The 54,026-nt window shown below is 64.7% G+C and carries 60 protein-coding genes and 1 pseudogene (1 of these 61 running past the window's edge); 23 read left to right on the forward strand and 38 right to left on the reverse strand.

Going from position 1 to position 54,026, the window contains the following annotated elements; genetic code table 11:
* Positions 1-281, forward strand: a pseudogene (locus tag B5Y19_RS26175) (hypothetical protein); the annotation flags it as partial.
* A gap of 81 nt (positions 282-362) precedes the next feature.
* Positions 363-1,001 carry a hypothetical protein gene (locus B5Y19_RS25795; protein WP_139384463.1) on the forward strand — a complete coding sequence of 213 codons (639 nt, stop codon included), beginning with the start codon at positions 363-365 and terminating at the stop codon, positions 999-1,001.
* A 321-nt stretch (positions 1,002-1,322) separates the two neighbouring features.
* Here B5Y19_RS25795 and B5Y19_RS19130 read toward each other — a convergent pair whose 3' ends face one another.
* On the reverse strand, positions 1,323-1,862 hold the full coding sequence (locus B5Y19_RS19130) for a recombinase family protein (RefSeq protein WP_079591936.1): 540 nt from the start codon (positions 1,860-1,862) through the stop codon (positions 1,323-1,325).
* A gap of 239 nt (positions 1,863-2,101) precedes the next feature.
* On the opposite strand from B5Y19_RS19130, the gene B5Y19_RS19135 reads away from it, so the two are divergent.
* Positions 2,102-2,263 (forward strand): substrate-binding domain-containing protein, encoded by a 162-nt coding sequence (locus B5Y19_RS19135; protein WP_244555652.1) that lies wholly within the window; start codon positions 2,102-2,104, stop codon positions 2,261-2,263.
* Between the two features lie 369 nt (positions 2,264-2,632).
* The gene (locus B5Y19_RS25800; RefSeq protein WP_139384464.1) at positions 2,633-2,959 is read left to right on the forward strand and encodes a hypothetical protein; all 327 of its coding nucleotides are present in this window, start codon (positions 2,633-2,635) and stop codon (positions 2,957-2,959) included.
* A gap of 32 nt (positions 2,960-2,991) precedes the next feature.
* Here B5Y19_RS25800 and B5Y19_RS19140 read toward each other — a convergent pair whose 3' ends face one another.
* Positions 2,992-3,396: an Hsp20/alpha crystallin family protein gene (locus tag B5Y19_RS19140; protein WP_079591938.1), complete on the reverse strand. Its 405-nt coding sequence runs from the start codon at positions 3,394-3,396 to the stop codon at positions 2,992-2,994.
* 12 nt (positions 3,397-3,408) lie between these two features.
* Entirely contained in the window at positions 3,409-3,909 is a 501-nt protein-coding gene (locus B5Y19_RS19145; RefSeq protein ID WP_244555653.1) for an Hsp20/alpha crystallin family protein, read from the reverse strand.
* 682 nt (positions 3,910-4,591) lie between these two features.
* On the opposite strand from B5Y19_RS19145, the gene B5Y19_RS25805 reads away from it, so the two are divergent.
* Together B5Y19_RS25805 and B5Y19_RS19150 are read left to right on the forward strand one after the other, a co-directional pair.
* A complete protein-coding gene (locus B5Y19_RS25805) occupies positions 4,592-4,927 on the forward strand; it encodes a hypothetical protein (protein WP_139384465.1) in 336 nt (111 codons plus the stop codon).
* 54 nt (positions 4,928-4,981) lie between these two features.
* Entirely contained in the window at positions 4,982-5,275 is a 294-nt protein-coding gene (locus B5Y19_RS19150) for a DUF982 domain-containing protein (RefSeq protein ID WP_079591939.1), read from the forward strand.
* 37 nt (positions 5,276-5,312) lie between these two features.
* Here the strand turns inward: B5Y19_RS19150 and B5Y19_RS19155 are convergent, their stop codons facing one another.
* The gene (locus tag B5Y19_RS19155) at positions 5,313-5,582 is read right to left on the reverse strand and encodes an usg protein (RefSeq protein ID WP_079591940.1); all 270 of its coding nucleotides are present in this window, start codon (positions 5,580-5,582) and stop codon (positions 5,313-5,315) included.
* A 260-nt stretch (positions 5,583-5,842) separates the two neighbouring features.
* Between B5Y19_RS19155 and groES the strand changes: the two genes are divergently transcribed.
* The 5 genes from groES (at position 5,843) to htpG (ending at position 10,440) form a co-directional block, all read left to right on the forward strand.
* Positions 5,843-6,157: a co-chaperone GroES gene (groES, locus tag B5Y19_RS19160; RefSeq protein WP_079591941.1), complete on the forward strand. Its 315-nt coding sequence runs from the start codon at positions 5,843-5,845 to the stop codon at positions 6,155-6,157.
* 56 nt (positions 6,158-6,213) lie between these two features.
* Entirely contained in the window at positions 6,214-7,839 is a 1,626-nt protein-coding gene (gene groL / locus B5Y19_RS19165; RefSeq protein ID WP_079591942.1) for a chaperonin GroEL, read from the forward strand.
* Positions 7,840-7,910: 71 nt separating this feature from the next.
* Positions 7,911-8,126, forward strand: coding sequence for a hypothetical protein (locus B5Y19_RS19170; protein ID WP_079591943.1), 216 nt, complete (start codon positions 7,911-7,913; stop codon positions 8,124-8,126).
* A gap of 53 nt (positions 8,127-8,179) precedes the next feature.
* Positions 8,180-8,446, forward strand: coding sequence for a hypothetical protein (locus B5Y19_RS19175; protein ID WP_079591944.1), 267 nt, complete (start codon positions 8,180-8,182; stop codon positions 8,444-8,446).
* A gap of 110 nt (positions 8,447-8,556) precedes the next feature.
* Positions 8,557-10,440 (forward strand): molecular chaperone HtpG, encoded by a 1,884-nt coding sequence (gene htpG / locus B5Y19_RS19180; protein WP_079591945.1) that lies wholly within the window; start codon positions 8,557-8,559, stop codon positions 10,438-10,440.
* Positions 10,441-10,547: 107 nt separating this feature from the next.
* Here the strand turns inward: htpG and B5Y19_RS25810 are convergent, their stop codons facing one another.
* The 4 genes from B5Y19_RS25810 to B5Y19_RS25825 all read right to left on the reverse strand — a co-directional run bounded on the left by B5Y19_RS25810 (position 10,548) and on the right by B5Y19_RS25825 (position 12,977).
* Entirely contained in the window at positions 10,548-11,087 is a 540-nt protein-coding gene (locus B5Y19_RS25810; protein WP_139384466.1) for a hypothetical protein, read from the reverse strand.
* 105 nt (positions 11,088-11,192) lie between these two features.
* A complete protein-coding gene (locus B5Y19_RS25815) occupies positions 11,193-11,801 on the reverse strand; it encodes a hypothetical protein (protein WP_139384467.1) in 609 nt (202 codons plus the stop codon).
* Positions 11,802-11,842: 41 nt separating this feature from the next.
* On the reverse strand, positions 11,843-12,499 hold the full coding sequence (locus B5Y19_RS25820) for a hypothetical protein (protein WP_139384468.1): 657 nt from the start codon (positions 12,497-12,499) through the stop codon (positions 11,843-11,845).
* A gap of 271 nt (positions 12,500-12,770) precedes the next feature.
* Positions 12,771-12,977 carry a helix-turn-helix transcriptional regulator gene (locus tag B5Y19_RS25825; protein ID WP_139384469.1) on the reverse strand — a complete coding sequence of 69 codons (207 nt, stop codon included), beginning with the start codon at positions 12,975-12,977 and terminating at the stop codon, positions 12,771-12,773.
* A gap of 415 nt (positions 12,978-13,392) precedes the next feature.
* Here B5Y19_RS25825 and B5Y19_RS19195 point away from each other — a divergent pair, with 415 nt between their 5' ends.
* Entirely contained in the window at positions 13,393-13,572 is a 180-nt protein-coding gene (locus tag B5Y19_RS19195; protein ID WP_079591948.1) for a type II toxin-antitoxin system RelB/DinJ family antitoxin, read from the forward strand.
* Between the two features lie 6 nt (positions 13,573-13,578).
* Here B5Y19_RS19195 and B5Y19_RS19200 read toward each other — a convergent pair whose 3' ends face one another.
* On the reverse strand, positions 13,579-14,241 hold the full coding sequence (locus B5Y19_RS19200; RefSeq protein ID WP_079591949.1) for a hypothetical protein: 663 nt from the start codon (positions 14,239-14,241) through the stop codon (positions 13,579-13,581).
* Between the two features lie 742 nt (positions 14,242-14,983).
* Between B5Y19_RS19200 and B5Y19_RS19210 the strand changes: the two genes are divergently transcribed.
* Positions 14,984-16,735: a hypothetical protein gene (locus B5Y19_RS19210; protein WP_079591951.1), complete on the forward strand. Its 1,752-nt coding sequence runs from the start codon at positions 14,984-14,986 to the stop codon at positions 16,733-16,735.
* A 145-nt stretch (positions 16,736-16,880) separates the two neighbouring features.
* Positions 16,881-17,246 carry an SDR family oxidoreductase gene (locus B5Y19_RS26755; RefSeq protein ID WP_079591952.1) on the forward strand — a complete coding sequence of 122 codons (366 nt, stop codon included), beginning with the start codon at positions 16,881-16,883 and terminating at the stop codon, positions 17,244-17,246.
* Positions 17,247-17,295: 49 nt separating this feature from the next.
* Here B5Y19_RS26755 and B5Y19_RS19220 read toward each other — a convergent pair whose 3' ends face one another.
* From B5Y19_RS19220 to B5Y19_RS25830, 3 genes are all read right to left on the reverse strand, one after another.
* Positions 17,296-18,549, reverse strand: a complete 1,254-nt coding sequence (locus B5Y19_RS19220) for a site-specific integrase (protein ID WP_079591953.1) — start codon at positions 18,547-18,549, stop codon at positions 17,296-17,298.
* 581 nt (positions 18,550-19,130) lie between these two features.
* Positions 19,131-19,799 (reverse strand): SGNH/GDSL hydrolase family protein, encoded by a 669-nt coding sequence (locus B5Y19_RS19225; RefSeq protein WP_079591954.1) that lies wholly within the window; start codon positions 19,797-19,799, stop codon positions 19,131-19,133.
* Between the two features lie 181 nt (positions 19,800-19,980).
* Positions 19,981-20,478, reverse strand: a complete 498-nt coding sequence (locus B5Y19_RS25830) for a hypothetical protein (protein WP_139384471.1) — start codon at positions 20,476-20,478, stop codon at positions 19,981-19,983.
* Between the two features lie 145 nt (positions 20,479-20,623).
* Between B5Y19_RS25830 and B5Y19_RS19230 the strand changes: the two genes are divergently transcribed.
* On the forward strand, positions 20,624-21,202 hold the full coding sequence (locus tag B5Y19_RS19230) for a helix-turn-helix transcriptional regulator (protein WP_079591955.1): 579 nt from the start codon (positions 20,624-20,626) through the stop codon (positions 21,200-21,202).
* Between the two features lie 149 nt (positions 21,203-21,351).
* On the opposite strand, the gene B5Y19_RS19235 is transcribed toward B5Y19_RS19230, so the two are convergent.
* Positions 21,352-22,560, reverse strand: coding sequence for a BaiN/RdsA family NAD(P)/FAD-dependent oxidoreductase (locus B5Y19_RS19235; protein WP_055729203.1), 1,209 nt, complete (start codon positions 22,558-22,560; stop codon positions 21,352-21,354).
* 291 nt (positions 22,561-22,851) lie between these two features.
* Between B5Y19_RS19235 and acnA the strand changes: the two genes are divergently transcribed.
* The 3 genes from acnA to B5Y19_RS19250 all read left to right on the forward strand — a co-directional run bounded on the left by acnA (position 22,852) and on the right by B5Y19_RS19250 (position 27,503).
* Positions 22,852-25,515 carry an aconitate hydratase AcnA gene (gene acnA, locus B5Y19_RS19240; protein WP_055729173.1) on the forward strand — a complete coding sequence of 888 codons (2,664 nt, stop codon included), beginning with the start codon at positions 22,852-22,854 and terminating at the stop codon, positions 25,513-25,515.
* A gap of 43 nt (positions 25,516-25,558) precedes the next feature.
* Positions 25,559-26,518: a Bug family tripartite tricarboxylate transporter substrate binding protein gene (locus tag B5Y19_RS19245; protein ID WP_055729174.1), complete on the forward strand. Its 960-nt coding sequence runs from the start codon at positions 25,559-25,561 to the stop codon at positions 26,516-26,518.
* 73 nt (positions 26,519-26,591) lie between these two features.
* On the forward strand, positions 26,592-27,503 hold the full coding sequence (locus B5Y19_RS19250; RefSeq protein ID WP_055729175.1) for a GntR family transcriptional regulator: 912 nt from the start codon (positions 26,592-26,594) through the stop codon (positions 27,501-27,503).
* A gap of 232 nt (positions 27,504-27,735) precedes the next feature.
* On the opposite strand, the gene B5Y19_RS19255 is transcribed toward B5Y19_RS19250, so the two are convergent.
* A complete protein-coding gene (locus tag B5Y19_RS19255; protein WP_139384472.1) occupies positions 27,736-28,764 on the reverse strand; it encodes a hypothetical protein in 1,029 nt (342 codons plus the stop codon).
* Positions 28,765-28,984: 220 nt separating this feature from the next.
* Between B5Y19_RS19255 and B5Y19_RS19260 the strand changes: the two genes are divergently transcribed.
* From B5Y19_RS19260 to B5Y19_RS19270, 3 genes are all read left to right on the forward strand, one after another.
* Complete coding sequence (locus tag B5Y19_RS19260) at positions 28,985-29,437, forward strand: hypothetical protein (protein ID WP_055729177.1); 453 nt, start codon at positions 28,985-28,987, stop codon at positions 29,435-29,437.
* Between the two features lie 116 nt (positions 29,438-29,553).
* Entirely contained in the window at positions 29,554-30,576 is a 1,023-nt protein-coding gene (locus B5Y19_RS19265; RefSeq protein ID WP_244555644.1) for an MraY family glycosyltransferase, read from the forward strand.
* Positions 30,569-31,498: an NAD-dependent epimerase/dehydratase family protein gene (locus tag B5Y19_RS19270; RefSeq protein WP_055729178.1), complete on the forward strand. Its 930-nt coding sequence runs from the start codon at positions 30,569-30,571 to the stop codon at positions 31,496-31,498. The genes B5Y19_RS19265 and B5Y19_RS19270 overlap by 8 nt, the downstream gene beginning before the upstream one ends.
* Here B5Y19_RS19270 and B5Y19_RS19275 read toward each other — a convergent pair.
* The 3 genes from B5Y19_RS19275 to B5Y19_RS19285 form a co-directional block, all read right to left on the reverse strand.
* Positions 31,422-33,377 (reverse strand): SDR family NAD(P)-dependent oxidoreductase, encoded by a 1,956-nt coding sequence (locus tag B5Y19_RS19275; RefSeq protein ID WP_055729205.1) that lies wholly within the window; start codon positions 33,375-33,377, stop codon positions 31,422-31,424. The two genes, B5Y19_RS19270 and B5Y19_RS19275, sit on opposite strands and share 77 nt — an antisense overlap.
* A gap of 67 nt (positions 33,378-33,444) precedes the next feature.
* Positions 33,445-34,041, reverse strand: coding sequence for a TetR/AcrR family transcriptional regulator (locus B5Y19_RS19280; RefSeq protein ID WP_244555646.1), 597 nt, complete (start codon positions 34,039-34,041; stop codon positions 33,445-33,447).
* A 191-nt stretch (positions 34,042-34,232) separates the two neighbouring features.
* On the reverse strand, positions 34,233-35,714 hold the full coding sequence (locus B5Y19_RS19285; protein ID WP_079591957.1) for a cobyric acid synthase: 1,482 nt from the start codon (positions 35,712-35,714) through the stop codon (positions 34,233-34,235).
* Positions 35,715-36,047: 333 nt separating this feature from the next.
* Here B5Y19_RS19285 and B5Y19_RS19290 point away from each other — a divergent pair, with 333 nt between their 5' ends.
* Positions 36,048-37,196, forward strand: coding sequence for an aminotransferase (locus B5Y19_RS19290; RefSeq protein WP_055729180.1), 1,149 nt, complete (start codon positions 36,048-36,050; stop codon positions 37,194-37,196).
* Between the two features lie 15 nt (positions 37,197-37,211).
* Here the strand turns inward: B5Y19_RS19290 and B5Y19_RS19295 are convergent, their stop codons facing one another.
* The 6 genes from B5Y19_RS19295 to hisF all read right to left on the reverse strand — a co-directional run bounded on the left by B5Y19_RS19295 (position 37,212) and on the right by hisF (position 41,751).
* Positions 37,212-38,516 carry a hypothetical protein gene (locus B5Y19_RS19295; protein WP_139384473.1) on the reverse strand — a complete coding sequence of 435 codons (1,305 nt, stop codon included), beginning with the start codon at positions 38,514-38,516 and terminating at the stop codon, positions 37,212-37,214.
* Positions 38,517-38,629: 113 nt separating this feature from the next.
* On the reverse strand, positions 38,630-38,980 hold the full coding sequence (locus B5Y19_RS19300) for a RidA family protein (RefSeq protein ID WP_055729182.1): 351 nt from the start codon (positions 38,978-38,980) through the stop codon (positions 38,630-38,632).
* A gap of 124 nt (positions 38,981-39,104) precedes the next feature.
* Complete coding sequence (locus B5Y19_RS19305) at positions 39,105-39,551, reverse strand: YqaA family protein (RefSeq protein ID WP_055729183.1); 447 nt, start codon at positions 39,549-39,551, stop codon at positions 39,105-39,107.
* Positions 39,552-39,634: 83 nt separating this feature from the next.
* A complete protein-coding gene (coaA, locus tag B5Y19_RS19310; protein ID WP_055729207.1) occupies positions 39,635-40,609 on the reverse strand; it encodes a type I pantothenate kinase in 975 nt (324 codons plus the stop codon).
* A gap of 55 nt (positions 40,610-40,664) precedes the next feature.
* A complete protein-coding gene (locus B5Y19_RS19315) occupies positions 40,665-40,985 on the reverse strand; it encodes a phosphoribosyl-ATP diphosphatase (protein ID WP_055729184.1) in 321 nt (106 codons plus the stop codon).
* Position 40,986: 1 nt separating this feature from the next.
* Positions 40,987-41,751 carry an imidazole glycerol phosphate synthase subunit HisF gene (gene hisF, locus B5Y19_RS19320; RefSeq protein WP_055729185.1) on the reverse strand — a complete coding sequence of 255 codons (765 nt, stop codon included), beginning with the start codon at positions 41,749-41,751 and terminating at the stop codon, positions 40,987-40,989.
* Between the two features lie 294 nt (positions 41,752-42,045).
* Here hisF and B5Y19_RS19325 point away from each other — a divergent pair, with 294 nt between their 5' ends.
* Complete coding sequence (locus tag B5Y19_RS19325; protein ID WP_055729186.1) at positions 42,046-42,768, forward strand: carbonic anhydrase; 723 nt, start codon at positions 42,046-42,048, stop codon at positions 42,766-42,768.
* 3 nt (positions 42,769-42,771) lie between these two features.
* On the opposite strand, the gene hisA is transcribed toward B5Y19_RS19325, so the two are convergent.
* The 15 genes from hisA to B5Y19_RS19400 form a co-directional block, all read right to left on the reverse strand.
* Entirely contained in the window at positions 42,772-43,512 is a 741-nt protein-coding gene (gene hisA / locus B5Y19_RS19330; protein ID WP_176168669.1) for a 1-(5-phosphoribosyl)-5-[(5-phosphoribosylamino)methylideneamino]imidazole-4-carboxamide isomerase, read from the reverse strand.
* Positions 43,500-44,156, reverse strand: a complete 657-nt coding sequence (hisH, locus tag B5Y19_RS19335) for an imidazole glycerol phosphate synthase subunit HisH (RefSeq protein WP_055729188.1) — start codon at positions 44,154-44,156, stop codon at positions 43,500-43,502. Before hisH ends, hisA begins: the two co-directional genes overlap by 13 nt.
* Complete coding sequence (locus B5Y19_RS19340; protein ID WP_055729189.1) at positions 44,153-44,641, reverse strand: DUF2628 domain-containing protein; 489 nt, start codon at positions 44,639-44,641, stop codon at positions 44,153-44,155. Before B5Y19_RS19340 ends, hisH begins: the two co-directional genes overlap by 4 nt.
* A gap of 9 nt (positions 44,642-44,650) precedes the next feature.
* Positions 44,651-45,238 (reverse strand): imidazoleglycerol-phosphate dehydratase HisB, encoded by a 588-nt coding sequence (hisB, locus tag B5Y19_RS19345; protein WP_055729190.1) that lies wholly within the window; start codon positions 45,236-45,238, stop codon positions 44,651-44,653.
* Between the two features lie 195 nt (positions 45,239-45,433).
* On the reverse strand, positions 45,434-46,630 hold the full coding sequence (metZ, locus tag B5Y19_RS19350; RefSeq protein ID WP_079591959.1) for an O-succinylhomoserine sulfhydrylase: 1,197 nt from the start codon (positions 46,628-46,630) through the stop codon (positions 45,434-45,436).
* Positions 46,631-46,745: 115 nt separating this feature from the next.
* Positions 46,746-47,486, reverse strand: coding sequence for a pyrimidine 5'-nucleotidase (locus B5Y19_RS19355; protein ID WP_055729192.1), 741 nt, complete (start codon positions 47,484-47,486; stop codon positions 46,746-46,748).
* Positions 47,487-47,675: 189 nt separating this feature from the next.
* Positions 47,676-48,572, reverse strand: a complete 897-nt coding sequence (argB, locus tag B5Y19_RS19360; RefSeq protein ID WP_055729193.1) for an acetylglutamate kinase — start codon at positions 48,570-48,572, stop codon at positions 47,676-47,678.
* Positions 48,573-48,659: 87 nt separating this feature from the next.
* Positions 48,660-49,031 (reverse strand): DUF423 domain-containing protein, encoded by a 372-nt coding sequence (locus B5Y19_RS19365; RefSeq protein ID WP_055729194.1) that lies wholly within the window; start codon positions 49,029-49,031, stop codon positions 48,660-48,662.
* A 144-nt stretch (positions 49,032-49,175) separates the two neighbouring features.
* Positions 49,176-49,841: a ribosome biogenesis GTP-binding protein YihA/YsxC gene (yihA, locus tag B5Y19_RS19370; RefSeq protein ID WP_055729195.1), complete on the reverse strand. Its 666-nt coding sequence runs from the start codon at positions 49,839-49,841 to the stop codon at positions 49,176-49,178.
* Positions 49,842-49,990: 149 nt separating this feature from the next.
* Complete coding sequence (locus B5Y19_RS19375) at positions 49,991-50,623, reverse strand: CatB-related O-acetyltransferase (protein WP_055729208.1); 633 nt, start codon at positions 50,621-50,623, stop codon at positions 49,991-49,993.
* Between the two features lie 52 nt (positions 50,624-50,675).
* Complete coding sequence (yidC, locus tag B5Y19_RS19380) at positions 50,676-52,535, reverse strand: membrane protein insertase YidC (protein ID WP_079591980.1); 1,860 nt, start codon at positions 52,533-52,535, stop codon at positions 50,676-50,678.
* Between the two features lie 51 nt (positions 52,536-52,586).
* Positions 52,587-52,988 carry a ribonuclease P protein component gene (rnpA, locus tag B5Y19_RS19385; protein WP_055728309.1) on the reverse strand — a complete coding sequence of 134 codons (402 nt, stop codon included), beginning with the start codon at positions 52,986-52,988 and terminating at the stop codon, positions 52,587-52,589.
* 55 nt (positions 52,989-53,043) lie between these two features.
* Positions 53,044-53,178 (reverse strand): 50S ribosomal protein L34, encoded by a 135-nt coding sequence (gene rpmH, locus B5Y19_RS19390; RefSeq protein WP_038364779.1) that lies wholly within the window; start codon positions 53,176-53,178, stop codon positions 53,044-53,046.
* A 198-nt stretch (positions 53,179-53,376) separates the two neighbouring features.
* Positions 53,377-53,592: a hypothetical protein gene (locus tag B5Y19_RS19395; protein WP_079591960.1), complete on the reverse strand. Its 216-nt coding sequence runs from the start codon at positions 53,590-53,592 to the stop codon at positions 53,377-53,379.
* Positions 53,589-54,026: the 3' portion of a COG4280 domain-containing protein gene (locus B5Y19_RS19400; RefSeq protein WP_055728311.1), read on the reverse strand. It continues 309 nt past the right edge of the window; the window shows 438 of its 747 coding nt (coding positions 310-747); its start codon lies beyond the right edge, outside the window — the gene reads right to left on this strand; it ends in the stop codon at positions 53,589-53,591. The genes B5Y19_RS19395 and B5Y19_RS19400 overlap by 4 nt, the downstream gene beginning before the upstream one ends.

The following is a 54,026-nucleotide window of genomic DNA, read 5'->3' on the forward strand; positions in this document are numbered from 1 at the left end:
CGATCCGTTCGGACATCTACGGTTCGTACTCGGCTCTCCAGACGAACGACGCCATCCTGATCAACGGCGTTGCTCGCGACTTCGACCCGAAGGAGCTTCTGGTCGCTGCCAACCTCGTCTGGTCGCCGGTCTCCGGTCTCGACCTCGGCGTCGAGGTGCTCTACTCGCGCACCGAGTACGGTGTTCGCGTTCCGGACGCCAAGGCCTTCGCCGTCAACGGTCGTACGATCAAGTCGGACGACGCCTGGACCGGCCGCCTGCGCATCCAGCGCGACTTCTGATCGGTTTCCGATCTTTGGTCAGGAAGCCCCGGGGAAACCCGGGGCTTTTTTTTGGGATGCCACCAGGGCTAGGGATATATTATGACCCCAAGGCAAGCTCGTGCAGCGCGCGCCATGCTTGGTCTCGATATGAAGACAGTATGTGCGCTGGCCAATATCGGTAAGCGCACCCTCACGGAGTTTGAGGCAGGAAGCCGCGCCATTAACAGTGCGACGGAGAGTAAAATAAAAGCTTTCTACATTTCTAGGGGGCTGGCGTTTACAGCTCCGGAAGATGGAGAAAGCGTGAGGTTTGGGCGGCCACCCGAGTGTGCGGATGAATCGACATATGTCGTAAGAAGTAAGTCTGAGTATGTCGATTTATTTGGCGCGCTTGATGTTGCTGAAAAACTGACTTCGCTTAATGAGGCTCTCAAATCATTGAGTCAGAGGGAAACGATTTCGCAGTTAATCATATTGAATATACTAAAGCGATCTGGTCTTAATCAGAAAGAACTTGCCTCGCAAATTGACTGTACGGCCTCTTTCATTAACGCGATCGCCGTTGGGAAGAAATCAGTCCCCATTTCTTATTCCGAAAAAATTCAGATTTTCTTTAACCAGGATCAGGTAAGCATCCGCAAGGCGTTGCGGCAAGAAAAAATAATAGAAAAATTCTTAGCCCAATCGATTCGAATTCACGAAGATCTTCTGAATGCGTGGCGATCATTATACGACTGAAAGCTGCAGTTCTGAAAGCGAGCGTGGCGACACCGATGGCTCGGCGTCACCCACGAGGATGATCGCGTGTTCACACTGCCCAGCAGAAGTCCGATCTGCCGATGGGAGGATTTGGCGCCAGCCTAGCAGGGCACTCCTCTGTGAACTCTACGACTTGACGCGAGCTGAAGCGGCGGTAGCCAAGCGTCTGCTTGAAGGCCTCTCCATCATTAAGATCGTGGCGGGGCGCGGGGTAACGGCCTGCAGTGGAAGGACGCGCCGAAGGATTCAACGATCAGATCGCAAAGGCGTTCCGTGAGCGGTGAAGCGAGCGCCGGGGCTTCAAAGCCGTGAAATCGTACTCGGGCTGACATTGTAGCTCCGAGCGATTTTTCGCACTGGCTCTCCTCCGGCTTTCCTGGCGAGCGCTTCCTGACGTTGGTGATGCGTCATCCCAAATGGTCGCCCGAGCTTGACACCCCGCTCCTTTGCCCGGCTGATGCCTTCGCTTGTTCGCGCCAGAATCAAGGATCGCTCGAACTCGGCGAACCCGGCCATGATCGTTGTCACCAGGCGACCCTGAGGGGTCGTGGTATCGGCCCATGATTCCGTCAGAGAGCGGAAGCCAGCGCCGGCCTTTGAGGTTCGATCCAGAATTTCGAGAAGGTCACGGGTTGAGCGTGCTAGGCGATCTAGCCTCGTCACCATCAGCACATCGCCGTCACCGAGCACGGCGAGCGCCCGCTTGAGTTCGTGACGATCAGCTTTGGCGCCGCTGACTTTCTCCTGAAAGATCCGGTCGGCCCCTGCTGCCTTCAAGGCCTCGATCTGGGAATCGAGAGTCTGGTTGTCGGTTGAGACGCGTGCATAGCCGAAAATCATGCAGGCATTATGCAACGGGTTTATGCAACAAAAAAGCGCTCAGTTTTCAAAGGCGCGGTGAGCGTTGCGAAATTGTTAAATTGTGCAACCGTCGCGATTCCGTCGATGGCCCATTCCTGACGTCCAGGATGTCCGTTATCAGGTAGTAGGGCTAGCGCCCGCGACCAACGATAATAGGTGGTCCATCTCATCCGGCGACCGGCAGCGATTCTGACCTCGCGGAACTCGGCTCGCCGCCGATCTCGGCTCTATCCTGGGACCGGGCTGAAATGGGCCGGCACGCCGCTGAGATGCTGCTGGATCGGATCCGCGATCCACAGCCTCGCGGGCCACGCTGCGTCCGCCTGCCAGTCTCGCTCGTTGTCCGAAGCCAACAGCGGAACGGCATCGCGCTGATTTAGAGCCTGTAGTTGCCGCCTCCGACTGCAATTAAGGTTCGGATGGCCAGCTTACGCTTTATGGCGGCAGCCCAATTTCTGCTCCTGGCGGATCTCGCTGGAGGAGCGGAAGAGGCATCTGGCGGTTTGCCGCCCTGGCCAACGAAGAGCCCAGGACCGCCGACATTCTGAGAGCGATGGCTGACGACTACGAGCCAAGGCGATTGAGCTCGAACAGGCGAAGCAGCACTACGGTCGCCCTCACGGGACACGGACCGGGGCGGCAAGTCCGGCCGACGCGCCTCATCGTGGGCGAACGATCGCGTTGTCAGATCCGATTGCTAAATTGGTGTCAATGCTGCGCCCTTGCCCGGCAAATAGGCGGAACGTCCGATGACTGACAACGAAGACGAGATTGCGCTTTACGACTCCATCGAACGAGCGATTGCCAATGTTCGTGCAGCTCTCGACGCAATCGATCAAGCCTGGATTCGTGTTACCGCCGAACGACCCAATCCGACGCCAGCCGCATTGGCTGCGCTCGACATCGCCGACGAGATGCTGACCGTGGCCCAAGAAGATCTGGCGCGCGCAAGAATAGCGCTAGCAGTCTATATGCCCCGTACGCAGTCGCAAAAGCAGATGCGGCGGAACTTGTGTCCTCCTCCCGCTTCGCGATCTTGTTCCCCTTGTTGCTACCCCAGGGGATCAGGTCTCTGATTGGCATCGTCAACCTCCTTGTGGTGCATGACTTAAGCGGTCTTGAGCTCGATCTTGCGAGCCTTGGCCGGCGCCGCCTTGGGCAAGACCAGGCGCAGGACGCCGTCCTTCTGCGAAGCCTCGATGCCATCCCGGTCGATGTCCTCGGACAGCGTGAAAACGCGCTCATAGTCTCCCGCGCCATACTCGGCGTAGATCTGGCGATAGTTTTCGCGCTGCTGATCGGCGGCGTAACCGCGGATCGCCAACGTTCGCTTCTCGAGCGTGATATCAACTCCGTCTGAATCAACGCCGGGCATATCGACGAGAAGAACCACCTGGTCCGGTGTCTCGTAGATGTCGGCGCGCGGCACGAATACCTGGCGCGAGCGGGTCCGTTCACTGCCGTCAAGCTTGCTCGGGACCTGCCGGTCGGCTGTCTGCAGTTCTTGAGCCATGTTTGCCTCCTCTCATCCCTTGATCTGGATTTTCCTGGGCCGGTCCGCCTCCGGTCGATGCATCTCGACTTCGAGCAGCCCATTGGCGAAACGCGCCTCCACCTGTTCCGGGTCGACGCGGAACGGCAGCTGGATTGTCCGGGAGAATCGTCCGCTGGGGCGCTCGCGGCGATGCCAGACGGACCTCTCGTCCTGCGACTTGCGTTCGCCCTTCAATGTCAGCGTATTCTCACGCACGGTCAGATCGACATCGTCGGGAGCGATCCCAGGCAGTTCGGCAGTCACCGCGACGCTGTTTTCGCCAAGCCAAAGATTGACTGGCGGAAACTCCTGAGCGGCGTCGGTCCTGAGCCCAGCCAGACGCTGATTCATTTCCTGTTGCATGCGCCGCATTTCCAGAAACGGGTCGAACCCGAAGCGGCCAAAGTCCGATAACAGCATTTGATCCTCCATCGCTTCATGACCTGGCATGACGCCGCGCGCGCACGCGCGCTCCGGAGGCGTATCGATCACAGGCAAGCGAGATGAAGCGATCCGGTCCAAGTCCGAGTCGGTCGATCGCATGAGCTCGCGAACGCGAGCGGGAAGGGTTCGAACAAACACCGGACCACATCCTCCTTACGAAGCGACATGAGCCGAACTTGGTCCACTTTTGAGTCAGACCGTCGTTCCCGCGCCAGGATCCGATAGCGGCATCCGGCGACAACGAATTAGGAAAGGCAAAAATGCGTTTCAAGGGGTGACCGATCGCTCGAAGCCGGCTGCGCCAGCGTTACGCGCTTGCAGCCTCAGGCGGGCAATCTCACATCTCTCGCCGTTGAGAATGCGGAGCTAAAAATGCGCTTCTCATCACTGGATCCGATTGATCTTGCTCGGGCGCAGGCTGCCTTGGAGACCGCGTGGCGAGCCGTCAGGCCAAGCGTTCCAGTCGCTTCCCATACGGAAAGAGAAAAACAGGTCGTGGCCGACTTGGCGGGCATTGCCGAGGATGAAGATGACTTGGCGCTTCGCGCCCTCCACCGTTACCGGCATCCATCGCACAGGCGCTCGGACGGGCCGGCGCGAACGAGAGTAAGCTAGCATCGCGATCGGCCTTTAAACCGGCTCACGAGACCTCTTGAACAAGGTCGACAGATTCCCAGATTTTTCGTCGCGAAGCTCTTCGCGTTGAAAGGAGTCATTGGGAGAGCGTGCGATGCCAAAACCGAATGTTCCAGTTCCTTTTGCCTCAACCGCTTGCGGCGAGGCAACGATCGATCGGCTGCTGCGGCCGAGCTGTTTTTATCGAAGGCCGCGCAATGTCCTCGAGGATCGCTCTTTAACCCCGGGAGAGAAACGAGCGATCCTGTCCTCCTGGGCCTCCGATGCCTGCGCGGTCACCTCATGCCCGCAGCTGAGGCATCCTGATTTTGCCGCAGAGCCGGTCTCATTCGACGAGGTCATGGACGCGCTTATCGCACTCGATCGTGGTGACAGCCCAGACCGTGAGGTCGTGAGCCTGTCGCGCGGCTCCGAGTCTCTGCCGGCCTGATCGGGAGGACATGGCGATGACAATGTTCCACTGCTTGGCCGGGGAGCATCACGGATGAAGCTCGATGAGTTTAGGCGGCCCATCATCGTGCTGACCGCCTTCGGGCGACCCACGGTGATCTCGTCTGCGATGGAAGCTTACGTTTTCTTGGCAGATTGGCCCGCGGGACGGCGTGGCCCAGCCCACAGCTTTGCCATGAAGGCCTGTCGTGCGGCCGTGCGCGGCGACATCGAGGCGGAGACGGCACGCGGCATTTTCGCCGCCTTTGCCGAGAAGCACGATATCCTGGCTCCGGATATTGCACTCATGTCCCGCGGGCGCCGAGCAGGCCCGCGGGATTTCGCCTGAGTTCGAACAGGAAGCAGCCCGCCAGGCTGCTTCCAATTCATTGCAGGTGGAACTCGCCGTTGATCGGGCTGAGATCGGCTGGTCCGATCAGATCCTTGTGCGTCACGGTGATGCAAAAGAGCTTTCCGTCGAGCTTGGCTTCCCAGAACTTGAGGAACTTGTTGAGCTCGGGGAAGCGCGGGGCGAGATCGTAATCCTGCCAGATGTATTCCTGGAGGATCGAAGGGTGGTCGGGCAGGCGGTAGAGAATGCCGGCGGTGGTCAATCCATAGCCGGCGATCTGGCGGGCAAAGTCCGTCGAAGCCATTCCTTTCAGCTCCCTGGTTTCACTGCGCCGATGGCAGCGCTTTTTCAACACCTTGGCAAGCCGAAAGGTTGCGTTTGTGCTGCCTTTTCAGACTGTTAGCACTCTATCAAAAAAAGTGCTGCTGCCCTCTTGAAGGCAAAAATGGGGCAACCCAAATCATCGCGCGGGCACGGCGCCTCAGGGCGCGCGGAACCTCGCCGCGAGACCCGTACAGGGCCGGCCCGCTTGACATGTGACCGACATGGAAACCGGAGGAACTCATGAAGTTTCGGCCACTGCATGACCGCGTCGTCGTGAAGCGCATCGACGCCGAGGAGAAGACCAAGGGCGGGATCATCATTCCCGACACCGCCAAGGAAAAGCCGCAGGAGGGCGAGGTCGTCGCCGTGGGCGCCGGCGCGCGCGACGAGACCGGCAAGCTCGTGCCGCCCGACGTCAAGGTCGGCGACCGCGTGCTCTTCGGCAAATGGAGCGGCACCGAGGTCAAGATCGATGGCCAGGATCTCCTGATCATGAAGGAATCCGACATCATGGGCGTCGTCGAGACGACCGTGACCCTCAAGCAGGCCGCCTGACGGGGCCTCATCCACATCATCAACCTGAAACCTCAAGTCTGAAGGAGTGAGGAATCATGGCTGCGAAGGACGTGAAGTTTTCGCAGGACGCGCGCGAGCGGATGCTGCGCGGTGTCGACACGCTTGCCAACGCCGTGAAGGTTACGCTGGGCCCGAAGGGGCGCAACGTCGTGATCGAGAAGTCGTTCGGTGCGCCCCGCATTACCAAGGACGGCGTCACCGTCGCCAAGGAGATCGAGCTTTCCGACAAGTTCGAGAACATGGGTGCCCAGATGGTCCGCGAGGTAGCTTCGAAGCAGAACGATGCGGCCGGCGACGGCACGACGACCGCGACCGTGCTCGCCCAGGCGATCGTCCGCGAGGGTGCCAAGGCGGTCGCTGCCGGTATCAATCCGATGGACCTCAAGCGCGGCATCGACCTCGCCGTAGAGGCGGTGACGAAGTCGCTCGGCGAGCACTCGAAGACCATCACCGGTTCGGAGGAGGTCGCGCAGGTCGGCACCATCTCCGCCAATGGCGACCGCACGATCGGCGAGATGATCGCCGAGGCGATGAAGAAGGTCGGCAACGAGGGCGTCATCACCGTCGAGGAAGCCAAGACCGCCGAGACCGAGCTCGACGTCGTCGAAGGCATGCAGTTCGATCGCGGCTATCTCTCGCCCTATTTCGTGACCAACACCGAGAAGATGGTCGCCGAGCTGGAAGACCCCTACATCCTGATCCACGAGAAGAAGCTCTCGGGCCTCCAGACGATGCTGCCGCTGCTGGAAGCGGTCGTTCAGACCGGAAAGCCCCTGCTGATCGTGGCGGAAGATGTCGAGGGCGAGGCTCTCGCCACGCTCGTCGTCAACAAGCTCCGTGGCGGCCTCAAGATCGCCGCCGTCAAGGCTCCGGGCTTCGGCGACCGCCGCAAGGCCATGCTCGAGGATATCGCCATCCTGACCGGCGGCACCGCCGTGAGCGAGGATCTCGGCATCAAGCTGGAGAACGTAACGCTCGACATGCTCGGCCGCGCCAGGAAGGTCCGGATCGAGAAGGAGAACACGACAATCGTCGATGGCGCCGGCAAGAAGGCCGAGATCGACGCCCGCGTCGCCCAGATCAAGGCGCAGATCGAGGATACGACTTCGGACTACGACCGTGAGAAGCTCCAGGAGCGTCTGGCCAAGCTCGCCGGTGGCGTCGCGGTCATCCGTGTCGGCGGCGCGACCGAGGTCGAGGTCAAGGAGAAGAAGGATCGCGTCGACGATGCCCTGAACGCCACCCGCGCTGCGGTCGAGGAAGGCATCCTGCCGGGCGGCGGCGTCGCCCTGCTGCGCGCGGTCAAGGCGCTCGAAGGGCTGGTGCCCGGCAATGACGACCAGAAGACCGGCGTCGAGATCGTCCGCAAGGCGATCACCGCGCCCGCCCGCCAGATCGTCGAGAATGCCGGCGGCGACGGCGCGGTCGTGGTCGGCAAGCTGCTGGAATCCCAGGATTACTCCTGGGGCTACGACGCCCAAACTGGCGAGTATGGCGATCTGGTCAAGGCCGGCATCATCGACCCGACCAAGGTCGTCCGCACGGCGATCCAGGACGCGGCATCGGTCGCGGGTCTGCTGATCACCACCGAGGCGATGATCGCCGAGGCGCCGAAGAAGGACCCGGCGCATTCCATGCCCGCCGGCGGCGCGGACTATTGAGCATCGAGGGCGCCGCGGCTACCGCGGCGCCCTCTCCCAATGCCAATCTCCCAAGACGCCGAGGGATAGCCATGCCCTTTTCATCATTGACCGATCCGATCGACCTGGCCCGTGCCGAAGCTGCTCTTGAGAAGGCTTGGGCGGAGCTCAGGCCGTCGCTTCCGGCGGGCTCTGACGAACGGGAGCTAAACAACCTCGCCTATATCGTGGCTTCGTTGGTTCCTCTGGCGCTTGACGAGGATGATCTCGCACAGCGTGCGATCGATCGGTTTCGCGAGAAAGTCTAAGCGAGAGCCTCGGGAAGGTCCCTGCATTCTCCCAATCACATCAGATACCCGACATGACCGACGGCTCACAGGAACTTAAGGACATCTCCCCTTCCGACCGCTTCAAGGCCCTTATCACCAACGCCGAGAGCGCAACATATGGCCTCAAGGATAATCTTCTGGCCGTCATGACGCGGGATGGATCGGCAACGTGGCAGACCGTTGCAGCTCACATTGAGGCGCAATTAGCCGGCGCAGGCGAGTTCGCGACCGCGCGGTTGAATGCCATACTTGCTCTCATCAGGACACAATCCAACCGACAAACGCGTGGGAGCGGGTGAACAGCAAGTCGCCCTCAATTTTCAGTGCAGACACTCTGTCTTGCCACGGTCTGCGCGATATCACTCTCTTCCAGGGTCTCCCCGCTGCCTCGTCTTTTTGAGAAATTCGAATGACAACGACCGCCACAGCCGAGCATCGCAGCTTCGAAGCCGACGTCTCCCGCCTTCTGCACATGATGGTGCATTCGGTCTATTCCGACCGAGACGTTTTCCTGCGCGAACTGATCTCGAACGCAGCCGACGCGTGCGAGAAGCTGCGCTACGAGGCGATCGGCAAACCCGAGCTTCTGGGAGACGACCCGAAGCTTGCAATCACTATCTCGGCCGACCCGGAGGCTGGCAAGCTGACCATTGCCGACACCGGCATCGGCATGAGCCATGACGAGATGATCGAGGCCCTCGGTACGATCGCCCGCTCCGGCACGCGCAGCTTCATGGAGCGGGTAGCAACCGCCGATGGCAAGAACAGCGCGCAGCTCATCGGCCAGTTCGGCGTCGGCTTCTATTCCGCCTTCATGGTCGCCGAGAAGGTCGAGGTGGTCAGCCGTCGCGCCGGTAGCCCGGAAGCCTGGACCTGGTCGTCGGACGGGAAGGGCGAGTTCACGGTGGCGCCTGTGGCGCTGGACGAAGCGCCGGCACGCGGCACGCGCGTGACGCTGCACCTGATGGAGGAGGCCAAGTCCTATGCCGAGCGCTGGACGCTGGAGCGCGTCGTCAAGGAACAGTCCGGCCATGTGCCTGTCCCGATTTCGCTGATCACGGAACCTGGCGCCGATGCGGTCGCCCTCTCCGACGGGGCCGCGCTGTGGACCAGGCCGAAGAGCGAGATCACCAAGGACGAATACGCCGATTTCTATCGTGGCGTTGCAGGACAATATGATGAGCCCGCCGCCACGATCCATTTTCGCGCGGAAGGCCTGCACGAATATACCGCGCTGGCCTTCGTCCCGGGCGCTCGCCCGTTCGATCTCTTCGACGCCGATCGCAAGGGGCGGATCAAGCTCTACGTGAAGCGCGTCTTCATCACGGACGAGGCCGAACTCCTTCCGCGCTACCTGCGCTTCGTCCGCGGCATCGTCGACACCGCCGACCTGCCGCTCAACGTCTCCCGCGAGATGATCCAGGACAGCCCACTGCTCGCTGCGATCAAGAAGGGCGTCACCAACCGCGTCCTCGCGGATCTTGCGAAGCTGGCCGAACAGGATCCGGACACGTTCCGAATGATCTGGGACAATTTCGGCGTCGTCATCAAGGAAGGGCTTTACGAGGATTTCACGCGCCGGGAACAACTGCTCGGCCTCGCTCGCTTTCGGACGACAGCCTCAGGCGAAGGGTGGCGCAGCCTCAAGGACTATGTTGGCGCGCTCAAGGACAATCAGACCGCGATCTACTACATCGCCGGCGACGATCCCTCCCGGATCGCCAACTCCCCGCAGCTCGAAGGCTTCCGAGCGCGAGGCATCGAGGTCCTGCTCCTCTCCGATCCGATTGACAGCTTCTGGGCCTCGGCCGCGCCGGATTTCGAAGGCAAGCCGTTCAAGTCGGTCACGCAAGGTTCGGCTGATCTCGGTCTTATCCCGCTGCTTGAAGGCGCAGTGCCTCCGTCGGCTGAAACGAGTGAGAAGATCACCGCTCTGCTTGCCTCGATGAAGGAGATTCTGGCCGACGAGGTTGCCGATGTCCGATCCTCCGATCGGCTAACCGAAAGCGCGGTCTGCCTTGTTGCATCAGACAAAGGGCCGGATCGCCAGTTCGAACGCTTGCTCAGCGCAGCAGGTCGAGTCGACAGCGCAGCCAAGCTGATCCTGGAGATTAACCCCCGACACGCGATGATCTCGGCCCTCGCGTCTGCCGAAGATCATGCACTGCGTAGCGACGTCGTCCACCTGCTCCTGGATACCGCCCGCGTTTTGGACGGCGAGCGCCCGGCCAATGCAATCCCATTTGCCGAAAGGCTCAACCGGCTGGTGATGCGAAGCTTCGGCGATGACTGAGCGACTGAGCAGGGAATTCTCTGCCGTCGCGCTGACTATGAAGCCTGGAACGTCCACTTCGAAGCCGCTTCTGAGTATCCGATTGTGGCGCTGACCGGCTTTGGGTTTCAACCAGCATGGCAACGGGCGGCAATCAGCGCTGGTCGGCGTATTCTACCAGTCAGGATAGTGAACTTCGGCTCATCGCCATCGAACAGAGCTGTTGATGCCCGAATTCCTTCTGCGAGCCATCGCCAATGAGCATCTGGATCGCCGGGATCGATCTCGCATTTCGTCACGGCGAGATCGGGCCTCGAACAGGATAGCTCTTCGGCTGCAATCCTAAAGCCTTCGACCTGATCCGGCTCGACCATTACCACGGCCCGGATTAGGCCACTGTCTCGATCTGGGCGTTTGGCGAGATATCCGATCCCGAATTGATGCTGCCCAGAGCCATAGGCCTTCCGTTCCAGAGCCTCGTTGGCTTTGACGAATGCCTCGAACAGTTCCTCCGTGTCGCAGCCGGAAGCCTGGAACTCCATCACATGGAGATGGTCCAGAAGCTGCCGATCATCTGACTGGCCCCATTCGAGCCATCGCTTGCGGTAGAAGGCGATAAGAGCCGCGGAAATCGTTCGAATCTGCTCGGTTACCGGCTGATAGCCCATGATGCGCACCTTGTTAGGAATGCATCTTATCAGGAATATAATCCTAGTAACAGCGCCGAATGCTCCCTTTCGGAATAGCATTCGGCGTGTTTAGAGCCCTACTGCCTAGCCGCTAAAGGCGTGATGAGTGTCAGGGCTTCTCAGCTCCGCATATAGTCGGCTGAGATCTCTGAAATGCAGAGCGCTTCCCTCTACCATCGGCCCAGAAGCCGTGAAACATGGCCGATGCCCGCCGCCAAACATCGCCGATAACGCAACCCCATAGGTCAACCGCTTCCATATCGACCAACGATCCGACTGAGGTTGGTGCCGCCTCACCGAAAGTCCTTGCGCCGCGTAATGACCATCTGAGAAGGCAAAATCCCAACTGCCGATAGCCTCAGGAACGACGATAGCCAGCCCATGCATGCAGCGAGTGCCTTCATCATCTCTCGAAAGGTAGCCGAGGCAGAAATGGATATGCTCTCCGGAACTCCTGCTATGGCGTTTCGCCCAAGAACCGATGCCGTTGGTGTGCTGTTGAAAGCCGCTGAGGATGGCCGGGACAGAACCTTCAGCACGCACGTACTCGATCTCATAGACAAATTGATTCAACGACAGGGGATCGTACTCGTCGAACTCCTGCCCGAGACCGCGACTCCAGGCTAAAGCGTAGATGTTGAGGAACTGAAGAGCAGTGTTGCCAAGTATTGCCGAATTCATAATCTTTTGCATAGAATTGACCTTTCAAATTATAGAATAGAAATGCAGTTTCATTACGCCGTTTTGAGCTTGAAAATTGGCTTCCTGGTCCCCGGTTCGCGGCCGACTTGAACCACTTGGGATTCGAATTTCTTGGCGTAAGGACCAAGATAAATCGAGAGATCGTCTCGACCCTCGTAATACCCACCCTCGTGCATGATGCCTTTGAGCGAATAGTGGATCGAATTACGGATCGAACGGCCGGTTTCGCTCAGCTTCTTATAATAGAAGCTGTCCCCGAAACGGGATTGAAACATGGCCAACCACACCATAGTCGACGGCCGAAGCTCCGGATGGATCGCGACGACGCTATGGATATGAATCCCTTCTGCTGGAACCCATCCACCACGTGAGGAGCCGGTATAATCAACAGCAGCCATGCCAGCGGGCTGACGTTGATAGACGTATTCCAATGACTTCGTTTTTCCCATCAGCCTCTTAAGCAGGTGATGATAGAAATCCTCGAAGCCTTTCAGCATCGGTTGCTGCGGCCTCGCTGGATTACGAATTCGATAGGTGATAAAAATTGAATTCTCTTCAATGGGGTGATCATTCTCGCTGATCATCCACTGGTTATAATAGATATCCTTCATTCGTCGATGATATGAATCAGTCATATAGGCTTGGTTCACTTTCTGAATCCCGCCGCTATTGAAATTATAGTTCGTCATTGTAAAATTACTCCATAAAATTGACATGGGTATCCATCCGCTTCGCCGCGAAGTCGGCGATGCGTTATTTTCCCGATAAACGAGCAATACAAATTACTCAGATTTTAGGGGGTGGCTGGCGACCGTTTTAAATATTTATAAAAACGTGTCTTTTAGCCGGGTGGCGCTCAAGCGCCGATTACTTGACTATTATAGCCAAGGCGGGGCCGAAAGTCCAGAAAAATCAGCGCGTTGCGTTAATTTTACCGCTCTCGGAAGCCCAATTGAGCCGTCAGGCGGCTTGCCCGTACTGGGAAGTCGACTGAAATGCGCGTCCTTTGATGAACGCTTCCAGATCGGAACGGCGATATGCAATCCGCCGACTAGATACCTTAATATAGGTAGGTCCTGTACCTCGCAGGCGCATCGCCTCTAAGGTTTTCAGGCTAATACAAAGTGCCTTTGCCGCGTCATTTGGCGAAAGCAGAAATACATCCATAAAGCTATTCCTTTCAATCTTGGGAAAAGTGCCTTCGCGGCTCGCGTCGACGGCTTTCTTATCTCACATAACGCTCAAAAAGGCAAGAATCGGTCATTTTTCGAGAGTGCGCCTAGTTTGTTCTCTATATGTCCCTTTTAATCAAACTAAAGTAGCCAATTCCGCAGTTTCATCAGCGACCTAATTTTTGACCTCGAATCGCGTCAAAAGTGACTTTCTTTGCTGCGCGCAATTATCGCGCGCAAATTTGCGCATAATAGGCGGATCGTTGCATCTGAAGCGGCTCGTGCGGACGCCTCGTGAAGCGCGTGAGCAGGCCATTTTGGTTGGCTGGGCCAATGGCCGTTGAGTTCGCTTGAGCGCAGTGCGGCCGGGCGCCACGATGAAGTTCGCAATGTGAAGCTGGAAGGTAGCGGTGGATACGGTCATTCGAGCGCGGATCGATTCCGCGACCAAGGATCAGGCGACAGAGGCTCTGGCTGCGATGGGGCTATCGGCTTCTGACGCGATCCGGCTGCTCATGATCAGAATTGCCGCTGATCGAGAGTTGCCCTTTCCGGTGAAAGCGCCGGATGCCTCAAAGCTGCAGACCTAGGACCGCCTACCGCCCAAAGCTCCCGGTGATCTGAATGCCCACCTTGACCGCTGTTCGGTCGGTGCCGTCCCTCGATGGCAGATCGACAGCAAACCAGGGTCCGACGGTCGCTTGCACGACGGGTCTTTGGTTCCGGTCGAGCACGACGCCGGTGTGAAGCAACCAAGGTGCCTTGTCGCCAGCCAGATCGATGGTCAGATGACGAAGCAGGCCGTTTAGATCCCAGTGCGTATGGCCGTCGTGGTCGACCACAAAGCCGTTCCTGTCGACATGGACGTCGCAGAGCGCCTTGTTGAAGGCGATATGGAGGCTCGTTCCGGTTCCCTCTTCGCGGAAACTCGACCCGATAGCGGCGCCGGCTGCTGCCTGACGCCACCAAGCATCGCGGTGATCTATTCCTGGGTTGTCTGGGATGACCGGCTTGGCGCCGGGAACGACCGCTCGGATGGCTTCATTCAAGCTTTTCGGTGGGAAGGCGCGCTTGTCGAGGAGTTTCGCAAACTCCTCACGCATGCCGTTGCGGAACTGAAACAGGATTCCTGGCGAGGCCGGAGGCTCGAACACCTGCACGACATGGCCGATGTATGGATAGAGGCTTTGATTGAAGACGCGCTGGAAATGGGCCGCGGCGAATTGCGCTTCCCAGCGCAAGCGGAGCTCGGGCTGCATGGGCCCGGTCGGGCACCTTGGAATCTTCGTTGGAGCCATATCCCTTCTCCTGAAGAGACTTGGATCGCCAATTTACGCCTCTGTCGTCTCGGCGTCACCGCGAATCTAGGTGGGAAATGGCGGAGCGGAGCCCTTCATTTAAACGATGATCCGGCGCTCTGGCCGACAAGAGCCCCGGAGCGACGATGGCCTGGCCGGGAAATCTCATTAACAAGACCTGACTCGCGGCTCTGAAATCGGGCTGGTCGCCTTCGGAGCCTCTTAGGCCGCCTATGTCACTCTCCCACCTTGGCGTCGCTCATTCCGATAGCTCCCGCGATACCTCGGCTTCGAGGGCGCCGATGAGCAGTCGGAACTCTGCGGTCATCGCTGCTGCTTCGGAGCCGGGAACCTCAGCCCAGTACTTTGCTGCCACGCATGCCAATTCGTAGGGCTCACAGAGCTCGGCCATTGTTGGCGTCAATGCCACGCGCAGAATTGCAAATCGGCGCTCCGGGTAGCGGAGTAGCAGAAGCGCCAAGCCCGCTTTCCGTTCGTTTGTCATGTGGACCCGAAGAACACGGTCGCGTTCGCAGCATGGTTGCTACGGGAGTCGGCAGCAATTGCCCTTAAGGCCAGTCGCCGAAAAGTCGCGGTACTAGCGGATCAATTTGCATCCAATTGCATCGCCAGGAGGTTATCCGCTGCATTGCGAACATGATCCCGGCTGTATAGGCTTCATGATCAGCTTCGGGGTGGCGCGATGCAGGGTTCGGGCTTCCAGAGTGAAGATCCCAAAGATTGCGGGCCCGCCGCTGTTCGCGCGCAATTGCACACCATCTTGTCGAGCCCAGATTTCATCGTACCGGCGCGTCTGCGAGCGTTTTTGACCTTCGTCGTCGAAGAATGTCTCGCGGGAAGAGGCGATCGGATCAAAGCCTATTCAATCGCAACGCATGTCTTCGGCCGGGATGACGACTTTGACGTCCTGAACGACCCCGTGGTCAGGATCGAGGCGGGTCGCCTTCGGCGCGCCCTGGAGCGCTACTATCTGCTGTCTGGGCGGCACGATCCCATCATCATCGACATACCCAAGGGCTCCTATGCGCCTAGAATCGAGAGGCGAGAGGATGGTCCGATTGCTGCTTCGGCACCTGAATTGAAGGGGCCCCCCGATCTGCAGCCGCCTCCGGAGATGCAGAAAGCGCAAATCTGGAAGCGCGGCCTCGGCGCGGCGGTTCTTGCGATCGGGATCATGCTTATATCCGCGGTCGTGATTGCCCGCATGATGGATGACGGCACACAAGAGGTGTCCGACCCTGAGGTGACGCTCGCCGTCGCGCCGCTTTCAAACCTCTCTGGGCCCGAAGGCGTGTCCCTTGCCGCCGGCATTTCCGACGAGCTTCTCAGTCAACTCGCCCGATTCAAGGAAATCAGGGTTATTGCTCGCACTCCGATTGCTGCCGGCCGAGAGCCGGACAAGAAGACATTTGAGGCCAGTTATCTTCTCGAGGGATCCATACGAGTCGCTGGCGTGCGCTTGCGCGTCGCCGCCAGGCTTCTCGAAAGCCGGACAGCAAAGGTCGCGTGGAGTCAGGTTTACGAACGAGACTTGCGTGAAACTCGGGCGTTCGAGGTCGAAAGCGATATCGCCGAGAAAGTCGCGGCCGCGGTGGCGCAGCCTTACGGGGCGATCTTCACCCCTCTTTCCAGCGCAGCGGCAATACGGCTGCCAGAGAACGCCGACACATATCTCTGTGTTCTGCGGTTCTACCAATACAGGAAGGTGCTGAACCGGGAGGAGCACGCCACGACCCGCGAATGCCTGGTAAAGACCATCACCTCCAGCCCGGGATATTCGACTGGCTGGGCGATGCTCGCTTATCTCTACCTCGACGAGGACCGTTTCGATCTCAACCGGCGGCCGAACGGCGCGTCTGGGGCGGTTCGAGCCCGTGAGGCGGCCGAACGAGCGGTCACGCTCGATCCGGCCAATGTGCGCGCTTTGCAAGCTTTGATGACGGTCTTGTTCTTCAGCCGTCAGCCTGAGGAGGCGCTTAAGATCGGCGAGCAAGCCCTTGCCCTGAACCCGAACGACACCGAATTGCTGGCTGAGTTTGGAAGCCGCATCGCTCAGACCGGTGATTGGCAGCGAGGCGCGCGGATGATGGAAGACGCCTTGGCGCGGAATCCGGCGCAGGCCGGCTACTACACTGGCCTCGTCGCGCAAGCCTACTACATGATGGGGGACGACAAGCGCGCGGTAGAGTGGATCAGAAGGGCCGACCTACAAAGGTTTTCGATCTATCATTTCGTCGCTGCTCTGATCTTTGCACGAGCAGGGTTATCGGAAGAGGCGCGGGTCAGTGTTTCGCAGTTCCTGAAGATGCGTCCGCGCTTTTTCGACGACTTCCGGGGAGAACTGGCCATGCGCAATTTCAATGCGAGAGACCGGGCAGTCCTGATCGAGGGAGCCAGAAGCGCTGGCTTTCCAGTAAATCTTGTCAGCAATTAAGGACTGGACAAGCTTGTCCCTGGCTCCCGCCGGCGGAATATCTCATTGGGAGATCGAGAAGGGCCGAAAGCGGCAGTTGGATGCGGCTAGTTCCGCTTCTCCAAAGCGCCCCTACAAAAAGGCTGATTGGACATCAGCACGTTCTATGGCCTGGTGGCGACGGCTGATAGCCAATAAATGGACGCCCGCTCGGCTCACAAAAATTCCAGGACACGGGAAATGGACGGTATCGGTTCACCAACCGCGGTCATTGCAGGGGGCGGAAGCGGTATCGGTGCCGCGCCCCGGAGCCGTTAGGACCGAATCGTTCGAGGAAAGTTCACGACGCGAAACTGCAAAGATCGGGGTCGATGCCGATACCTTCGTGCAGGAGCGTTTCGTGGACAAGGCCGCACTGAGGCGCATGGTGACGCCAGACGAAATAGCTGAAGCTGTGGCTTTCTTCACTTCACCGCGTGCTAGCGGCATCACAGGCACGCATTTGAAGATCGATTGTGGACGCGTCGCTTAATGAAAAGCGGTCCGTCGGCTATGGGTCGAAAGCGATCATCGCTAAAGGATCATTGCGGTTCGGCGGAAACGCATTTCTTCCCCGCCATGGCTGCCGCTAGAAGCGCGCCAACCTTGTCATTTTCCTGAGCGATGTAGCTATCCTCGAGATGGGCATATCGGCGAGTGGTCTCACTGCTGCGGTGCCCAAGCAGCTTGCCTATGACATTGATAGAGATGCCGTTGCGGATCGCCATAGAGGCAAAGCTATGCCGCAGGTCATGAATCCGCACATCTGACAGCCCGGCGGCATTACGGATCCTCTGCCAGGGCCGCTGAAGGTCGACGAGATGCTGTCCGCGGCGCCGTCCGGCGATTACAAACGGGTTGCCGTCGATCCTGGGCAAGTTTTGCAGCAGTTCAATAGCAGGCTCGGTCAGCTCGATGTTTTTGGGTCCGGTCTTTGAATCGATGAGCCGCAACCGGCGCCGGTCAAACTGCACATGGTCCCACCGCAGTGTGAGAATCTCGCTGAGGCGTGCGCCCGTGTGGATCAGCAGTCTGATGGCGGCAACGGCGTAGATGGATTCAGCTTCGTCACGCTCAAACTGGTTGAGAACCGCTCCGAGTTTCTGAAATTCCTCCTCGCTGAGAAAACGCTCCTTGGGCGTTTCGCCATAGCGGGCAATTCCCTTCACGGGGTTGCTGGCTTTCGGACGCAGGCCCCATAGCTCGGCCAGATTGAAGATTTTTGAGAGTAAGGTAAGGCAACGATTTGAAACACCGGGGCCCCCTTTGACGACAAGCCCGCCGCCCTGCTCCTTTTGTTTCTCCTTCGCGTCTTTTGGTGCCGTCTTCCCATTCCGGACGGCATTCTTAAACGTCTCGATATCCGCCGGCTTTAGCTCGTCGACGAACTTTTGGCCGAGTAGCGGCAGAACGTGATTGTCGATGTTCATGCGATCCAGGCGAACGCTCGACGCCTTCTTTTTGGGGATCGCGTACTGTTCAAGGTAGCGAGCGCATAGCTCCTTCATGCGAACGCGCTCGCGGAACTTGGCTTCGGTCGGGTCCTTGCCCTGCACGGTCTCGCCAAGGAGCCTCTTTGCCTCTGCGCGCGCCGAGTCCGGTGTCCATGGTGAGCCATGAAGCCCAATCGTCAACCAGCGCGTACGACCCTGGACGGCGGTCTTGAGAGTGTAGGATTTGCCCTTGGCCTGACAGCGGATGCCGAACCCTTTGACCTCCGCATCCCAGACGACCTGGCCCGGGCCGAGGCTATCGACAACGGTTTTGGTGATGCGGATCGAGCTTCGTTTTGCCAAGGGGACTCTCCAGAAGCTACGTAGCAGCTACGTTTCTAGCGAGAAAACGCAAGGGCTCATAGGTGCCGATGAAAAGTTTTCATTCAAACTCAGGTGTTTCGTGGGGCTTCTAGGGCTTCTGCCAGTTCAACATCATGTTTCCCAAGCTGAATGTCGTCGGTTCGATCCCGATCGCCCGCTCCAAAAATCTCCTGGAACGTCAGCCCGTTACGATGGTCTACCGCTGATCTGGCGTTCCCCATGTTCCCCGTCGCGTTCCCAGGATTTGTTCAGGCCTCGTTCTCGGCCGCGCGGTGCGCGACTCTGGCCTCGCGTCGGCTCTTTCCGACTGCGCTGCGTGAATATCGGACAGTCGTCGAGGCCTGCGTGTGCCCATGCGCTGTCGAAGGGGCTGGCAGTCAGCGAATTCAGGCTCGCTACACGTTGGTTTGGCGGCGCCCATAGATCGATGAATGGCGAAATCCATCAGCGATGTGCGCCATAGGTGAAAAAGCGCGCAGAGTGATGGTTGCAGCCGCCTGAAACTTTCCAGGGGCTTGTTCTGGACTGTCCGGGCAGGCGCTTGGCCGTTCTCGACGGGCCTAGCGGCCGATTGCGGGACATACCACATCCCAAATGCGGGCATATGACGACGCATAGTTGATGAGATGGACGCCATCGAACAACGCCGCCCCTTCCGGGAAAGGATGGACAAACTGGCATCCCTGTTTGCTGCATATGGTCTCTAAAGAGGCTGAGAAGCGAAGCGCAATCTCATGCGAGAACCCGACTGCACGCTCGGGGTCGAGCGGGGGGATGGCGGTCACGGTCACGGATTTGGTCTTCTCCGCTGCCCGTTTCAGCAGCGCCTCAACCCGGTGCTGATAGCTTGCAACTGCCTTGTCAGGATCGCCGATGCGTCGGCCTAACGCATCATTGGTCCCGATCATCAAAATGATCGCGCGCGGCGGGCGCGGCAGAGACAGGTTCGCAAAGAAACGAGAGTAGGATTCAGCCGTTGCCCCAGCGAGCCCCGCATTCACGACAGGCAGATCGCAGCCGGTTGAAGCGAGCCAACTTTCCGCATGGGAATCTCCCATCACAAGAATGTAGTCGCCGGGCGGTTGCCGCAGATGAGCATCGATGATCTGCGAACGCGTCTCAAGATATGAGCCGCCGCCCGAACTCACAGGGCTGCGTCCCTTGCCGAAGCTCGCTCCAATAAAGGCTGCGAGCAGTAGCGCCGACACCATCGATAAAGAGCGCTTCATCGATCTTTACCAAATGGAATCGTTCAGGATTTCTCGACCGAGTCTAGCGCGGTCCTCCGCGGACAAGCGTCGCCGAGCTCGACGGGAGACAAAAAAGTTCACGATGATGAACAGCGCGAATAACGCGGCTGCCGATAAGCCAAGAAACGTCATGGTAGGGAGAAACTCGGGAAATTTTATCTCAGCCGAACACCGAAAGATCGTTCCTCCAATTTGAAGCGGATGATCTCGAACGTGCATCACCCTTCAGGGGGACGATTGACGAACTCGCCACGGCGTCGCACCAGTGATGGGCGGCTTGGGGCGATCTGGAATGCTGGATGCGAATGAGTTCGGTGATGCTGTGGCTAGGCTCTACGAAGCTGCAGCAGTTCCCGAGATGTGGCCTGCCGCAATCGCGCGCCTTTCGGAAATTGCTGGTTGCTATGGCGGCCTGCTGTTCACTCATTCCCAGCAGGGAACGAATTGGGTGAGTTGCGATGCCGTCCGTCCCCTCGTTCAGCGCTTTGTCGACGAAGGATGGATGCAGCGAAACGCCAGGATGGAAGGCTTGCTGGCCCATTGCGGCACGGGCTTCGTGGGCGACCATGATGTCTTTCGCGATGAAGAGATGGCCGAGATGCCGGTCTATTGCGACTTTCTCATTCCGAACGGTTTCGGTTGGGCTACCGCGACCCATGTCCGTTCGGCGTCGGGCGACAACATCATTCTCTCTCTGGAGCGTCGATATGATCGCGGGCCGGTGACGAGGCGCGAGATCGAGGTTCTGGACAGTATCCGTCCCCATCTGGCCCCGGGCAGCGGTGCTGACATCGAAGCTCCAGATGCAGCGTGCGCAGGCCAGTCTCGATTCATTCGAGCGAGCCGGATCACCGGCTGCGCTGATCGGCGGGCGTGGCCAGGTGACGGCGACCAATCCAAGCTTCGAACCACTGCTCGGGCAGGTCATCATCCGTGCTGGCGACAAGATCGCGCTCGAAGATGATCGGGCGAACTCGCTGCTTCAGAAATCCCTCTCCGAGCTCGCCCAGGACCGCATTCACGACACCCGTTCGATTCCGGTTCCCGGTCGAGACGACAATCCCGCCTTCATCATCCACGTGCTTCCCATCCGGCGGCAGGCACGAGATATTTTTTCGCGGGCGCAAGCGATGCTTGTGGTCACGACATCGGATCGCAGCTTGCGGATCGAGGCTTCGCTCCTCTGTGAACTCTACGACCTGACACGAACTGAAGCGGCAGTAGCCAACCGCCTGCTCGAAGGCCTCTCCATCAATGAGATCGTGGCGGAGCGCGGGGTCAAGCGCGAAACCGTGCGTACCCAGGTGAAGCAGGTTTTGGCGAAGACGGGGTGCCAATCGCAGGCTGATTTCATTCGGAGACTGGCTTCGTTGGCGATGTGATCGACGGGGCCGTTTCGGTCAATCGGCTCGAAGCCCGTTGCGGGCCAGGCTCAGAATCCATCAACTTGGATTGGCCCGGGATTCACAGCCCCTCGCGTGCCCGCGTGCACTGTCGACACTCTGCGTTTGGCTCTTGCGACGGACAGGTCTCAGCCATTGCGTTCGGCGATGGCGGTCCCCGCCGCCCAGCCCGACGACCATGCCCATTGGAAGTTGTAGCCGCCGAGCCAGCCGGTCACGTCGACCACCTCACCGATGAAATACAGGCCGTCGACGGCGCGGGCTTCCATCGTCCGCGAGTTCAGGCCGGAGGTATCCACGCCGCCGAGCGTCACCTCCGCGGTCCGGTATCCCTCCGATCCGATCGGCAGGACCTCCCAGCCGTGAAGGGTGGCGGCGATCGCGGCGAGCTTCTTGTCGCTGGCGTCGCCGATCGGCCCGGACCAGCCATGGGCGTCGGCCAGATAGGTCGCCAGCCTCTTCGGCAGGATCTCGCCGAGCGTATTGGCGATGTTTCGGCGGCCATTCTCCCGTCGGGCGGTGTGCAGATCGGCGAAGAAATCATGGCCGGGCAGAAACGCGATCCGGATCGGCTCCTTCTCGCGCCAATAGGATGAGATCTGCAGGATCGCGGGGCCGGAAAGCCCGCGATGCGTGAACAGCAGCGCCTCGTCGAAGGCCGTCTTGCCACAGGAAACGCGCACATCAGCGGCGACGCCGGCAATCTCGCGAAATCCGGCAAGGACATCCTCGCCGAATGTCAGCGGCACCAGCGCCGGGCGTGTTTCCGTCACCGTCAGGCCGAACCGCTCGGCGATCTGGTAGCCGAGGCTGGACGCCCCCATCTTCGGGATGGATTTTCCGCCGGTCGCAACGACGAGCTGCCGGCATCGGATGCTTCCCGCGCCATCGCCCCCAAGCGTGACCGCAAAGCCGTGATCGATCCGCTCGAGGTTTTCCAGCGTGGTTCCGACTCGCAATTCGCATGCCGCGCGCGCCATTTCGTTCAGCAGCATGGCGATGATGGCCTTGGCGGAATCGTCGCAGAAGAGCTGGCCGAGCGTTTTCTCGTGATAGGCGATGCCGTGCCTTTCGACCAAGGCGACGAAATCATGCTGCGTGTAGCGGCTGAGCGCGGATTTGGCGAAATGCGGATTGTTCGACAGGAAATTGCGGGCGCTCGCCCCGATATTGGTGAAATTGCAGCGCCCTCCGCCGGAGATGCGGATTTTTTCGCCGGGCGCCTTGGCGTGATCGATGATCAGAACGCGCCCGCCGCGCGCTCCGGCCTGGATCGCGCACATCATTCCAGCGGCACCGGCGCCGAGAATGACAGTGTCGAAACGCGTGACCGACATCGAATGCTGCTTGCCCCAGAAGAGCCCGGAAAGGGCATTGCGCGCCGCTTCGGGATGGCATCGCGCCGCGCGTCGCATCGGGTAGATGATCCGCGAGCATCCATCAACAGGCGGTGACCGGGAGATGCCCAGGTCGAGGGGCGCTTCGCGCTCCTGCCGCTTTTCGCTGTTCCGCTCGGTGGCTCGCAGGTGCGAGGCGCCAAGTACCCATGAGCAGCCGCATCAGCCGGACCGCAGTCTCGGCTCGCAGCATGTATTGCATTTATAAAACAATATATACAATATTGCTGCATGAACGTCGCGGATTTCGCCACCCAGCCCTTCGAGAGCGGCTCCCGCTCCTATCTCCGGGTCGCGGCCCCGGAGGCGTTCGGGCCGGACTATGCGCGCCTCCCGCACATCTTCCGGATCCTGGCCGAGAACCTCCTGCGCAACGCCGCTTCTTCCGCCGAGCGCGAGGCCGGGCTCGCGGCGATCCGCGCCTGGCTCGCCGATGGCGCGAGCACCGCCGAGGTCGCCTTTCAGCCGGGGCGCGTGCTGATGCACGACACCACCTGCACTCCGGCGCTCGTCGATGTCGCCGGCATGCGGGACGCGCTTGCCGAGGCGGGCGGCGATCCCGCGGCGCTGAGCCCCGTGCTGCCGGTCGACGTCTCGGTCGATCACTCGCTCGGTGTCGACATCGCGGGTTCATCGGCCGCGGCACGGCTGAACAAGGAGCGCGAGTATCGCCGCAACGGCGAGCGCTACCGCTTCCTGAAATGGGCGACGCGGGCGCTCGAAGGCGTGCGGGTCCATCCGCCCGGCACCGGCATCATGCACACCATCAATCTCGAGCAGCTGGCGACGGTCGTCGAGGTCAGGACGCGGGAGGATGGTGCCTGCCTCGCGGTGCCCGACACGCTGATCGGGACCGACAGCCACACCCCGATGATCAACGGCATCGGCGTCCTCGCCTGGGGCGTGGGTGGGCTCGAGGCCGAGAGCGTCATGTTCGGCATGCCGGTGATGATGCGCCTGCCGGAAGTGATCGGCGTGAAGCTGAGCGGCCGGCTGCGGGAGGGCGTGCTCGCCACCGATCTTGCGCTGACCGTGACCCAGCGGCTGCGACAGCGCGGCGTCGCCGGCGCCTTCGTCGAGTTCTTCGGGGCCGGCGTTTCCTCCCTTTCCGCCGGCGAGCGGGCCGTCGTCGCGAATATGACGCCGGAATTCGGGGCCTCGACAGCCTTCTTCCCGATCGACGCCGCGACGCTCGCCTATCTTCGGCAGACCGGCAGGGAGCCCGCTGCCGTCTCCCTCGTCGAAGCCTATGCGAGGGCGCAGGGGCTCTGGTTCGATCCGGCCGCCGAGCCGCGCTTCAGCGATGTCGTCGCGATCGATCTCGAGGCGGTGGAGACGAGCCTTGCCGGGCCCTTCCGCCCGCAGGACCGTGTCTCCCTCTCGGCCGTTCCCGAGGTGCTGTCGCGCCTGCCGCCGCCGGCGCGGGTCGCCCCCGGCCTGCGGTCTCGGCCGGTCGCGATCGCCGCGATCACGAGCTGCACCAACACCAGCGATCCGCGCCTTCTGGTGGCGGCCGGCCTCGTCGCGCGCAAGGCGCGGGCGCTCGGCCTGCAGCCGCCGCCCTGGGTCAAGACATCGCTGGCGCCGGGTTCTCCGGCTGCCGAGCGCTTCCTGCGGCGCGCCGGACTGCTTGAGGACCTTGAGGCGATCGGTTTCGCCATCGTCGGCTATGGCTGCACCACTTGCATCGGCAATTCCGGGCCGCTCCTGCCGGTGATGGCGCAGGCCGTCTCTGCAGGCGAGACGCTTCCCGTCGTCATCCTGTCCGGCAACCGCAACTTCCCCGGCCGTGTCCACGCCCAGGTCGAGGCCAGCTTCCTGGCATCGCCGCCGCTCGTCGTCGCTTACGCTCTTGCCGGGGATGCGGCGCGCGATTTCGCGCGCGAGCCGCTGGCGATCGCGGGCGACAGGCCTGTCTTCCTCGCCGATCTCTGGCCGGTTGGAGCCGAGATCGACGCCGCGCTGGGCAAGGGCCTGGACCCGCGCGATTTTCGCGCCGCCTTCGCCGAAGCGGAGAACGATGAGAGCTGGGCGGCGCTCGACGCGCCGGCGGGCGCGCAATTCCCCTGGGATCCAGCCTCGACCTATCTGCGCCGGCCGCCCTTCGCGCGGGCCGCGCTGTCCGCGACGCTCGGCACTTATCAGGCCTATCCCCTCCTCCTGCTCGGGGACGACGTCACCACCGACCATATCTCACCGGCCGGTCAGACCCCGGCCGCCAGCGAGGCCGGGCGCTGGCTCACCGAGCGCGGCGAGGATCCGCAAGACCTCAATGTCTACGCAGCGCGCCGCGGCAATTGGGAGGTGATGCTCCGGGGGCTCTTCACCAACCGCACCGTCGTCAACCGGCTGGCGCCGGGCCTGCCGGCCGGCACGACGGTGCATGCACCGACCGGCGACGTCCTGCCGCTGTGGCTGGCGGCGGAGCGCTACCGGGCCGGCGGCGAGGCCACCGTCGTCGTCGCGGGCGAGCGCTATGGCACCGGTTCATCGCGGGACTGGGCCGCCAAGGGGCTTGCCCTGCTCGGCGTCCGCGCCGTGCTGGCGGCGAGCTTCGAGCGCATCCATCGCTCCAACCTCGTCGGCATGGGCATCCTGCCGTTGGTCTTCGCGGATGCCGCGCAGGGAACGGCACTGATGCTGCGGCCCGGCGACCGGCTGGCGATCGCATTGCCGGTCGAAGCGCTGGCGCCGCGCCTGCCGACGACCGTGTCGGTCATCCGCGCCGGAGGCGAGACCGAGACGCTGCCGATGCGGCTGGCGGTCGAGACCGAGCTCGAATGCGAGACCTTGAGGGCCGGCGGCATGCTGCCGCTGATCCTCGGACGCTTTCTGCCGAAAAGCGGAACTCATGCGGAAGGTGAACAGCCAGCGCCGTACCGCCGCCTCGCCTGAGCGCGGCCGGAGCCGGACAATTCGAAGAGAGGGAGGAAAAGAGATGTTGAATCGTAGAGCCGTCGTGGCCGGATTGGCCGCCATGGGGATCGCCGGGCCGTCCTGGGCCGAGGCGCCGCCCGAGTTCAGGATCATCGCCCCGGCTGGTCCGGGCGGCGGCTGGGACACCGCCGCCCGCTCGATCCAGCAGGTGTTGACCGCGACCGGCCTCGCCAAGAGCATCCAGGTCCAGAACGTGACCGGGGCCGGCGGCACGATCGGCCTGGCGCAGTTCATCACCGGTGCCAAGGGTGATCCGGGACAGCTCATGGTCAACGGCATCACCATGGTCGGCGCGATCCTGACTAACAAGGCGCCCGTCACGCTCGACCAGGTGACGCCGCTGGTACGTCTCACCGGTGACCCGCTGGTGATCGTCGTGCCCGAAAACTCACCGCTCAAGACGGTGAAGGACCTCGCTGCCGCGATCAAGGACAACCCGGCCCGCTTCATCTGGGCAGGCGGTTCCGCCGGCGGCGCCGACCATATCCTGGCGGCGCTCGTCGCCAAGGCGGCGGGGAGCGATCCGGCCAAGCTCAACTATGTCGCCTTCTCCGGCGGCGGCGAGGCCCTCGCGGCCATGCTCGGCGGCCGCGTTACCGCCGGCGTCTCCGGCTATGGCGAGTTCGAAAGCCAGATCAAGGCCGGCAAGCTGCGTGCGCTCGCGCTCTCGTCCGGCAAGCGGCTGGAGGGGGTGGATGTCCCGACGCTCAAGGAGCTGGGTTATCCCGTCGAGGTGACAAACTGGCGCGCCGTGATGGCGGCGCCCGGCATCTCGGCCGAGCAGAAGCGCGATCTCACGGCGGTCTTCGACAGGATGGCGAAATCCCGGGAATGGGGCGAGGTGCTGAAGGCACGCGGCTGGGACGACTATTATCTCGCGGGCGAGCCCTTCGCTGCCTTCCTGAAGGAGGAGCAGGTCCGCGTCGCCGAGGTGCTGCGCTCGATCGGGCTGGTGAAGTAGCGGCCGACGAAACAGGGTTGTCTCCGGCAGCCCGGCGGCTACAGATCGCATCGGCGCATCCGGCGCCGGCGGGATGGCTGCTTTGGTCAAGGCGGAAAGACGGGATCTCGGCGAGGTGCTGGCGGCGCGGCTGCTCGGCGAGATCCGCGAGCAGGGTCTCGCCGCCGGCGCGCATCTGCGCTCGCAGGAGCTGGCGGGCCGCCTCGGCGTCTCGCGCTTTCCGGTCGGCCAGGCTCTGCACCTCCTCGCGGACAAAGGCGTGCTGCGCCATGAGCGCAATCGCGGCTATTTCGTCGCCAAGGCCGAGCTGCCCTCGGCCGAGGAGCTCGGCCTCCAGCCCGAGGACGGTCTCGCCGCCGTGTATTTCCGCATCGCCGACGATCATCTGCGCGGGCTCCTGCCCGCTCGGATCACGGAGTCGGAGCTGCGCGAGCGCTATGGCCTGACGCGGGCCGAGCTCTCCAACATCCTGACCCGGATCGGCGCCGAGGGCTGGGCCGAGCGGCGGGCCGGCTATGGCTGGAGCTTCCTGCCGGTGCTGACCACGCCGGAGAGCCTCGAGCAGAGCTATCGCCTGCGCCTCGCGCTCGAGCCGGCCGCCCTGCTGGAACCCGGCTACGACCTGTCGCCGGAGCTGATCGCCGCCTGCCGGCAGGCCGAGGAGCGGCTCCTCGCCGGCGCCATCGACACCGACAGCGCCGACGCCCTGCACGAGCGCGGCGTGCGCTTTCACGAGACGATCGTCGGCGCCAGCGGCAATCCCTTCTTCATCGACGCGATCAGGCGGCTGAACCGGATCCGCCGCCTGCTGTCCTACCGGTCGATGCTCGATCGCGGCCGCTATCGCGCGCAATGCGAGGAGCATCTCGCGATCCTCGACAGCCTGGCCCGGCGCGACCAGGAGGAGGCCGCGGCCCGCCTCAGGAGCCATCTCGGCCACACCATCGACAATCTGGCGCGGATCCGCCCGCTGCTTTCACGCTGATCGGCTTCGGCGTGGCTGCAAGGTCGGGTCGAGCCGATCCCTGATCCAGTCGCCGACGATCGAGATCGACACCGTCGCTATCCCGCGTGAGCGCGGCCGGTGCGAGCAGGCAACCTCCGTCGCCCATGACGAAGCGGCCATCGCCCGGGCCTTCGCGGCCGGGGTGAGCGCCTTCACGACGGATCGGCCGGATCTGGCGATCGCGTTGCGGCCGTAGCCGGTCCGGGCAGGCTCAGTTGCCCATGATCTTCTCGAAGACCAGCCGGGCATGGGGGCTCGTCTCCGAATAGGAGACGACCTCGCAGCCCTGGCGGAGCGGGCCGGCGCCGCGCAGGACGAGGTCGAGCTGGCCGTTCCGCTGGATCGTGCGGCCGCTCACCCTGTAGCTGGCGGGCTCGCAGCCCTTCTTGAAGGCATAGGCCGTGCCTTCGAAGGCCTCGCCGTTCCAGCGCCCCTCCACCAGCACCGTGCCGGGCTTGACCACGTCGCGCAGGGATGGCTTCGGCTGCGCGTAGATGATCCGGTTTCCGGCCATCTCCATCAGGCTGCCATTGTGGTCGGCGCCGATGAACGGCGACGGCTCGTCGCCGTCCGCCGTCGCGGCGGCGGGGGCTGCAGCTCGCTGCGCAACCGGCTTGCGCTCGCCCGGGGCGGCGGCATGCCCGTCGGGCCAGGCGACGCTGACCATCTCGCCGGAGCGGTCGAAGCGGACGACGTTGCGGCACTGCGCGGCGCCGATCTTGCCGCAACTCAGGCCATGGAGGTGGAGGATGAGCTGGTAGCCGTTGCGCAGGGTCTCCTGGATCTCGGCGCCGCGCAGCATCGTGTCGCTGATGGCGTAGCTGCCGTCCGGTTTCGAGATCGCCCAGCGTGCGCCATAGCCGGCGGTCCCGGAATCATAGCTCGGCGCCCCGTCGCAGGGCGCGCGGGCTGACGTCATGAACAGGTCGCCTCGGCCGTCGCTGTTGACGTCGACCACGGTGGCGAAGGGGCTCTCGAACCGGGCGCCGGCATCCCCGCGGCCCGTGGCCTTGGTAAGCTCGGCGCAGTTCCGGTCGAGATCGCGCTTGTAGGCTTCCACGATCGGCTCGGCGGCCGGCGGCACGGGCAGGGGGCCGGCCCCGCCCGGCAGGGTGCCCTTGTCCAGTGTGATGACCGTGTAGACCAGCTCGCTTTGCGCCGATTGCGCCGCCGAGAAGAAAAAGATGGTCAGGGCCAGGAGGAAGGCGAAGCTCAGGAAGCGGACGGGAGACATGGTCACCAGCGGCAGGCGGATCGTGGCGGGGAACCTGCCCCGCCGGCGCTGAAACCCGGGTCAATTCGGCAGATAAAATTGCATCGAATTGCAGCTTTCCTGCCGACCGGGGCGGTTCGAAGCCGAGCGATCGTCCGCGCCTCGCATTTGCCGCCTGCCGCCGGGATCGAAATCGGGTTTCGCGTGTTGTTCCCGTGCGCCCTCAGCGAGGCGCAAGGAGCTGGACATGATGACGATCAGGCAGACCGCCGTTTCCTTCGCAGCCTTTTTGGCGTTGGCTTCGCCCGCTCTCGGGCAGTCCTCCCGCTCGCTCGGCCCGTCGACCGGGTCGGTCCGCATCGAGCAGGTCCAGGCTGGCTTCATCGCCTCCGGCGAGGCGGGCGGCGGAACGTTGCGCTTTCGCGGCCGCTCCTATCCGATCACGGTCGGCGGTCTCGGTATCGGCTCGATCGGCGCCTCCCGCACCGTCGCTTCGGGATCCGTCTACGGCCTGCGGAATGTCTCCGACTTCGCCGGCGCCTATGTCCAGCTGAAGGAAGGCTGGGCCGTCGGCGACCAGGGGCGCGGCACGGTCTGGCTGCGCAACGACAAGGGCGTGACCCTGAACCTCGCCACCCGCCGTCAGGGGCTTCAGCTCTCGCTGGGGGCCGACGGCGTGCTGATCGGCTTCAAGCGCTAGTCGGACAACAGCGATAGGCCACCGCGTCTCCGGCAGGGGCGCGGCGACCGAACGGCTGGGCCGTCTGCATCATAGGCTCTAGGCATTTGCGCTGCCTGGACTATTGTGCGGCCGCTTTGACGACCTTTCTCATCCCCTTCGCCATCTCCGCTGCCGCCGCCATCCTGGCGGCGGTTCTCTGCGTCTGGCTGCGCCCGCTGCTGGTGCGCTATGCGCTCGCCCGGCCCAATGCCCGCTCCAGCCACAAGGTGCCGACGCCGCAGGGCGGCGGCATCGCCGTCCTGGCCGGGGCGTTCCTGGCGCTGGCGCTCGGTCTCTGGCTGAGCCCCCTGGAAGGCGAGGCGGGGCGGACCCTGCTCGTCGTCGCGCTGGCGGCGACGGCGCTGGCTGTGGTTGGCGCCTGGGACGATATCCGGCCGCTGCCCGCCGGCTTGCGGCTGGTGCTTCAGGCGGCCTGCGTCGGCTTTGTCCTGTTCCGCGCCGCTCCGGAGCTGCGCCTGTTTCCGGAGCTGATGCCGCTGGCGCTCGAGCGAGCGCTCGCTTTGCTGGCGGGGGTCTGGTTCGTCAACCTCGTCAATTTCATGGATGGGCTCGACTGGATCACCTTGGCCGGCATCGTGCCGCTCACGGGCGCGCTGGCACTGGCGGGCGGCTACGGCATCGTCGACCCCCTGACCGGCTGGCTCGCGGCGGCGATCTGCGGCGGCTTGGTCGGCTTCGCGCCGTTCAACCGCCCGGTGGCGCGCCTCTTCCTCGGCGATGTCGGCTCGCTGCCGATCGGCCTGGTCACCGCCTATCTGCTCTATCGTCTTGCCGGTACCGGCGCCTTCGCGGCCGCGCTGATCCTGCCGCTCTACCATGTCGCGGATTCGACCATCACGCTGCTGCGGCGCCTGCTGCGCGGCGAGCGGGTCTGGGAGGCGCACCGATCGCATTTCTACCAGCAGGCGACCGCCAACGGCTTCAGTGTGATGGCGGTGGTCGGGCAGGTCTTCCTGCTCAACCTGGTCCTCGCCGGGCTGGCCGCGGTCGCGCTCGCCGTGCCGGGGCTGCCCACGCAGTTCGCCTGCGTCGCGCTTGCGGTCATGCTGACCGGGCTGCTCCTGCGCCGCTTCGCGACGGGGCCTCGCCATGGCTAGCGAGCGCGTCCTCGTCACCGGCGCCAGCGGCTTCGTCGGCCCGCATGTGGTGGCGGCACTCGTGCAAGCCGGCTATCGCCTGCGCCTGGCCCTGCGACGCCCCCAGCCCGTGCCGGCAGGCGTCGAGACCGTGATGTTCGGCGATCTCTCCTCACCGATCGACTGGCAGGCGGCGCTGGCGGGCGTCGACCACGTCGTCCACATGGCCGGCCTCGCCCATGCCGGGCCGGGCCTCGACGAGGCGCTCTACATCCGGATCAACACGCAGGCGACGCTGGACCTCGCACGGGCGGCGGCCGCCGCCGGCGTCCGGCGCTTCGTCTATCTCTCCTCGATTAAGGCGCTGTCCGGCGCTGTCGACGGACCGCCGTTGGCCGAGGATGCCCCGCCGATGCCCGGCGACGCCTATGGCCGCTCCAAGCTCGCGGCGGAGCAGGGGCTGGCGGCTCTCGATCTCGAATGGGTCGCGCTGCGCCCGGTGCTGATCTACGGGCCGGGGGTCAAGGCCAATATGGCGGCGCTGCTCAGGCTGGCGCGCCTGCCGTTGCCGCTGCCCTTCGGCGGGCTCGCGGCCGGGCGCTCGCTGCTCGCCGTCGAGAACATGGCCGATGCGATCCGCTTCGCGCTGACGCCGGCTTGCCCGCCGCGCCGCAGCTACGCCGTGTCGGATCCCGCGCCGATCAGCGTCGCCGACATGCTGGCGGCGATGCGCTCCGGCCTCGGCCGTAGCCCGGGCCTGGTCGCGATCCCGGAAGCGTGGCTCAGGCGACTGGCGCGCCTCGCCGGGCGCGAGGAAACCTTCCTGAAGCTGGCGGGCAGCCTGGTTGCGCGCCCCGAACGCCTGCTCAGGGCCGGCTGGCAGCCACCGGCAGAGACGCGGGCGGCGCTGGCACGTCTGGCTGCGCCTCGCCACGACGGCTGAAATCCGGGATCGCCTCGTCGAGCACGGCAAGGGCGGCCGCCCGGTCGTCGGCCTTCAACGCCTCTTCCAGCCGCGACAGCCAGCCCTGGATCCGGGCCCGGCCGGCGAAGATCGGCTTGGCGGCCATCACGCCGTCGAGCCCCGTCTCGGCCATGGGTTCGTCGCGGGCGAACAGGATCTCGTTCAGCCGCTCGCCGGGCCGGACGCCGGACACGACGATCTCGATGTCCTCGCCCGGCTCGAAGCCGGCGAGGCGGATCATCCGCTCGGCCAGGTCCATGATCCGCATCGGCTGGCCCATCTTGAGGACGTAGACCGCGGCCCGCTCCGCCTCCGGCCCGCCCGCCGGCGCATGGGACGCGGCGGTCAGCACGAGGTCGCAAGCCTCGCGGATGGTCATGAAGTAGCGGATCATCTCCGGGCTGGTGACGGTGATCGGCCCGCCACGGGCGATCTGCGCCTTGAATTTCGGCACCACCGAGCCGACCGAGCCGAGCACGTTGCCGAAGCGCACGGCCACGAGACGCATGCCCGAGGCGGCGGCGACGAACTCGGCATCGCGCGACTGGGTGTACATCTCGGCGAAGCGCTTCGTCGCGCCGAGCATCGAGACCGGCTCGATCGCCTTGTCCGTCGAGATCAGCACGAAAGTCCTGGCGCCGGCGGCGACGGCCGCGTCGGCGACGTTCACCGAGCCGAAGATGTTGGTCTTGATGCCTTCGCTCCAGTCCGCCTCGAGATAGGGGACATGCTTCAGCGCGGCGGCGTGGATCACGATGTCGGGCCGGAAGGCGACGAAGAGCGGCATAATGCGCTCGCGGTCGCGAACATCGGCCAGCACGCCGGCGACCGTCGTGTCGGGCGCCTGCACGGCGAGCTGCTCGGTGATCTGGAACAGGGCCGGCTCGGAGCTTTCTACGACCAGGATCTCGGCCGCGCCGAAGGCGGCGCAGCGCAGGCAGATCTCGGAGCCGATCGAGCCGCCGCCGCCGGTGACGATGACGCGCTTGCCCTTCAGGAAGCCGCCCAGCCTTTCGCGGTCGATGGCGACGGTCGAGCGGACCAGCAGGTCCTCGATCTCGAGCGGCGCGATCTCGGTGTCGCGCGCGCCCTCACCCAGGCTCTCGATGCGCGAGATCGGCAGGGCGAGCTTGCGCGTCCGGGCGAGCCATTTCTCGGGCTGCGCCTCGGGCAGGAGCGCCGAAGGTGTCGCGACGATCCGGCGATAGGCCTCGCCCCGTTCCGCCGCCTCTTCGGCGATCCGCTCGATGTCGGAGAGCAGCCCGAGGACGGGGATGCCGCGGATCGACTGGCCGAGGTCATCGATGCGCGGCGACAGGATGCCGGCAGGCCGGAGCCGGCGCATCGTTCCCGATTCCATGGCGCGGATCACCATCTCGACCTCGACGCCGCGGCCGAGGATCAGGGCGGGCAGGGTCGCATCGCGCACGGCGCTGGTGCGCGAGCGCGCATATTTGAAGTAGCGATAGGCGAGGCGCGGCCCGCCCAGCAGCGCGTTCTGGACGAGCCAGTAGAGCGCGATGGTGATCTTGCCGAAATAGAAGCCACCGTAGAAATTCGGCGCGACCAGCACATAGTCGACGGCGAGCAGCGTCACGGTCAGGACCGTGACCGCCTTGACGATGTTCGACAGGTCCGGCAGCGAGGCGAAGCGCCATTTCGAGCGGTAAAGCGAGAAGAACCAGTAGACCAGCCCGGCATAGGCGACGAAGAAGGGCAGGAAGCTCGGCAGGTAGCGCAGATGCTCCTCGAGAAGCACGCCTTCGAAGCGGACGACGAAGACGAGCCAGATCGCCAGCGCCGTGACCAGCAGGTCATGCAGGACGACGGCGAGCTTCTTCAGATTCTGTTTGGGCAGGATGGCCATGCCGGGCCGATATCCCGCTCCCTCGGCGGCTTGTCAACGCGCAGGGGTGCGGATCGTGTCAGCTCTGGCTCGGTCGGGCTTCCAGCGCGCTCAGGAGGAAGCTGATCATGTCGTCGGGCGAAGGGCCCGGAATGCACTCGCATTGCGTGATCAGCAGCGGGTGCATGAAGCGGATCATCGCGGTGCGGATGCAGCCCGTCGCCTGGGCCGGCTCCATCGGCCTGAACTCGCCCCGGGCGATGCCGTCGGCCACGACTCCGCGCAGCACGACGTCGAAACGCTCGATATGGGCGATGATCGCGTCCCAGCTCTCCTCCATCGCCGCGCAGACCATCTCCTGCATCCGGGCATGCCCGGCGAAGCGGGCGGCGTTGAGCCGGTAGGAGGTGGCGAGGATGTCGCGCAGCCGCTCGGCGGCGGAGCGGTCCTCGGCGGCGATGCTGGCGATCGCCTCTTCCTGTTCGCGCTTGTAGCGCTCCAGCACGGCTTCGTTGATCGACTTCTTGGAGTCGAAGAAGCGGTAGACATTCGCGGGGCTCATCCGTAGGGACTTCGCGATGTCCGCCACGGTCGTCTTCTGATAGCCGATGTCCCGAAAAAAACGTTCGGCGGTATCGACGATGATCTGCTTGGTATCGCGTTCGGATTGACTCACGGCGGCGCCGGCTTGTTTGATTTCGACGAATGCGGTGAAGAATTGATCCATATGACGAATTTCGTCATTCGTCAACATTATGGCGAATAAAGACTTTTGCCTTGACCTGCATCAATTCTGCCGGAAATCGAATGCTGACAGCAGCTGCCATGGCGGGAGCGCGCCTGGCCGCTGGCCGGCAGCCGGGCCGTTCATGAGGCCGAAGGCCGCGATTTCGCGATATCCAGCAGCGCATTGACGTCGAGATGGCGTCCGAGATGCTCTGCCAGCGCGTCGAGCGTTCCGTCGACGGCCGCGTCATAGTCGAGCGTCGACGCCAGCTTGGCGCCGGCGATCCGCGCGAGCCAGGCTCCCCGCACTGCGTCGGAGGCAAAGATGCCATGCAGATAGCTGCCGGCGACCCGCCCGTCGGGGCTCGCGGCGCCCTCGGCCCGCCCGTTGACCTGGAACGGCGCGCGGGCGGTGTCGGCCCCCAGGGTGCGGCCGAGATGGATCTCATAGGCTCGTCCGCCGGTAGAGCCGGCGATGTCGTGGAAATCGACCTCCCGGACGGTCTTCTCGACATCGAGGCTGGTCTCGACATCGAGCAGGCCAAGCCCTGCCGCCTCACCGGCGGGGCCTTCCAGGCCGAGCGGGTCGCGCACCACGCGTCCGAGCAGCTGGTAGCCGCCGCAGAGGCCGAGGACATGTCCGCCGCGGCGGCGATGGGCGAGGATGTCGATGTCCCAGCCTTCCCGTCGCAGCGCCGCGAGGTCGCGCAGCGTGGTCTTCGATCCCGGCAGGATGACGAGGTCGGCGTCGCCCGGCAGCGGCTGGCCGGGGCCGATCATCATGAGATCGACCGCCGCTTCGAGCTTCAGCGGGTCGAGATCGTCGAAATTGGCGATGCCGGGCAGCACCGGCACGACGATCTTCAACCGCGCACCGGGTTTGCGTCCCGAGCGGATGTCGAGCCCATCCTCGGCGGGCAGGCGCGCGGCATCGGCGAACCAGGGGATGACGCCCAGCGAGGGCCAGCCCGTCGCGGTCGCGATCGTCTGGAGGCCGGGGCCGAACAGCCCGACATCGCCGCGGAAGCGGTTGATCGCGAAGGCGCGGATCATCGCGCGGTCGGCCGGATCGAGCACGGCATGGGTGCCGACAAGGCTGGCGATCACGCCGCCGCGGTCGATGTCGCCGATCAGGACGGCCGGCACGCCCGCCGCACGGGCGAAGCCGAGATTGGCGATGTCGCGGGCGCGCAGATTGGTTTCCGCCGGCGAACCGGCGCCTTCGACGATGACCAGATCGGCCTCCGCGCGCAGGCGCTCGAAGCTCTCTATCACCTGCGGCAGGAAATCGCCGCGCCTGGCGAAGTCGCGCGAGGCGAGGCGTCCCGCGACCCGGCCCTGCAGGATGATCTGGCTGCCCTGCTCGCCTTCCGGCTTCAGCAGGACGGGGTTCATGTCGGGATGGGGCGCAACGCCGGCGGCGCGTGCCTGGAGTGCCTGCGCGCGACCGATCTCGCCGGCGCTGGTCGCGGCGGCGTTGTTCGACATGTTCTGCGGCTTGAAGGGACGCACCCGCAGCCCGCGCCGCGCGAACAGCCGGCACAATCCGGCGACGACCAGCGACTTGCCGACATTGGAGCCGGTGCCGAGGATCATGATCGCAGGAGCAGGGGAAGGGGCCATGCGGCCTTGCCTAGAGCATCGAACCGAAAAGCGAAATCCGGTTTCACGGCCGCCTCTGCGCCCCGCAGGGCGTGCCGGCCGGGAGGAAGGCGCTCTCCATCCTCCTGACATGGTTCGCCGGTCCACTGCGGCATCCTGCTGCGCCAAAGGGGCGAAGTCGCAACAGGCGTCCGCCGTGGACCGGCTGAATCACAATAGATACTGATTGGTGATGAATGTCAACATTCATCACTCGGCACTATCGGCGGGCTTTTCGACCCGCTGCCACGGTGCGCGCCGGCGAACCACGTGTTACAGCCGGAGCCTGTCTCTCCTCTGTGCCGGCCGCCCGCGATGAACCCGATCCTGTCCGCCCTCCCCACCACCGTGTTCGAGACGATGTCGCAGCTCGCGCGCGAGACCGGCGCCGTCAATCTCGGCCAAGGCTTCCCCGATGATCCGGGGCCGGAGGATGTGCGTCGCAAGGCGGCGGACGCGGTCCTGAACGGCTGGAACCAGTATCCGCCGATGATGGGGCTGCCGGAGCTGCGGCAGGCGGCGGCGACGCATTACAAGCACTGGCAGGGCCTCGATCTCGACCCCGCCACGGAGGTGATGGTGACCTCGGGCGCGACCGAGGCGATCGCGGGGGCGCTGATGGCGCTGGTCACGCCCGGCGACGAGGTCGTGCTGTTCGAGCCGATGTACGACGCCTATCTGCCGCTGGTGCGGCGCGCCGGCGGCATCCCGAAATTCGTGACGCTGACGCCGCCGCATTTCGGCCTGACCGAGGAGGCGCTGGCGAAGGCGTTCTCGCCGAAGACCAAGGTCGTGCTATTCAACAACCCGCAGAACCCGACCGCGACGATCTTCGGAGAGGCCGATCTCGCTCTGCTCGCCGATTTCTGCGTCCGCCACGACGCCATCGCGATCTGCGACGAGGTCTGGGAGCACGTCGTCTTCGACGGCCGGCGCCATGCCTCGGTGCTCGGCCGTCCGGAGATGCGCGAGCGCACGGTCAAGATTTCCTCGGCCGGGAAGATCTTCTCGCTCACCGGCTGGAAGGTCGGCCTCGTCATGGCGGCACCGGCGATCATGCGCGTGCTCGCCAAGGCGCATCAGTTCATCACCTTCACCACGCCGCCGAACCTGCAGGCGGCGGTGGCCTATGGCCTCGGCAAGGAGGATGGCTATTTCGACGGCATGCGCGCCGATTTCCAGCGCTCGCGCGACCGGTTCGCTTCGGGGCTGCGCGATCTCGGCTTCACGGTGCTGCCGAGCGCGGGTACCTATTTCCTCAATGTCGACATCGCGCCGCTCGGCGAAACGGACGATGTCGATTTCTGCCGCCGCCTGGTGACCGAAAGCGGCGTCGCGGCCATTCCCGTCAGCGCCTTCTATGCCGAGGGCGCCGTCAGGAACGTCGTCCGCTTCTGCTTCGCCAAGCATGACGCGACGCTGGATGCGGCGCTGGAGCGGCTGGCGCATCGCCGCCCGCGCTGAGGCGCCTGCGAGCGTTCAGCCGCCGATCAGCCGGGTCGCGGCGGCGCCGGCGGCGACGAGCCGCTTCTGCAGCTCGGCCGCGACCGGCCCGTTCTCCGTGCGGCGGGCGGCTTCCGTCGCCGTCATCAGCTGGGCCAGCGCCTTCTGCGCCAGCCCCCTGTCCTTGTTGCGCCGAGCGAGCTGGAGCATGGCCTCGGCCTGGTTGGCGAGGCTGCGCGCCCAGAGCAGCGGGGCGATATCCGCGCGCCGCTCTTCCAGCGCCGCGCCGAAGGCGGCGATCGCCTCCTCGATCACGACCGGCTCGCTGTAGCGCTCGCCCATGGCGGCGAGCACCCCGCCCATCTGGTCCTGAAGCTCGGCCCAGTGCAGCGGCGCGCGGCTGCGGTCGGTGGCACGGACGACCCGGTTGAGACCGTTGAAGGCCCTTTCCAGCAGCGACAGGTCGTTGCGGCGCCGGCCGAGCGTCGCCCTGGCGCGCGAGATCATGTGCTCGGCCTCGAGCCAGCGCGGCTCGTCGTCGCCGCGGCTCCAGGCGGCGAGAACGCCGGCATAGGTCGCGATGGCTTCTTCGAGGAGCTCGTCGTCTTTTTGCGCCACGCCCAGGGCGACGGCAAGGCGGCCGAGCCGCAGCTTCAGTGCGCGCCACAACAGCGGCGCCTGGTCACGGCGCAGATCCTCGAGGCCGGCCCGACAATGTGCGAGAGCCTCGGCCCGCAGCTTCGCCTCTCCGGTCTGGCCGGCCAGGTTCTCCAGGGCGGCGGCCAGGGCTTCCTGCGCGCCGGCATAGGCCGAGATGTCGGTCAGGCTGTCGAGCCCTTCGAGCAGGCGCCGCAGTGCGGCGACGGCGGCATCGTAGCCCTCACGGCCGCCGAAATCCTCGGAGATACGGGCGAGCGACCGGGCCTGGTCCAGCGCGGCCGCGCGGCTGCGTTCGACATCGGCGAGCCCGATCAGCGCCGAGGCTTCGCCATAGCGAGCGGCGGCCTCGCGATAGGATTCGGCGGTGGTGCGCAGGAAACTGAGGGCGGCCCGGTCGGCGCGGTGGGTGCCGATCAACAGCCGGTGTGCGGGCGGAAGCGTCGACAGATCGGTCGATCCGCCGATGGCATGCAATTCGGCCTGGGCCAGTTTCTTGTCGGCATCGGCGAGGCGGCCGGCGGCAAGGGCGTCTGCCGCCTCGCCGCGCAGCCTCTTGGCCTCTGCATCGTCGGCCGGCGCCGCGAGGCGGCCAGCCAGGGCGATGAAGTCGCCCGCCTTGCGGTCGAGCAGGGTCTCGCCGGGCGGAGCACTGTCGGGGCGGCGGAGCCAGTCCGCGATCATCGCCGCCAGCGCCACCGGCGGGAGGCCGTGGCGCCCGGCGACGCGCGCCAGGAGCGGAGCGATCTCGTCGGACTGGCTGATGGCTGCCTCCCGCTCCGGCGCGCCGTGGCGGCTTACTTCGCGGCGATGACCGCGATTTCGACCGTGAACTGCGGGGCGGCGAGCTTGGCCTCGACAGTGGCGCGGCCCGGAGTCTGGCCGGCAACGACCCACTTGTCCCAGACGGCGTTCATCTCGGCGAAGGTCGAGATGTCGGAGAGCCAGATGTTGACCATCAGCAGCTTCGACTTGTCGGTGCCGGCTTCGGCGAGGAGGCCGTCGATGATGCTCAGGATTTCCTGGGTCTGCTCGCCGACGCTCTTGCCCGCGGCCTTGTCGCAGACCTGGCCGGCCAGATAGACGGTGTCGCCGTGCACGACGGCCTTGGACATGCGCGGGCCGACGCCGATACGCTGAATGCTCATAGTCAAATCTCCTTGAACGGACATCGTCGCTGGTAGCCCGCCCGGCCCGGTTTCGCAAATGATAAGCACGCGCCCGCAAGGCCGGGTCGCGTTTCGAAACGGCGTTTACGGCGAAGGAGGCGGTTCAGGCGAGGCTCGCCCAGCCCGCCCAGAGCGCGGCATAGCGGCCCGCCTTGCCGAGCAGCACCAGCGCGATGAAGCGTCCCGGAGGATAGTTCAGCGTGCCGGCGACGAAGGTCAGCGGATCGCCCACGATCGGCAGCCAGGCCAGCAGCAGCGAGGGCCAGCCGAAACGGCCGAAGAAGCTTTGCGCCTGCGCGAAGCGGGCCGGATCGGGCCGCAGCCGCGCCGGCAGCTTCTCGATGCCATGCCGCGCGATCAGGCGGCCGAGCCACCAGTTGACGACCGAGCCGGCGGTGTTGGCGAGGCTTGCCGTCAGGAACAGGGCGAGCGGAGCGGCGCTCCCGGCGGCGAGCAGGCCGATGAAGACGGCCTCGGACTGTGCGGGCAGCAGGGTCGCGGCGAAGAAGGCCGCGCCCGCCATGGCCGCGAGTGATGCGAGAGGTTCCATGGGATCAGTCGCCTGCCGTCATTGCGAGGAGCGAAGCGACGAAGCTGCGCTCGCAATGACGGAGAGGAGAGCGCGAAGTGATATCAGAGCCGCCGCAGGGCGACCTGCTGGATGCGGTGGCTCGCGCCCTTGGTCAGGATCAGGCTGGCGCGCTGGCGCGTCGGCAGGATGTTCTCCTGCAGGTTCGGCAGGTTGATGCCGGTCCAGAGCTTCTCGGCGATGGACAGCGCCTCCTCCTCGCCGATCTCGGCATATTTGCGGAAGAAGGAGCGCGGATCGCGGAAGGCGGTCTGGCGCAGCGTCATGAAGCGGTTGACATACCAGCGGTGCAGGTCGTTCTCGTCGGCGTCGAGATAGACCGAGAAGTCGAAATAGTCGGAGACGAAGGGGATCACCGTCCCGTCCTTGGGCATCCGGCTCGGCTGCAGGACGTTCAGCCCTTCGAGGATCAGGATGTCCGGCCGCTCGACCGTCACCGTCTCGCCCGGCACGACGTCGTAGACGAGGTGCGAATAGACCGGTGCCGTCACCTGCGGCTTGCCGGCCTTGACGTCCGAGAGGAAGCGCAGGATCGCCGCGCCGTCATAGCTCTCCGGAAAGCCCTTGCGCTGCATCAGCCCGCGCCGCTCCAGCTCCGCATTCGGCAGCAGGAAGCCGTCCGTGGTGACGAGCTCGACCTTCGGCGTGTTCGGCCAGCGCGACAGCAGCGCCTTGAGCACGCGCGCCGTGGTCGACTTGCCGACCGCGACCGAACCGGCGACCCCGATGATATAGGGCACTTTGACCTCGGACTCGGCCATCAGGAAGCGCTGCGTCGCCTTGAACAGCCCCTGCGTCGCCGCGACATAGAGCGAGAGCAGCCGCGACAGCGGCAGGTAGATCGCCACAATCTCGTCGAGCGAGATCGGATCGTTGATCGATTGCAGCTTGGTCAGGTCGTCGACCGACAGCGTCAGCGGCGCGTCTGCGCGCAGATGCGCCCACTCGTCGCGCGAGAAGCTGCGATAGGGCGAGATCAGTTCGCGCGCAGGCGGTGTCGAGATCAGGCGCTGGTCCATGACGCGGCCCGCAATCCAGGCTTCGAGGTTCAACGCGAATCCATCCTCGCGGTACTCAACGGGGCCGGGCCGCCTTTTCCGCCAAACCGGAGCGGGCGGTGCGGGCCTCAAGCTGGCTCAAGACGTCTTGCAATGCAACATCGCGCGCCTTGAGCACAACCAAAAGATGATAGAGCACATCGGCACTTTCGGCGATCAGCTCGGCGCGATCGCCCTTCACGGCCGCGATCACGGCCTCGACCGCCTCCTCGCCGAACTTCTTGGCGGCGCGCTCGGGCCCGGCGGCGAGGAGCTTCGCCGTCCAGGATTCATCGGGCGATGCCGCGGCGCGCTCGGCGATGCGGGCTTCGAGATCGGAGAGGGTGAAGCCGGCCATCTCAGTCGAGCCTCATCTTGAGGCCGGCCTCGGCCATATGCGCCTTGGCCTGCTGGACCGTGTAGGTGCCGAAATGGAAGATCGAGGCGGCGAGCACCGCCGAGGCATGGCCTTGCGCGACGCCGGCGACGAGGTCGTCGAGATCGCCGACGCCGCCCGAGGCGATGACCGGGACCGGGACCGCATCGGCGATCGCCCGCGTCAGGCCGAGATCGTAGCCCACCTTGGTGCCGTCGCGGTCCATCGAGGTCACCAGCAGTTCGCCGGCGCCGAGCGAGACGACCTCGCGGGCGAAAGCGACGGCCTCGATGCCGGTGGCGTTGCGCCCGCCATGAGTGAAGATCTCCCAGCGCCCGGGCGTCACCTGCTTGGCGTCGATCGCGACGACGACGCACTGGTCGCCGAACTTCTCGGCCGCCTCCTTGACGAATTGCCGGTTGGTGACCGCGGCGGTGTTGATCGAGACCTTGTCGGCGCCAGCGAGCAGGAGCGCGCGGATGTCCTCGACCTTGCGCACGCCGCCGCCGACGGTCAGCGGCATGAAGCAGGCCTCGGCCGTGCGCGTCACCACGTCGAACAGGATGCCGCGATCCTCATGGCTCGCGGTGATGTCGAGGAAGCAGAGCTCGTCGGCGCCTGCCGCGTCATAGGCCTTGGCGGCCTCGACGGGATCGCCGGCATCGACGAGGTCGACGAACTTCACGCCTTTGACGACGCGCCCGTCCTTGACGTCGAGGCAGGGGATGATGCGGGTCTTCAGGGTCATCGGCGGCAACGCTGTCATGCGGGGCGCAAGGTCGATTGATCGCAACCGGGAACCCTGCTCTGCTGGCCGCGACTGATAGCAGTCCAAAGAGGGGAGTTCCATGGCTATTGCATCCATGTTTCGGGAGGGCGGCGCGGTGGTCTTCCTGGCTCATGCGGTGACAGCCGCCCGGAGAGCGCAGGCGCCAATTCGTGCGCTACGAGCGCTACAGCGCTTCTTCACGAATAGCCGTTAGGGTAACCGGCGTTGAGCGACGGGAAGCCACTCGTCTTACGTTTGAGGGGAAGAACGGCCATGTGCGAACGCTGCGTTTCCAACGTTCCGCAAGCCGGCCTGTCGCGCCGCTCCTTCCTTGCAGCCGGAGCCGGCCTTGCCCTCGCCACGGGAGCGACCGGTTTCGCTTCACCGGGGCTTGCCCAGACGGCGGGCGCGGTGACCGGGGACGAGGCGCTCAAGCGCCTGATCGCCGGCAATGCGCGTTACGCCGCCAACAAGCCTCGGCAGCGCGATTTTTCTGCTGGCCGTGCGGCCCGCGCGCGCTCGCAGCATCCCTTCGCCTCGATCGTGAGCTGTGCCGATTCCCGCGTCGCGCCGGAGCTGGCCTTCGACCAGGGCGCGGGCGATCTCTTCGTAGTCCGCGTCGCCGGGAATTTCGTCAACGAGGACGGTCTCGCCAGTCTCGAATTCGGTGTGGCGGTCCTGCAATCGCCGTTGATCATGGTGCTCGGCCATACGCGTTGTGGCGCGATCTCCTCGACCATTGATGTTGTCAAGAACGGAACGCAGCTGCCCGGCCATCTGCCGGCCCTGGTCAACGCGATCCGGCCGGCCGTCGCGGAGGCGCAAAAGGCTGTCCCGGGGGATCTGCTCGCAGCGGCGACGGAAGCGAATGTCCGGCTCAATGTCGAACGTCTGAAGACGGCCGGGCCGATCCTCGCCCAGCGCGTCGCCGAGAAGAAGCTGACGATCGTCGGCGGCGTCTACGAGCTGGCGACCGGCAAGGTGAGGCTGGTCTGAGCCTCAGGCCGCGCCGGCCAGCCGCTTCAGCGCCGCCGCCGGGTCGATCCGCCCGTCATAGAGCGCGCGGCCCGTGATCGCGCCTTCGAGGATCGCCGCGTCGGGTGCGCAGAGGCGCTCGATATCGGCCATCGAGGCCAGCCCGCCCGAGGCGATGACCGGGATCGACACGGCTTGCGCCAGCGCGATCGTACCCTCCCAGTTGATGCCCTGGAGCATGCCGTCGCGGGCGATGTCGGTGTAGATGATCGCAGCGACGCCGGCATCCTCGAAGCGCCGGCCGAGATCGGCCGCCGCCAATGTCGAGGTTTCAGCCCAGCCTTCCACGGCCACGAAGCCGTCGCGCGCGTCGATGCCGACCGCGACCTGGCCCGGAAAGGCCTTGGCGGCCTCGCGCACGAAGCCGGGATCGCGCACCGCCGCCGTGCCGATGATGACGCGGCGGATGCCCTTTTCCAGCCAGCCCGCCACCGTCTTCATGTCGCGGATGCCGCCGCCGAGCTGCACCGGGAAGGCGACGCGGGTGAGGATCGCCTCGACGGCTGCCGCATTCATCGGCTTGCCGGCGAAGGCGCCGTCGAGATCGACGACGTGGAGCCACTGGAAGCCCTGGGCCTCGAAGGCGGCGGCCTGCGCGGCCGGGTCGTCGTTGAAGATCGTGGCCTGGGCCATGTCGCCCTGCTTCAGGCGGACGCAGCGGCCCTCCTTCAGGTCGATCGCGGGAAAGAGGATCATGGCTTCCAGCTCAGGAAATTGGCGATGAGCTTCAGCCCCAGCTTCTGGCTCTTCTCGGGATGGAACTGCGTGCCGGCGATATTGCCATGCGCCACCATCGCCGTGATCGGCCCGCCATGGTCGGTCAGGGCCAGCACGTCCTGCGGCCGCGCGGCGGCGAGGGCATAGGAGTGGACGAAATAGGCGTGCAGCCCCTGCGGACCGGTCTCGATGCCGTCGAGCAGGGGGTGCTCGTCCTGCTTGTGCAGGGTGTTCCAGCCCATATGCGGGATCTTCAGGCTCTCGTCCCGGGGCTCGATCAGCCGGACATCGCCCGGGATCCAGCCGAGACCCTGCGTGACCGTGTATTCAAGGCCGCGCGAGGCGAGCAGCTGCATGCCGACGCAGATGCCGAGGAAGGGGCGGCCCTTGGCCCGCACCACCTCTTCCAGCGTCTCGACCATGCCCGGCACGGCATCGAGCCCGCGCCGGCAATCGGCGAAGGCGCCGACGCCCGGCAGCACGATGCGGTCGGCGGCGCGAACGGTCGCGGTGTCGCTGGTGACGTGGATGGTCGAGGCGATGCCGCTCTCCTGCGCCGCCCGCTCGAAGGCTTTTGCGGCCGAGTGCAGATTGCCCGAGCCGTAATCGATGATCGCGACGCTCTGGCTCATCGTCCGCGCGCCTCGGGAAACAGGCCGATGATCGGCAGCGGCCCGCTCGGTCGGGAGATGGCGGGCGGCGCCACGGCCTCGCTCCGTGCCGGGGCGGTCTCGCCGGCCAGCACCTGCTCGAAATAGCGGCGCTCTGCCTCCGGCAGACTGTGGGCCTCGACCACGTCGGCGAGCCGCCAACCCTGCCGGGTGAGCTTGCGCACCACGAAGTTGTTGCCCTCGATGCCGAGGAACAGCGCGATCGACCAGTAGATCAGTGAGAGCGCGCTCGAATCGAGGCCGAAGCGGCTACGCAGATAGAGAAGTCCAGCCCAGACCAGCACGAACAGCAGGGTCGCGAGCCAGAGCCGCTTGCCCAGGAGCCACAGCCCGGTCAGCAGGAAGGCGCCCCAGGAGAAGCGGTCCGGCACGAGCCTCGCCTGCTCCATCTCCTCGCGCCAGCCGCCCGCGGCGGGCGGCGGCGTCATCACGGTGTAGAATGCCACGGCCGCCTCCTACAGAGCGCCCTTGGTGGAGGGGACGCGGTCGCCCTCGCGCGGATCGACGGCGAGTGCCTGGCGCAGCGCCCGCGCCAGCCCCTTGAAGCAGCTCTCGGCGATGTGGTGGGCGTTGTCGCCATAGAGCGTCTCGACATGCAGCGTGATGCCGGCGTTGACGGCGAAGGCCTGGAAGAACTCGCGCACCAGCTCGGTGTCGAACGTGCCGATCTTCTGCGCCTTGAACTCGGTGCGGAAGACCAGGAAGGGCCGGCCGGAGACGTCGACCGCGACGCGGGTCAGCGTCTCGTCCATCGGCAGATGCACGTCGGCATAGCGGTGGATGCCCTTCTTCGAGCCGAGCGCCTGCTTCAGCGCCTCGCCCATGGCGATGCCGGCATCCTCGACCGAGTGGTGGTCGTCGATATGGGTGTCGCCTTTCACCGCGACCTTGAGATCGATCAGCGAATGGCGGGCGAAGAGGTCGAGCATATGGTCGAAGAAGCCGACGCCGGTGGCGATCTCGGCCTTGCCGGTGCCGTCGATCAGGAGCGAGACCGCGATGTCGGTCTCGTTGGTGCGGCGCTTCACTTCGCCCGAACGCATGCTGGCCTCTCAAGCCTTGGCGGGAACCGGCCCCGCTTTAGCAGGGGTGGGCGGGGATGGCCATCATTTCACGTGTATGCCGCAGCGCCGTCATGCTCGCCCTTGTGGCGAGCATCCACGTCTTGAGCACTCATGCTACGAGAGAGAAGACGTGGATGGTCGGGACAAGCCCGACCATGACGCAAGCCGTGGGCCTCACACCTTCGCCAGCGCCTGCTCCAGATCGGCGATCAGGTCGTCGTGATGCTCGAGCCCGATCGAGAGGCGGATCAGCCCGTCGCTGACGCCCATGGCGGCGCGCACCTCCGGCGTGAAGCGCTGATGCGTCGTGGTCGCCGGATGGACGATCAGGCTCTTGGCGTCGCCGAGATTGTTCGAGATGCGGATCAGCTTGCAGGCGTCGAGCAGGCGATAGGCACCTTCCTTGCCGCCGGGCACCTCGAAGGCGATCATCGTCGAAGGGCCGCTCATCTGGCGGGCGATGATCTCGGCTTGCGGATGGTTCTTGTGGCCGGGGAAGATCACCTTGGTCGGCTTGGTCTGCGCCGCCAGCCAGTCGGCGACCTTGGTCGCGTTCTCCGCCTGCTTGCCGACGCGCAGCGGCAGCGTCTCCAGCGCCTTCAGCATCACCCAGGCGTTGAAGGGCGAGAGCACCGGGCCGGTCTGGCGCAGATAGTTCTGGATGTCGGCCTCGATCAGCTCCTTCGAGCCGAGGATCAGACCGCCCAGGCAGCGCCCCTGCCCGTCTATATGCTTGGTCGCCGAATAGACGACGATGTCGGCCCCGAGTTCGAGCGGGCGCTGGAAGAGCGGCGTGGCGAAGACGTTGTCCACCACCAGCTTGGCTCCGGCCTCCTTCGCCACGGCGGCTATGGCGGCGATGTCGAGCACTTCGAGCGTCGGATTGGCCGGCGATTCCAGGAAGAACAGCTTGGTGTTGGGGCGGACGGCCCGACGCCAGGCCTCGATGTCGGTGCCGTCGACCAGCGTGGACCCGACGCCGTAGCGCGGCAGATGGGTCTCGATGATGTAGCGACAGGAGCCGAACAGGGCGCTGGCCGCCACGACATGGTCGCCGGCGCTGACCGGTGCCATCATCGCCGCCGTCACCGCCGCCATGCCGGTCGCGGTGGCGCGGCAGGCCTCGGCGCCTTCGAAGGATGCCATGCGGCTTTCCAGCATCGCCGTCGTCGGATTGCCCAACCGGCCGTACTGGAAACCCGGATCGGTGTTCAGGAAGCGGCCTTCCGCCTGGGCGGCGTTGTCGTAGACATGGCCCTGGGTCAGGAACAGCGCTTCCGAGGTTTCGCCGAATTGCGACCGCAGGGTGCCGTCATGGACGAGGCGGGTTTCGGGGCGCAGCTTGGGTGCGGGAGTGTCCGATGCCGGCATGGGAGTCTGGTCCGTTCTTTATAACGGACAAGGCCAGTAGCATCTCCTGATCCGTTCGTAAAGAAGAACGGATTATCCTTCGCCCCGAACCTGTTCCGGAGAAAATCTCTCCCGCTCAGTTCTTGCGTTCGTCGCAGCGTCCGAGCGGCTGCAGGAAGCCGGTCAGATCCGCCGTGATGTGATGGATATGGCCGGCCTCGACCGCCGTCTGCTCCCAGGCCTCGCGGAAGGGATCGGGCGTTTTCGGCACGATCAGCACGGTCTTCATGCCGAGTGCGCTCGGCACGATCAGGTTCTTCTCGATATCCTCGAACATCGCGGCGCGGCCCGGTTCGACCGCATGCTTGGCGAGGAAGGTCTCGTAGGTGGCGCGCTCGGGCTTGGGCGTGAAGCCGGCCTGCACGATGTCGAAGATGTCCTCGAAATGCTGCAGGATGCCGAGCTTGCCGGCGACGTTCTCGGCATGGCCGCGCGAGCCGTTGGTCAGGATCAGCTTGCGGCCGGGCAGCGCCGCGATCGCTTCGCCGAGAGCCGGATTCGGATCGAGCAGGGTCAGGTCGATCTGATGGGCGAAGTCGAGGAAGTCGTCCGGGTTGATCCCGTGCTCCTCCATCAGCCCCTTCAGCGTCGTGCCGTAGCGCTGGTAGTAGTATTTCTGCAGCGCGCGCGACGACAGCCCGTCCAGGCCGAACAGCTCGGCGAGGAACAGGGTGATGCGCTCGTCGACCTGCGGCCAGACCTTGGCCTCGTGCGAATAGAGCGTGTTGTCGAGATCGAAGATCCAGTGATCGACATGGGCGAACGCCTCCGCCGTCAGGGGCGGGGTGGCAGCCGGGGTTTCAGCGCGTATTTTCATCGGACTCCGTGATGTGGCGATCCGGAGTCTGCGCCGCAAGTCCTTGGCCAAGGCTTAATCGCGACCCGCTGCGCCCGCTGCCGTCATTGCGAGGAGCGAAGCGACGAAGCAATCCAGGCGGACTTGGCGAGGCCGGCCAGCCCCGTGACCCCTGGGTTGCTTCGCTTCGCTCGCAATGACGGAAAGCGCTCAACGCCGGATGATCGTGCCGGCGCCGGTATCGGTGAAGAGCTCGATCAGCGCGGCATGTGGTACCTTGCCGTCGAGGATGACGACGGCTTCGACGCCCTTCTCCAGCGCGTAGATGCAGGTCTCGATCTTCGGGATCATGCCGCCCGAGATCGTGCCGTCCGCGATCAGCCGGCGGCATTCCTCGACCGTCAGCTCCGGGATGAGCTGCTTGTCCTTGTCGAGCACGCCGGGGACGTCGGTCAGCAGCAGCAGGCGCTTGGCGTTGAGCGCGCCGGCGATGGCGCCGGCGAAGGTGTCGGCGTTGACGTTGTAGGTCTGGCCGTCCTCGCCGGCGCAGACCGGCGCGAGCACCGGGATCAGCTCGGCCTTGAGCACGGCGTCGAGCACGGTGGTGTTGACCTTCTCGGGTTCGCCGACGAAGCCGAGATCGAGCACCTCCTCGATCTTGGAATCGGGATCGACGATCGTGCGCGTCACCTTGCGCGCGGTGACCATGTTGCCGTCCTTGCCGCACAGGCCGATGGCGCGTCCGCCTTCGCGGGTGACGTAGCCGACGATCTCCTTGTTGACCGAACCGGCGAGCACCATCTCGACGACCTCCACGGTCGCCGCGTCGGTGACGCGCAGCCCCTGCTTGAACTCGGACTGGATGCCGAGCTTCTTCAGCATGGCCGCGATCTGCGGCCCGCCGCCATGGCAGACCACCGGCTTCAGGCCGGACTGCTCGAGCAGGACGATGTCCTCGGCGAAATCCTCCGCCGTGGCGGCGTCGCCCATGGCGTTGCCGCCATATTTGATGACGATGATTTCCTGGTCGTAGCGCTGCATATGCGGCAGCGCCTGCACGAGCAGATCGGCGGATTGCGACGGCGTCAGATGGGGATGGTCGGTCATTCGGGCAGGCTCCGCGCGGCCGCAAGGACAGATGCGGGGGCGCTTCTAGCTCAAGATCGACCGGGGCGGAAGAACGGAAGGCGCGGATCAGGCGCGCTTTGCGCCCAGCGCCGCGACGGCAAGGCCCAGCCAGCCGCCGAGCATGAACCAGCCGCCGATCGGCGCCGCCCGCGGGAAGAGTGCGGCGCCCGCGAAGCCGCGCCGGGCGAGGTCGGCGGCGAACAGGGCCGTGCCGACCATGATCGCCGAGAGCGCGATCCGCGCCAGCCCGTCATGCAGATGTCCGCCCTTGCGCGCCGCCGTGGCGCCGATGACGGCGGAAGCGTGGAACAGCAGCATCTGCCCGGCGGTCTGGACATGGCCGGGATCGAGCGCGACATGGGCCGCCGCCGCCAGCAGCGCGACGCCGGCGAGGCCCATCAGCGCCGCGACGACAAGGTGGATTTTGGCGGCTGTCATGGCAGGCATCGCTCCGCTCGCAATGACGGGGCTCCGTCATGCTCGCCCTCGTGGCGAGCATCCAGGTCTTGAACACCGTCCTCGAAGAAGGAAGACGTGGATGATCGGGACAAGCCCGACCATGACGGGGTGGCCGTCATGGCCTTACATCCGTTCCGCCAGCACGCGGCCGATCGCGGCCCGGAACTCGGGAATGCCCATGCCCTTCTCGCTCGAGGTCAGCAGTACCTCGGGGAAGGCCGCCGGCCGGCGCTTGATCTCGTCAAAGGTCGCCTCGGTCATGAATGTCTGGTCGGCCGGCTTCAGCGCATCGCCCTTGGTCAACACGACCTGGTAGGAGACGGCGGCCTTGTCGAGCGTCTCCAGCACGGCGCCGTCGACATCCTTGATGCCGTGGCGGGCGTCGATCAGCACATAGACGCGCATCAGGTTCGAGCGGCCGCGCAGATAGTCGTGGATCAGCCGGGTCCAGGCCGCGACCTTCTCCTTGCCGACGGCGGCATAGCCGTAGCCGGGCATGTCGACGATGGTCAGCCGCTCGTCATGGTCGACCTGGCGGAAGAAGTTGAGCTGCTGCGTCCGGCCGGGCGTATGCGAGGTGCGCGCCAGCGCGTTGCGCCGGGTCAGCGCGTTGATCAGGCTCGACTTGCCGACATTGGAGCGCCCGGCGAAGGCGATCTCCTGGCCGACCATCGGCGGCAGATCGTCGATCTTGGTCGAGGCCCAGACGAAGTCCCACGGCCCCTCGAAGAGCTTGCGGGCGGCCTCGATCTCCTCGGCGTCATAGGGCTTGGTCGTCGATGTGGTCATGGCTTCCGTTCTGTCGAAATCAGAAGCCCTCATCCTGAGGAGCCGCGTAAGCGGCGTCTCGAAGGATGCTCTAGCGCGCACTGGAACATCCTTCGAGACGCAGCCTGAAGGCTGCTCCTCAGGATGAGGGCTGAGGATGGAACAAAGGTCTACACGGCTGCGTGAAGCGCGTCGATATCGGCGCCCTGGATCGCGGCGACGTGACGCGCGATCTTCTCGGCCTCCCAGTCCCACCAGCGGATCGCCAGCAGCTCGGCGACGATCTCGGGCGGAAAGCGCATCTTCACGACCCGGCCGGGATTGCCGGCGACGACGGCATAATCAGGCACGTCCTTCGTCACCTGCGCCCGCGTGCCGATGATCGCGCCGTCGCCGACATGCACGCCCGGCATGATCACCGCCTCGCGGCCGATCCAGACGTCGTTGCCGATCACCATGTCACCGCGGTTGTTCGGGCCGGGGCGCTTCAGGCTCTCGGGGTCGCCGAGGCCGAACATCTGGAAGGGAAAGGTCGAGAAGCCGCCGATCGGGTGGTTAGCGCCGTTCATGACGAACTGCGCCGCCTGCGCGATCGCGACGAATTTCCCGATGATCAGCCGGTCGCCGATGAAGTCGAAATGATAGCGCACGCAGCGGGCGACGAAATGCTCCGGCCCGCGCGAGTCGTCATAGTAGCTGTAGTCGCCGACCTCGATCAGCGGATGGTCGACCACGGCCTTGAGGAAGGCCGTGCCCTTCCAGCCGGGGATGGGGTGGCGCGTGGTCGGATCGGGCAATGGCATCGGGTCGATGGCCTTCAAAAGCGAAGGGCGGGAAACCCCGCCCTTCGATCACTCATTTCTTGTTGCTGTTGGCGGGGTTGGGCGCTCCGCCTGCGGCTGCCGGCTTCTTGCCGAACATGCCCTTGAGGTTGTCGAAGAGTTCGATCTTCACCCCGTTCTTGCGCATGATGTAGCCCTGCTGGAGCACCGAGAGCAGGTTGTTCCAGCTCCAGTAGATCACCAGGCCGGCCGGGAACGAGCCGAGCAGGAAGGTGAAGAACACCGGCATCCAGGTGAACATCATCTTCTGCACCGGGTCCGGCGGCTCCGGGTTCATCTTCATCTGGATGAACATCGTGATGCCCATGATGATCGGCCAGGCGCCCAGATGCAGGAAGGCCGGCGGCGTGAACGGCAGGAGCCCGAACAGGTTGAACAGGTTCGTCGGGTCCGGCGCCGCCAGATCGTGGATCCAGCCGAAGAACGGCGCATGCCGCATCTCGATGGTGATGAACAGGATCTTGTAGAGCGCGAAGAACACCGGGATCTGCAGCAGCACCGGCCAGCAGCCGGCGACCGGGTTGATCTTCTGGGTCTTGTACAGCTCCATCAGAGCCTGCTGCTGCTTCATCTTGTCGTCGGCATAGCGCTCGCGGATCGCCGTCATTTCCGGCTGCAGCGCCTTCATCTTCGCCATCGAGGCGTAGGACTTGTTGGCGAGCGGGAAGAACAGCGCCTTGAGCAGCACCGTGACGATCAGGATGGCGACGCCGAAATTGCCGATGTGCTTGTAGATCCAGTCGAGCACGAAGAAGAGCGGCTTGGTGATGAAATAGAACCAGCCCCAGTCGATCAGGAGCTCGAAGCGCTTGATGCCAAGGTTCTTCTCATAGCCGTCGACGGCCGCGACCTCCTTGGCGCCGGCGAAGAGCCGGGCGTTCGAGGTGACGGTGGCGCCCGGCGCGACCGCGATCGACTCCCCGAGGAAGTCGGCCTGGTAGGTGTGGCCGGTGCCGGTCTGGACCGAGGAATACCGGCCCTCGTATTTGCGCTGCTGGTCCGGGATGACTGCGGCGGCCCAATATTTGTCGGTGATGCCGACAAAGCCGCCGACCGCGTCCTTCCAGGCCTTGCCGGTCGTGCCGGCCGAGAGCGCCGGCTCCTTGTCGATCTTGTCGTAGGTGTATTCCTGCAGGCCCTGCTCGCCGAGATTGCCGACGAGGCCCTCATGCAGGACGTAGTAGCCGAGCGTCGTCGGCTTGCCCTGGCGGACGACCTGGCCGTAGGGGAACAGCGTCACGGCGTTGCCGCCCTTGTTCTCGACCTCGTCGCGGATCGTGAACATGGCGTTGTCGTCGACGCTGATCACGCGCCGGAAGACCAGGCCCTGGCCATTGTCCCAGGAGAGCGTCACCGGCTTGGCCGGGGTCAGCACCTGGCTGTCGGCGCTCCAGACCGTCGTCGCGTTCGGCAGGACGACATTGCTGCCCGGCGCCGCGACCCAGCCGAAATCCGAATAATAGGCGTTCGGGCCGCCGGCCGGCGAGAGCAGGATGATGTTCGGGCTCTTGGGGTCGACGGTCTCGCGATAGGCCTTGAGCGAGACGTCGTCGATGCGCGCGCCGGTCAGGGAGAGCGAGCCGGAGATCTTGGGCGTGTCGATGCGGATGCGCGGGCTCGCCGCCAGCGCCTGCTCGCGCGTGCCGACGGCCTGCGCCGCGGCGGCGCCGGGGGCGGCCGAACCGGCCGGCTGGCCGGGCGCGGGCGTGGAGCCGGATGCGCCGGGAGCGGACTGGGTCTGCGTCTGCTGGTTCTGCTGCGCGATCTGCTTCTGCTTTTCCATCTGCGGCACGCCGTAGAAGAACTGCCAGCCGAGCAGCACGACCACGGACATGACGATCGCCAGAAGCAGATTGCGGTTGTCTTCTTTCATCATGGTCGGAAACGGATCTCGCTTGGTCCGGCAGGGTCTGGTCGCGTCGGGTCAGGCTTGCGGCGCCGCGCCACGCTTGGGATGCGGGCGGCGCCGGTCTGCATGCGGCTTGTGAGGCCTTGCCCGGTCGATGGCAATGGAAAGATCGGCCACGAGTGCGTGAAATTCGGCGCGCAGCACTTCGGGGCGGGCGATGATCACGACGTCGCAGGGCCGTTGCGTCTGGCCGGCCAGGGCCTGGGCGGCCGCGGCCCGCAGGCGGCGGCGGATGCGGTTGCGCTTCACGGCGTTGCCGGTCTTGCGCGAGGCGGTGAGGCCGAGCCGCAGCCCGTCGCGCTCTTCGGCGGGCGCGGTGTCGCGCACCTGGACCAGGAAAGCGGACGAACGAAAACGGCGGCCATGCTCGGCCGCCGCCAGGAATTCTTTGCGTTGCGTCAGACGGGCGAGGCGCATGGCGATTGGCCAGTCTTCCGGAACGGGCGCGTCATGGTCACGCGCCGGTGCCCGGTCAGGCCGACAGGCGCTTGCGGCCGTGCGCGCGGCGGGCGGCGATGACCTTGCGGCCACCCTTGGTCGCCATGCGGGCGCGATAGCCGTGGCGGCGCTTGCGAACCAGCTTGCTGGGTTGATAGGTTCTCTTCACGGTCCGTCTCCGGGGCCTTTATGAGCACGACGGCCGCGGCTTTCCCAGGGAAAGCATGGCCAACCGAGCCTGTCATGCGATAAGGGTCGGCGCTGCCTTTCGGCTGCGCAGGTCGCGGGCTTATGACGGATGGACGACACCAAGTCAACGCCAAATGATCCGCGAGGCCGCTGTCTGGGATGAAGCCCGGCGGATCGTTCAGCGCGGCTTGCGCCTGGAGCCCTGGCGTACGCTGAAGGCCAGGACCAGGATGAAGCCGACCGTCAGCGCCGCGGCGACGCCGGTCGCATGGCCGGGCAGGCCGAAGGCGAGGCCGGCGCATAGTGCGACCAGCGCGAGGATGGCGAGCGCCAGCCATTCGTCATCGATGAACAGCGCGGCAATTTCGCGCAGGATCGCGCCGGCCGTGTTCATGGTGCCGACTCCAGAGGTGAGCGACCAAGGGCAGCGACGAGAGTCAGTCCGCTCGCCAGGAGGAGGGCGGCCAGCGCGAGGATCGCGAGGTCGCCGCCAGGCCAGTCAGCGCCCAGCCCTTCACCCGTCCAGTAGATGCCAAAGGCCGATATCATCACGCCGACGGCAAATTTCAGGGTGTTCTCGGGGACGCGGGCCAGTGGCTTGCGCAGAACGAGGCCAAGCGCGAGCACGAGTGCGCAAGCGGCGAGCGCTCCCAGGCTGGCGGGCCAGAGGAGGCCCCGGCCGGCACCGACGGCGAGCACGATGAAGACGACCTCGATGCCTTCGAGCATGACGGCCTTGAAAGCGGTGAGTCCGGCGATCCAGTCATGACGGTTCGCCCCTCCGGCGCCGCCTGTCTGGAGGGCAGCCGTTTCCTTGGCGAAGACTGC

The organism is Allobosea thiooxidans (assembly GCF_900168195.1).
Lineage (GTDB): Bacteria > Pseudomonadota > Alphaproteobacteria > Rhizobiales > Beijerinckiaceae > Allobosea > Allobosea thiooxidans.

Bases quoted from the DNA above. Each gene is read 5' to 3' on its own strand.
- B5Y19_RS19235 (WP_055729203.1), bottom strand. From the start codon at position 22,560: ATGTCGGTCACGCGTTTCGACACTGTCATTCTCGGCGCCGGTGCCGCT.
- B5Y19_RS25810 (WP_139384466.1), bottom strand. From the start codon at position 11,087: ATGGGCTATCAGCCGGTAACCGAGCAGATTCGAACGATTTCCGCGGCT.
- argB (WP_055729193.1), bottom strand. From the start codon at position 48,572: ATGACCGACCATCCCCATCTGACGCCGTCGCAATCCGCCGATCTGCTC.
- B5Y19_RS19365 (WP_055729194.1), bottom strand. From the start codon at position 49,031: ATGACAGCCGCCAAAATCCACCTTGTCGTCGCGGCGCTGATGGGCCTC.
- B5Y19_RS19155 (WP_079591940.1), bottom strand. From the start codon at position 5,582: ATGGCTTCGACGGACTTTGCCCGCCAGATCGCCGGCTATGGATTGACC.
- B5Y19_RS19305 (WP_055729183.1), bottom strand. From the start codon at position 39,551: ATGGAACCTCTCGCATCACTCGCGGCCATGGCGGGCGCGGCCTTCTTC.
- hisH (WP_055729188.1), bottom strand. From the start codon at position 44,156: ATGAGCCAGAGCGTCGCGATCATCGATTACGGCTCGGGCAATCTGCAC.
- B5Y19_RS19175 (WP_079591944.1), top strand. From the start codon at position 8,180: ATGACCGACGGCTCACAGGAACTTAAGGACATCTCCCCTTCCGACCGC.
- hisF (WP_055729185.1), bottom strand. From the start codon at position 41,751: ATGACCCTGAAGACCCGCATCATCCCCTGCCTCGACGTCAAGGACGGG.
- metZ (WP_079591959.1), bottom strand. From the start codon at position 46,630: ATGCCGGCATCGGACACTCCCGCACCCAAGCTGCGCCCCGAAACCCGC.
- B5Y19_RS25800 (WP_139384464.1), top strand. From the start codon at position 2,633: ATGACTGACAACGAAGACGAGATTGCGCTTTACGACTCCATCGAACGA.
- B5Y19_RS25815 (WP_139384467.1), bottom strand. From the start codon at position 11,801: ATGCAAAAGATTATGAATTCGGCAATACTTGGCAACACTGCTCTTCAG.
- B5Y19_RS25820 (WP_139384468.1), bottom strand. From the start codon at position 12,499: ATGACGAACTATAATTTCAATAGCGGCGGGATTCAGAAAGTGAACCAA.
- yihA (WP_055729195.1), bottom strand. From the start codon at position 49,841: ATGACCACATCGACGACCAAGCCCTATGACGCCGAGGAGATCGAGGCC.
- B5Y19_RS19230 (WP_079591955.1), top strand. From the start codon at position 20,624: ATGCAGCGTGCGCAGGCCAGTCTCGATTCATTCGAGCGAGCCGGATCA.
- B5Y19_RS26755 (WP_079591952.1), top strand. From the start codon at position 16,881: ATGGCCTGGTGGCGACGGCTGATAGCCAATAAATGGACGCCCGCTCGG.
- B5Y19_RS19150 (WP_079591939.1), top strand. From the start codon at position 4,982: ATGAAGCTCGATGAGTTTAGGCGGCCCATCATCGTGCTGACCGCCTTC.
- B5Y19_RS19270 (WP_055729178.1), top strand. From the start codon at position 30,569: ATGGCTAGCGAGCGCGTCCTCGTCACCGGCGCCAGCGGCTTCGTCGGC.
- B5Y19_RS19375 (WP_055729208.1), bottom strand. From the start codon at position 50,623: ATGCCATTGCCCGATCCGACCACGCGCCACCCCATCCCCGGCTGGAAG.
- B5Y19_RS19315 (WP_055729184.1), bottom strand. From the start codon at position 40,985: ATGGCCGGCTTCACCCTCTCCGATCTCGAAGCCCGCATCGCCGAGCGC.
- rnpA (WP_055728309.1), bottom strand. From the start codon at position 52,988: ATGCGCCTCGCCCGTCTGACGCAACGCAAAGAATTCCTGGCGGCGGCC.
- B5Y19_RS19325 (WP_055729186.1), top strand. From the start codon at position 42,046: ATGTGCGAACGCTGCGTTTCCAACGTTCCGCAAGCCGGCCTGTCGCGC.
- B5Y19_RS25805 (WP_139384465.1), top strand. From the start codon at position 4,592: ATGCCAAAACCGAATGTTCCAGTTCCTTTTGCCTCAACCGCTTGCGGC.
- B5Y19_RS19200 (WP_079591949.1), bottom strand. From the start codon at position 14,241: ATGCAGCCCGAGCTCCGCTTGCGCTGGGAAGCGCAATTCGCCGCGGCC.
- B5Y19_RS19260 (WP_055729177.1), top strand. From the start codon at position 28,985: ATGATGACGATCAGGCAGACCGCCGTTTCCTTCGCAGCCTTTTTGGCG.
- B5Y19_RS19290 (WP_055729180.1), top strand. From the start codon at position 36,048: ATGAACCCGATCCTGTCCGCCCTCCCCACCACCGTGTTCGAGACGATG.
- B5Y19_RS19285 (WP_079591957.1), bottom strand. From the start codon at position 35,714: ATGGCCCCTTCCCCTGCTCCTGCGATCATGATCCTCGGCACCGGCTCC.
- groES (WP_079591941.1), top strand. From the start codon at position 5,843: ATGAAGTTTCGGCCACTGCATGACCGCGTCGTCGTGAAGCGCATCGAC.
- B5Y19_RS19300 (WP_055729182.1), bottom strand. From the start codon at position 38,980: ATGAGCATTCAGCGTATCGGCGTCGGCCCGCGCATGTCCAAGGCCGTC.
- B5Y19_RS19225 (WP_079591954.1), bottom strand. From the start codon at position 19,799: ATGAAGCGCTCTTTATCGATGGTGTCGGCGCTACTGCTCGCAGCCTTT.
- B5Y19_RS19395 (WP_079591960.1), bottom strand. From the start codon at position 53,592: ATGAACACGGCCGGCGCGATCCTGCGCGAAATTGCCGCGCTGTTCATC.
- B5Y19_RS19130 (WP_079591936.1), bottom strand. From the start codon at position 1,862: ATGATTTTCGGCTATGCACGCGTCTCAACCGACAACCAGACTCTCGAT.
- groL (WP_079591942.1), top strand. From the start codon at position 6,214: ATGGCTGCGAAGGACGTGAAGTTTTCGCAGGACGCGCGCGAGCGGATG.
- B5Y19_RS19140 (WP_079591938.1), bottom strand. From the start codon at position 3,396: ATGGCTCAAGAACTGCAGACAGCCGACCGGCAGGTCCCGAGCAAGCTT.
- B5Y19_RS19250 (WP_055729175.1), top strand. From the start codon at position 26,592: ATGGCTGCTTTGGTCAAGGCGGAAAGACGGGATCTCGGCGAGGTGCTG.
- htpG (WP_079591945.1), top strand. From the start codon at position 8,557: ATGACAACGACCGCCACAGCCGAGCATCGCAGCTTCGAAGCCGACGTC.
- B5Y19_RS19355 (WP_055729192.1), bottom strand. From the start codon at position 47,486: ATGAAAATACGCGCTGAAACCCCGGCTGCCACCCCGCCCCTGACGGCG.
- B5Y19_RS19170 (WP_079591943.1), top strand. From the start codon at position 7,911: ATGCCCTTTTCATCATTGACCGATCCGATCGACCTGGCCCGTGCCGAA.
- B5Y19_RS19245 (WP_055729174.1), top strand. From the start codon at position 25,559: ATGTTGAATCGTAGAGCCGTCGTGGCCGGATTGGCCGCCATGGGGATC.
- B5Y19_RS19210 (WP_079591951.1), top strand. From the start codon at position 14,984: ATGCAGGGTTCGGGCTTCCAGAGTGAAGATCCCAAAGATTGCGGGCCC.
- B5Y19_RS25795 (WP_139384463.1), top strand. From the start codon at position 363: ATGACCCCAAGGCAAGCTCGTGCAGCGCGCGCCATGCTTGGTCTCGAT.
- B5Y19_RS25825 (WP_139384469.1), bottom strand. From the start codon at position 12,977: ATGGATGTATTTCTGCTTTCGCCAAATGACGCGGCAAAGGCACTTTGT.
- acnA (WP_055729173.1), top strand. From the start codon at position 22,852: ATGAACGTCGCGGATTTCGCCACCCAGCCCTTCGAGAGCGGCTCCCGC.
- coaA (WP_055729207.1), bottom strand. From the start codon at position 40,609: ATGGACCAGCGCCTGATCTCGACACCGCCTGCGCGCGAACTGATCTCG.
- B5Y19_RS25830 (WP_139384471.1), bottom strand. From the start codon at position 20,478: ATGGGTCGCGGTAGCCCAACCGAAACCGTTCGGAATGAGAAAGTCGCA.
- B5Y19_RS19295 (WP_139384473.1), bottom strand. From the start codon at position 38,516: ATGATCGCGGACTGGCTCCGCCGCCCCGACAGTGCTCCGCCCGGCGAG.
- hisB (WP_055729190.1), bottom strand. From the start codon at position 45,238: ATGCGTTCGGGCGAAGTGAAGCGCCGCACCAACGAGACCGACATCGCG.
- yidC (WP_079591980.1), bottom strand. From the start codon at position 52,535: ATGAAAGAAGACAACCGCAATCTGCTTCTGGCGATCGTCATGTCCGTG.